Origin of the sequence: Phenylobacterium sp., assembly GCF_036821595.1 — a bacterium.
In the GTDB taxonomy this organism is placed as follows: domain Bacteria; phylum Pseudomonadota; class Alphaproteobacteria; order Caulobacterales; family Caulobacteraceae; genus Phenylobacterium.
Genome location: NZ_DAISJG010000012.1, coordinates 1 through 54871, shown reverse-complemented (window position 1 = coordinate 54871; position 54871 = coordinate 1). Strand labels below are relative to the sequence as shown.

At 71.0% G+C, this 54871-nt stretch carries 51 protein-coding genes and 1 tRNA gene (1 of these 52 cut by a window edge); 20 read left to right on the top strand and 32 right to left on the bottom strand.

Annotated elements, in window-relative coordinates:
* The 4 genes in view from pseI to V7Z97_RS08560 are tightly spaced (at most 1 nt apart) and all read right to left on the bottom strand, a layout consistent with a single transcriptional unit that may run on beyond the window.
* On the bottom strand, window positions 1-40 hold the 5' portion of the coding sequence (pseI, locus tag V7Z97_RS08575; protein ID WP_334162784.1) for a pseudaminic acid synthase. Its footprint begins 1013 nt before the window's first position; 40 of the gene's 1053 nt are visible here — the first part of the coding sequence; the start codon lies at window positions 38-40; its stop codon lies beyond the left edge, outside the window.
* A complete protein-coding gene (locus V7Z97_RS08570) occupies window positions 37-723 on the bottom strand; it encodes an HAD family hydrolase (protein ID WP_334162783.1) in 687 nt (228 codons plus the stop codon). The genes pseI and V7Z97_RS08570 overlap by 4 nt, the downstream gene beginning before the upstream one ends.
* A gap of 1 nt (window position 724) precedes the next feature.
* Window positions 725-1684: an ATP-grasp domain-containing protein gene (locus V7Z97_RS08565; protein ID WP_334162782.1), complete on the bottom strand. Its 960-nt coding sequence runs from the start codon at window positions 1682-1684 to the stop codon at window positions 725-727.
* The gene (locus tag V7Z97_RS08560) at window positions 1681-2565 is read right to left on the bottom strand and encodes a class I SAM-dependent methyltransferase (protein ID WP_334162779.1); all 885 of its coding nucleotides are present in this window, start codon (window positions 2563-2565) and stop codon (window positions 1681-1683) included. Before V7Z97_RS08560 ends, V7Z97_RS08565 begins: the two co-directional genes overlap by 4 nt.
* A gap of 165 nt (window positions 2566-2730) precedes the next feature.
* Between V7Z97_RS08560 and V7Z97_RS08555 the strand changes: the two genes are divergently transcribed.
* Window positions 2731-3603 (top strand): AAA family ATPase, encoded by an 873-nt coding sequence (locus V7Z97_RS08555; RefSeq protein WP_334162778.1) that lies wholly within the window; start codon window positions 2731-2733, stop codon window positions 3601-3603.
* A gap of 100 nt (window positions 3604-3703) precedes the next feature.
* On the top strand, window positions 3704-4534 hold the full coding sequence (locus V7Z97_RS08550; RefSeq protein WP_334162777.1) for a hypothetical protein: 831 nt from the start codon (window positions 3704-3706) through the stop codon (window positions 4532-4534).
* Here V7Z97_RS08550 and V7Z97_RS08545 read toward each other — a convergent pair.
* Both V7Z97_RS08545 and V7Z97_RS08540 read right to left on the bottom strand, forming a co-directional pair.
* Window positions 4531-4905: a hypothetical protein gene (locus V7Z97_RS08545; protein ID WP_334162775.1), complete on the bottom strand. Its 375-nt coding sequence runs from the start codon at window positions 4903-4905 to the stop codon at window positions 4531-4533. The genes V7Z97_RS08550 and V7Z97_RS08545 overlap by 4 nt on opposite strands.
* Before the next feature lie 20 nt (window positions 4906-4925).
* Complete coding sequence (locus tag V7Z97_RS08540) at window positions 4926-5738, bottom strand: universal stress protein (protein WP_334162773.1); 813 nt, start codon at window positions 5736-5738, stop codon at window positions 4926-4928.
* Window positions 5739-5849: 111 nt separating this feature from the next.
* Between V7Z97_RS08540 and V7Z97_RS08535 the strand changes: the two genes are divergently transcribed.
* Both V7Z97_RS08535 and V7Z97_RS08530 read left to right on the top strand, forming a co-directional pair.
* Window positions 5850-6491 carry a YfbR-like 5'-deoxynucleotidase gene (locus V7Z97_RS08535; protein WP_442958021.1) on the top strand — a complete coding sequence of 214 codons (642 nt, stop codon included), beginning with the start codon at window positions 5850-5852 and terminating at the stop codon, window positions 6489-6491.
* Between the two features lie 6 nt (window positions 6492-6497).
* On the top strand, window positions 6498-7433 hold the full coding sequence (locus V7Z97_RS08530) for an NUDIX hydrolase (protein ID WP_334162772.1): 936 nt from the start codon (window positions 6498-6500) through the stop codon (window positions 7431-7433).
* Here the strand turns inward: V7Z97_RS08530 and V7Z97_RS08525 are convergent.
* The 3 genes from V7Z97_RS08525 to V7Z97_RS08515 all read right to left on the bottom strand — a co-directional run bounded on the left by V7Z97_RS08525 (window position 7430) and on the right by V7Z97_RS08515 (window position 9424).
* The gene (locus V7Z97_RS08525) at window positions 7430-8356 is read right to left on the bottom strand and encodes a sterol desaturase family protein (protein WP_334162771.1); all 927 of its coding nucleotides are present in this window, start codon (window positions 8354-8356) and stop codon (window positions 7430-7432) included. The genes V7Z97_RS08530 and V7Z97_RS08525 overlap by 4 nt on opposite strands.
* A complete protein-coding gene (locus tag V7Z97_RS08520; RefSeq protein WP_334162770.1) occupies window positions 8353-8754 on the bottom strand; it encodes a hypothetical protein in 402 nt (133 codons plus the stop codon). The genes V7Z97_RS08525 and V7Z97_RS08520 overlap by 4 nt, the downstream gene beginning before the upstream one ends.
* Window positions 8755-8890: 136 nt before the next feature.
* A complete protein-coding gene (locus V7Z97_RS08515) occupies window positions 8891-9424 on the bottom strand; it encodes a porin family protein (RefSeq protein WP_334162768.1) in 534 nt (177 codons plus the stop codon).
* A 192-nt stretch (window positions 9425-9616) separates the two neighbouring features.
* Between V7Z97_RS08515 and V7Z97_RS08510 the strand changes: the two genes are divergently transcribed.
* Together V7Z97_RS08510 and V7Z97_RS08505 are read left to right on the top strand one after the other, a co-directional pair.
* Window positions 9617-10732 (top strand): beta-ketoacyl-ACP synthase III, encoded by a 1116-nt coding sequence (locus V7Z97_RS08510; protein WP_334162766.1) that lies wholly within the window; start codon window positions 9617-9619, stop codon window positions 10730-10732.
* A 127-nt stretch (window positions 10733-10859) separates the two neighbouring features.
* A complete protein-coding gene (locus tag V7Z97_RS08505) occupies window positions 10860-11453 on the top strand; it encodes an exopolysaccharide biosynthesis protein (RefSeq protein WP_334162765.1) in 594 nt (197 codons plus the stop codon).
* On the opposite strand, the gene V7Z97_RS08500 is transcribed toward V7Z97_RS08505, so the two are convergent.
* The 7 genes from V7Z97_RS08500 to V7Z97_RS08470 all read right to left on the bottom strand — a co-directional run bounded on the left by V7Z97_RS08500 (window position 11450) and on the right by V7Z97_RS08470 (window position 20347).
* Entirely contained in the window at window positions 11450-12697 is a 1248-nt protein-coding gene (locus tag V7Z97_RS08500) for a hypothetical protein (protein ID WP_334162764.1), read from the bottom strand. The genes V7Z97_RS08505 and V7Z97_RS08500 overlap by 4 nt on opposite strands.
* Window positions 12698-12738: 41 nt before the next feature.
* The gene (ppdK, locus tag V7Z97_RS08495) at window positions 12739-15435 is read right to left on the bottom strand and encodes a pyruvate, phosphate dikinase (protein WP_334162762.1); all 2697 of its coding nucleotides are present in this window, start codon (window positions 15433-15435) and stop codon (window positions 12739-12741) included.
* A gap of 15 nt (window positions 15436-15450) precedes the next feature.
* Window positions 15451-17460 carry a glycine--tRNA ligase subunit beta gene (gene glyS / locus V7Z97_RS08490; RefSeq protein WP_334162761.1) on the bottom strand — a complete coding sequence of 670 codons (2010 nt, stop codon included), beginning with the start codon at window positions 17458-17460 and terminating at the stop codon, window positions 15451-15453.
* 3 nt (window positions 17461-17463) lie between these two features.
* Complete coding sequence (locus V7Z97_RS08485; protein WP_334162759.1) at window positions 17464-18390, bottom strand: glycine--tRNA ligase subunit alpha; 927 nt, start codon at window positions 18388-18390, stop codon at window positions 17464-17466.
* Between the two features lie 101 nt (window positions 18391-18491).
* Window positions 18492-18977, bottom strand: coding sequence for a hypothetical protein (locus tag V7Z97_RS08480; RefSeq protein ID WP_334162757.1), 486 nt, complete (start codon window positions 18975-18977; stop codon window positions 18492-18494).
* 139 nt (window positions 18978-19116) lie between these two features.
* Window positions 19117-19527, bottom strand: coding sequence for a hypothetical protein (locus V7Z97_RS08475; RefSeq protein ID WP_334162756.1), 411 nt, complete (start codon window positions 19525-19527; stop codon window positions 19117-19119).
* A 58-nt stretch (window positions 19528-19585) separates the two neighbouring features.
* A complete protein-coding gene (locus V7Z97_RS08470) occupies window positions 19586-20347 on the bottom strand; it encodes a fasciclin domain-containing protein (RefSeq protein WP_334162754.1) in 762 nt (253 codons plus the stop codon).
* Between the two features lie 372 nt (window positions 20348-20719).
* Here V7Z97_RS08470 and V7Z97_RS08465 point away from each other — a divergent pair, with 372 nt between their 5' ends.
* Together V7Z97_RS08465 and V7Z97_RS08460 are read left to right on the top strand one after the other, a co-directional pair.
* On the top strand, window positions 20720-21058 hold the full coding sequence (locus tag V7Z97_RS08465) for a P-II family nitrogen regulator (RefSeq protein ID WP_325460623.1): 339 nt from the start codon (window positions 20720-20722) through the stop codon (window positions 21056-21058).
* Between the two features lie 27 nt (window positions 21059-21085).
* Window positions 21086-22636: an ammonium transporter gene (locus V7Z97_RS08460; protein WP_334162752.1), complete on the top strand. Its 1551-nt coding sequence runs from the start codon at window positions 21086-21088 to the stop codon at window positions 22634-22636.
* A 75-nt stretch (window positions 22637-22711) separates the two neighbouring features.
* Here V7Z97_RS08460 and V7Z97_RS08455 read toward each other — a convergent pair whose 3' ends face one another.
* Genes V7Z97_RS08455 through V7Z97_RS08445 form a run of 3 tightly spaced genes read right to left on the bottom strand, consistent with a single transcriptional unit; the run spans window position 22712 to window position 27017 of the window.
* Window positions 22712-23593, bottom strand: coding sequence for a 4-(cytidine 5'-diphospho)-2-C-methyl-D-erythritol kinase (locus V7Z97_RS08455; RefSeq protein WP_334162750.1), 882 nt, complete (start codon window positions 23591-23593; stop codon window positions 22712-22714).
* A 4-nt stretch (window positions 23594-23597) separates the two neighbouring features.
* Window positions 23598-25283, bottom strand: coding sequence for a tetratricopeptide repeat protein (locus V7Z97_RS08450; protein ID WP_334162748.1), 1686 nt, complete (start codon window positions 25281-25283; stop codon window positions 23598-23600).
* Window positions 25284-25331: 48 nt separating this feature from the next.
* Window positions 25332-27017, bottom strand: a complete 1686-nt coding sequence (locus V7Z97_RS08445; protein WP_334162747.1) for an electron transfer flavoprotein-ubiquinone oxidoreductase — start codon at window positions 27015-27017, stop codon at window positions 25332-25334.
* Between the two features lie 321 nt (window positions 27018-27338).
* Here V7Z97_RS08445 and V7Z97_RS08440 point away from each other — a divergent pair, with 321 nt between their 5' ends.
* Both V7Z97_RS08440 and V7Z97_RS08435 read left to right on the top strand, forming a co-directional pair.
* Entirely contained in the window at window positions 27339-27971 is a 633-nt protein-coding gene (locus V7Z97_RS08440) for a hypothetical protein (protein ID WP_334162746.1), read from the top strand.
* Window positions 27968-28723: a metallophosphoesterase family protein gene (locus V7Z97_RS08435; protein WP_334162745.1), complete on the top strand. Its 756-nt coding sequence runs from the start codon at window positions 27968-27970 to the stop codon at window positions 28721-28723. The genes V7Z97_RS08440 and V7Z97_RS08435 overlap by 4 nt, the downstream gene beginning before the upstream one ends.
* Here V7Z97_RS08435 and V7Z97_RS08430 read toward each other — a convergent pair.
* Window positions 28720-28932 (bottom strand): hypothetical protein, encoded by a 213-nt coding sequence (locus V7Z97_RS08430; RefSeq protein ID WP_334162744.1) that lies wholly within the window; start codon window positions 28930-28932, stop codon window positions 28720-28722. The genes V7Z97_RS08435 and V7Z97_RS08430 overlap by 4 nt on opposite strands.
* 178 nt (window positions 28933-29110) lie before the next feature.
* On the opposite strand from V7Z97_RS08430, the gene V7Z97_RS08425 reads away from it, so the two are divergent.
* The 3 genes from V7Z97_RS08425 (at window position 29111) to V7Z97_RS08415 (ending at window position 32999) form a co-directional block, all read left to right on the top strand.
* Window positions 29111-30304, top strand: coding sequence for a cation:proton antiporter domain-containing protein (locus V7Z97_RS08425; RefSeq protein WP_334162742.1), 1194 nt, complete (start codon window positions 29111-29113; stop codon window positions 30302-30304).
* 33 nt (window positions 30305-30337) lie between these two features.
* Window positions 30338-31162, top strand: a complete 825-nt coding sequence (locus V7Z97_RS08420) for a uracil-DNA glycosylase (protein ID WP_334162740.1) — start codon at window positions 30338-30340, stop codon at window positions 31160-31162.
* A 259-nt stretch (window positions 31163-31421) separates the two neighbouring features.
* Window positions 31422-32999, top strand: a complete 1578-nt coding sequence (locus V7Z97_RS08415) for a lytic transglycosylase domain-containing protein (RefSeq protein WP_334162739.1) — start codon at window positions 31422-31424, stop codon at window positions 32997-32999.
* Here the strand turns inward: V7Z97_RS08415 and V7Z97_RS08410 are convergent.
* Window positions 32934-33392 (bottom strand): cell wall biosynthesis glycosyltransferase, encoded by a 459-nt coding sequence (locus tag V7Z97_RS08410; RefSeq protein WP_334162738.1) that lies wholly within the window; start codon window positions 33390-33392, stop codon window positions 32934-32936. The two genes, V7Z97_RS08415 and V7Z97_RS08410, sit on opposite strands and share 66 nt — an antisense overlap.
* A gap of 76 nt (window positions 33393-33468) precedes the next feature.
* Between V7Z97_RS08410 and V7Z97_RS08405 the strand changes: the two genes are divergently transcribed.
* The gene (locus V7Z97_RS08405; RefSeq protein WP_334162737.1) at window positions 33469-34548 is read left to right on the top strand and encodes a PA0069 family radical SAM protein; all 1080 of its coding nucleotides are present in this window, start codon (window positions 33469-33471) and stop codon (window positions 34546-34548) included.
* Here the strand turns inward: V7Z97_RS08405 and V7Z97_RS08400 are convergent.
* Complete coding sequence (locus V7Z97_RS08400) at window positions 34545-35549, bottom strand: LLM class flavin-dependent oxidoreductase (protein WP_334162736.1); 1005 nt, start codon at window positions 35547-35549, stop codon at window positions 34545-34547. The two genes, V7Z97_RS08405 and V7Z97_RS08400, sit on opposite strands and share 4 nt — an antisense overlap.
* Before the next feature lie 19 nt (window positions 35550-35568).
* The gene (locus tag V7Z97_RS08395; protein ID WP_334162735.1) at window positions 35569-36843 is read right to left on the bottom strand and encodes a class I SAM-dependent RNA methyltransferase; all 1275 of its coding nucleotides are present in this window, start codon (window positions 36841-36843) and stop codon (window positions 35569-35571) included.
* A 141-nt stretch (window positions 36844-36984) separates the two neighbouring features.
* Here V7Z97_RS08395 and V7Z97_RS08390 point away from each other — a divergent pair, with 141 nt between their 5' ends.
* Window positions 36985-37638 carry a glycine zipper domain-containing protein gene (locus V7Z97_RS08390; protein ID WP_334162734.1) on the top strand — a complete coding sequence of 218 codons (654 nt, stop codon included), beginning with the start codon at window positions 36985-36987 and terminating at the stop codon, window positions 37636-37638.
* Window positions 37639-37675: 37 nt separating this feature from the next.
* Here V7Z97_RS08390 and V7Z97_RS08385 read toward each other — a convergent pair whose 3' ends face one another.
* On the bottom strand, window positions 37676-38419 hold the full coding sequence (locus V7Z97_RS08385) for a TlyA family RNA methyltransferase (RefSeq protein WP_334162833.1): 744 nt from the start codon (window positions 38417-38419) through the stop codon (window positions 37676-37678).
* Window positions 38416-40176, bottom strand: coding sequence for a class I adenylate-forming enzyme family protein (locus V7Z97_RS08380; RefSeq protein ID WP_334162733.1), 1761 nt, complete (start codon window positions 40174-40176; stop codon window positions 38416-38418). Before V7Z97_RS08380 ends, V7Z97_RS08385 begins: the two co-directional genes overlap by 4 nt.
* A 169-nt stretch (window positions 40177-40345) precedes the next feature.
* Between V7Z97_RS08380 and V7Z97_RS08375 the strand changes: the two genes are divergently transcribed.
* The 3 genes from V7Z97_RS08375 to V7Z97_RS08365 all read left to right on the top strand — a co-directional run bounded on the left by V7Z97_RS08375 (window position 40346) and on the right by V7Z97_RS08365 (window position 44667).
* Complete coding sequence (locus V7Z97_RS08375) at window positions 40346-42445, top strand: TonB-dependent siderophore receptor (protein ID WP_334162731.1); 2100 nt, start codon at window positions 40346-40348, stop codon at window positions 42443-42445.
* Window positions 42445-43467 carry a PepSY-associated TM helix domain-containing protein gene (locus V7Z97_RS08370; protein ID WP_334162730.1) on the top strand — a complete coding sequence of 341 codons (1023 nt, stop codon included), beginning with the start codon at window positions 42445-42447 and terminating at the stop codon, window positions 43465-43467. The genes V7Z97_RS08375 and V7Z97_RS08370 overlap by 1 nt, the downstream gene beginning before the upstream one ends.
* A 75-nt stretch (window positions 43468-43542) precedes the next feature.
* Window positions 43543-44667: a hypothetical protein gene (locus V7Z97_RS08365; RefSeq protein ID WP_334162728.1), complete on the top strand. Its 1125-nt coding sequence runs from the start codon at window positions 43543-43545 to the stop codon at window positions 44665-44667.
* Here V7Z97_RS08365 and V7Z97_RS08360 read toward each other — a convergent pair.
* The 4 genes from V7Z97_RS08360 to V7Z97_RS08345 all read right to left on the bottom strand — a co-directional run bounded on the left by V7Z97_RS08360 (window position 44664) and on the right by V7Z97_RS08345 (window position 50462).
* Window positions 44664-47330: a valine--tRNA ligase gene (locus V7Z97_RS08360; protein ID WP_334162727.1), complete on the bottom strand. Its 2667-nt coding sequence runs from the start codon at window positions 47328-47330 to the stop codon at window positions 44664-44666. The two genes, V7Z97_RS08365 and V7Z97_RS08360, sit on opposite strands and share 4 nt — an antisense overlap.
* A gap of 173 nt (window positions 47331-47503) precedes the next feature.
* Entirely contained in the window at window positions 47504-48091 is a 588-nt protein-coding gene (locus V7Z97_RS08355) for a DUF2497 domain-containing protein (RefSeq protein WP_334162725.1), read from the bottom strand.
* A gap of 110 nt (window positions 48092-48201) precedes the next feature.
* A complete protein-coding gene (locus V7Z97_RS08350) occupies window positions 48202-49764 on the bottom strand; it encodes a TolC family outer membrane protein (protein ID WP_334162724.1) in 1563 nt (520 codons plus the stop codon).
* Window positions 49765-49889: 125 nt separating this feature from the next.
* On the bottom strand, window positions 49890-50462 hold the full coding sequence (locus V7Z97_RS08345) for a protein-L-isoaspartate O-methyltransferase family protein (protein WP_334162831.1): 573 nt from the start codon (window positions 50460-50462) through the stop codon (window positions 49890-49892).
* 121 nt (window positions 50463-50583) lie between these two features.
* Here V7Z97_RS08345 and V7Z97_RS08340 point away from each other — a divergent pair.
* Together V7Z97_RS08340 and V7Z97_RS08335 are read left to right on the top strand one after the other, a co-directional pair.
* Window positions 50584-50657 (top strand) — tRNA-Cys (locus tag V7Z97_RS08340).
* A gap of 50 nt (window positions 50658-50707) precedes the next feature.
* Window positions 50708-51664 carry a flavodoxin domain-containing protein gene (locus V7Z97_RS08335; protein WP_334162722.1) on the top strand — a complete coding sequence of 319 codons (957 nt, stop codon included), beginning with the start codon at window positions 50708-50710 and terminating at the stop codon, window positions 51662-51664.
* A 19-nt stretch (window positions 51665-51683) separates the two neighbouring features.
* Here the strand turns inward: V7Z97_RS08335 and V7Z97_RS08330 are convergent, their stop codons facing one another.
* From V7Z97_RS08330 to V7Z97_RS08320, 3 genes are all read right to left on the bottom strand, one after another.
* Window positions 51684-53729, bottom strand: a complete 2046-nt coding sequence (locus V7Z97_RS08330) for a prolyl oligopeptidase family serine peptidase (protein ID WP_334162720.1) — start codon at window positions 53727-53729, stop codon at window positions 51684-51686.
* Window positions 53730-53868: 139 nt separating this feature from the next.
* Entirely contained in the window at window positions 53869-54021 is a 153-nt protein-coding gene (locus V7Z97_RS08325; RefSeq protein ID WP_334162718.1) for a hypothetical protein, read from the bottom strand.
* Window positions 54022-54051: 30 nt separating this feature from the next.
* Window positions 54052-54871, bottom strand: an 820-nt coding sequence (locus V7Z97_RS08320) for a WYL domain-containing protein (protein WP_334162716.1), incomplete at its 5' end; no start/stop codon positions are given.

The following is a 54871-nucleotide window of genomic DNA, read 5'->3' as shown; positions in this document are numbered from 1 at the left end:
CGATCTTCCGACCGGCGATGGCGACGGACGACGCGGTCATGCCGCGGCCCCGAACCGGCCACCGCGCAGCACGGGCAACGCCTCCGGGAAGCTCGCCACGACGGCGTCGGCCGGGAAGCCTGCGTCCGGCTGCGCGCCGAACCGGCCGGTGAGCACGCGGATGGAACGGGCCCCTATGGCGCGGGCGGCGGCCATGTCGTGTCCGGGATTGTCGCCGATCACCACCGTCTCCTCAGCACGTGTCCCGAGCCGCCGCAGCGCCTCGGCGTAGCAGGCCGGATCGGGCTTCGGCGACTCGTGCTCCCAAGAGTACAGCACCTCGTCCACCAGCGCCTCGACGCCCAGCGCCGCGACCTTGCGCCGCTGCATGAGCGGCAGGCCGTCGGTCAGGATCGCCAGCCGGTGGTCGCGCCGCAGGTCGGCCAGGGCTTCGACGACCCCGGGCCAGAGGGCGATCGCCGGCTCGTGGGCCCGATAGGCCGCGACCAGGCCCGCGACGGTCTCCGGATCGGGGGTGATACCAGCCTGCGCCAGGGCGCGGTCGAAGACCTTGCCGCGGCCGTGGGCGTCGAGCTCGGCCTGCATGACGTCGAACAGGGCGCGGGCGTCGACGCCGGGATGGCGTCCCGCCACCTCGGCGGCCACGGCGCGGAAGCCGGAGAGCACGTAGCTGTGCTCGTCGTAGAGGGTGTCGTCGAGGTCGATGATCAGGGCGCGGGCCATCTTAGCCCTCCGCGAGCGCGGCGAGCTCGGCCTCGGTAACGAAGCGGTCCTCGGGATAGCGCAGCAGGGTGAGGCCATAGGCGATCGGGCGCGGCGCGGCGGCCTCCGCCCCGCGGCCCTCGACCATCTGCAGGATCCGGTCGGGCGAGGCCAAGCCCGCGCGGATCGATAGGCTGGAGGCCCCGCCGAACCGCGGATTGACCTCGATGAACCGCGGCGCGCGGCCCGGCGCGTGGAAGGCCTGGACGACGTTGTGGCCCACGAGTCCGAGGGCCGCGCAGAGCGCCAGCGCCTGCTCCTCCAGCTCCGGCGCGTCCTCGACGCGCGACTTCACCGCCTCCCCGGCCCGGACCTGAAGCCTGCGCCGCGCCACCGCCTGCAGCGGCCGGCCAGTGAGGTCGAGGAGCACGTCGACGGTATATTCGGGGTCGGTCTCCAGGACCTGGACGAGCAGGTCCGCGCCGGCCGGCAGGTCCTCCGCCCGGTCGATCCGCCGGGCGCCCCTGCCGCCCGCGCCGGTCACCGGCCGCACGAAGACGGGGAAGCGCGCCGGCGTCTCGTCGGGGGCATAGGTGCGCGGGGTGGCCAGCCCCTGGGCCGCGCAGACGGCCGTGAACCGCCGCTTGTCCTGGCAGGCCGCGAGCGCCTCGGCGCCGGCGACGAGCGCCGTCACGCCCTGTTCCGCCAGGCGGTCCCTGGCGGCGGCCAGCACGGGCAGTTCGGCGTCACGGGTCGGCACGACCAACCGCACGGCATGGGCCGCGCAGACCTTCGCCAGGGCCTTCGCGAAACCCGGGGCGTCGCTGCGCGGCAGGATCACCGCCTCGTCGGCCTCGAACAGGGCGGCGTTGTCGGGCCCAAGGTCGGCGGCCAGAACCTTGCCCCCACGCGCATGCGCCGCCTCGGCGAAGGCGCGGACCAGGGGAACCTTGGCCGCGGCGCTGAGGATCAGGACATTCATCGCGTCCCGGCGGCGCGCCGCGCATAGACCGTCTGGTTGCGGCCGATGCCGGCCCGCGCGCAGCCGCGGCGGAACTCCACCACCGCCTCGAGGGAGCGGTCCTTCCACAGGCCCATCTCGAAGGCGATGCGGGCGAAGTGGCAGGGCCGGCCCCTGGCGCGGTCCCGCATGTAGCCGGTGTCCGGATTGAGCAGGAAGATGTCGATCGGGAACTCGCCCAGGTGCTCGACCACCTCCCAGCCGTGCGCGGCCATGGCCCGCGGCAGGCTGTCGGTGTTGAAGTAGTTCAGGTGGTCCGGCGGGGCGAGCCAGAACTGGGGATCGGCCAGGCCGCGGCGCACGATCTGGTCCTGCAGCCAGGACCCGTCGTTGGGCACGGAGATCCGCACCATCCCCTGCGGCGCGACGATCGCCCTCAGGCGGTCCAGCAGGCCCATGGGGTCGATCACGTGCTCCAGCACGTTGTTGCAGACCACGAGGTCCCAGGTCTCGCCGCGGGCGATGACCTCGTCCAGCAGGGCGAAGGCGTCGCCGAGCACCAGTCGGTCCGACAGTTCCGGGAAGAAGGCCTGCAGGCCGTCGTCGGTGAAATCGAGGCCGCTCGCCTCCCAGCCGCGCCTCAGGAAGTAGTCGAGGGTGAAGCCCTCGCCCACGCCGACCTCGAGCAGGCGACCCGGCGGCCGCCCCCAGACCCATTCGGTCTCCGCGGGCTGCAGGCGCTTATGCTTCAGCTCTTCGTCGGTGTAGCCGTGGGCGTACGGGTTCTTGCCGTGGTCGGCGACGAAGTACTTGTCGCGATAGTAGGCGGCGAGATCGTCCGGCGTCGGCCGGGGCTCGATCTCGAAATATCCTTCCGGCTTCTCGACCAGACGCTGCGTCACCCTGCCCTCCGCCGCAGGCTGCTGAGTCGCCCGCATCGCCAGCATAGCGGACCCGCGACGGGTGCGCGGCGCCAAGCCACTTGCATGCGGCGCTCGGCTCTCTAGTCTGGCGCCGTTGAAACAACTGTTCGAACGTGGGTGAGACCGCCCGCGCAGGGAGCCTCGATGAGCCAGCGTTTCGAAGGAACCGAGAACTACGTCGCCACCGAGGACCTGAAGGTCGCGGTGAACGCGGCGATCGCCCTGGAGCGCCCGCTGCTGATCAAGGGCGAGCCCGGCACCGGCAAGACGGTCCTGGCCTACGAGATCGCCGAGGCGCTCGGCGCGCCGCTGATCACCTGGCACATCAAGTCGACGACCAAGGCCCACCAGGGTCTCTACGAGTACGACGCGGTGACCCGCCTGCGCGACAGCCAGCTCGGCGACGAGCGGGTGAAGGACGTCAAGAACTACATCAAGAAGGGCAAGCTCTGGGAGGCTTTCGAGGCGCCGGAGCGCCCCGTCCTGCTGATCGACGAGATCGACAAGGCCGACATCGAATTCCCGAACGACCTCCTGCAGGAGCTCGATCGGATGGAGTTCTACGTCTACGAGACCAACGAGACCATCAAGGCCGCCGTCCGGCCGGTGGTGATCATCACGTCCAACAACGAGAAGGAGCTGCCGGACGCCTTCCTGCGCCGCTGCTTCTTCCACTACATCCGCTTCCCCGAGGCGGAGACGATGAACCAGATCGTCGAGGTCCACTATCCGGGCATCAAGCAGAAGCTCGTCGCCGAGGCGCTGCGCATCTTCTACGACATGCGCAAGGTGCCGGGCCTGAAGAAGAAGCCGTCGACCTCCGAGCTGCTGGACTGGCTGAAGCTGCTGATGGTCGAGGACATCGACGAGGTGGCGCTGAAGGAGAAGGATCCGACCAAGCTGATCCCGCCGCTGCACGGCGCGCTGCTGAAGAACGAGCAGGACGTGCATCTCTTCGAACGCCTCGCCTTCCTGGCGCGGCGCGAGGGCGCCGGCTCGGGCCGGCCGGGCCAGTAGAGCCCGGCGGCTGCGCCGCAACCGCCGTTACGGCGAATTCACTCGATTTTTCCAGGGGCTCCAGCCACCCTTTGAGGGAACGGACTGGAGCCCTTTCGCCATGAAGCCGCTGCTTCTCATCGCGTCCTCGACCCTGGCGCTCGCCGGCCTGACCGCCTGCGGCCCCGGCGGCCAGCCGGCCGCCCGCGCGGCCCTCGACTGCCCGGAAGTCCAGGGCGAGCTGACCCGCACCGCGATCGCCGCCGACGGCAAGAGCTGCACCTACCGCACCGCCACAGGGGCGGAGATCGGCCTGCAGCTGGTCGCCACCAACGGCGACCCCGGAACCGCGCTGCAGGCCATCGAGACCCGCCTGATGACGGTCGCCCAGCCAGCGCCGGGCGAGGCGAAGCCCGACCAGCCGGCCGACGCGGCCGCGAAGGCCGCCGAGGGCGCCGCCCGCGACGCCGCCGCCGTGGCCCGGGAAGCGGAGCAGGACGCCGCCCGCGCCGCCGGCGAGGCCGGGCGCTCGGTCAGCGCCAAGGTGGACATCCACGTCGACGGCGACGGCAAGACCGTGACCACCGGAAAGACCGGCGAGGTCACCCGCGTCCAGCTGCCCGGGATCAACATCACCGCCGGCGAGGACGACGCCAAGGTCAAGATCGGCGGCCTGACCGTGAACGCCGACGGCGACCAGGCCACCGTCCACATCCTCCGCGACGTGCGGCTGAAGGGCGAGGCCTTCTCGCGCGAGAAGCGCGGCGTGCGGGCGACCTTCATCCACGAGGGCGAACTGGCCGACGGCTACCGCTTCGTGGGCTATGAGGCCGCCGGGCCGAAGGCCGGCCCGATCACGGTCGCCACCGTCCGGGCGAAGACCGAGATCGACGACGGCAGCGCCGTCTACAAGGACGTCAAGCGCCTGGTCCGCCGCAACGGCGGGGTCTAGCCCGCCGGCTGGACCTCGACGACCTTGTAGGTCAGCGGCCGGCCGTCCTCGTCGGTGACGGTGACGTACTCGCCCACGGCGAAGCGGTGGTCGCCCAGCCGGTGCACCGGCTCGTCGTCGGCAGAGTCGTCCTCGTCGTAGTCGAAGAACCAGCGCGCGCCGCGGCGGTTCAGGCGGCCGTCCACCGGATCCTCGTCCGGGGCGAAGCGGCGCACCGTGCAGTTCTCCCGCGCCTTGGCGAAGGCGCCCTCGTCCAGCATGCCGTCCTCGGTCAGCGGCGCGATCAGGGAGTAGCCGCGGTGGTCGTCGCCTCCGGCGAATTCGGTGCCAGGGTTGCGGGCAAGCCGCATGACGATGCGCGACAGGGCCATTTCAATCCACCTTCTGAAAGCTAGTGAGACAAGAACAACGAGGGCTGGTCGGAGTTCAACAGCGTCCGGGTCGTTCCCCCGAAGATGAACTCCTGCAGCCTTGGATGGCCGAACGCGCCGGCCACCAGGATCTGGGCGCCCGCCTCCTTCGCCGCGGCCATCAGGGCGGGCGCCGCGTCGCCGGTGTCGGGCAGCACCTGCAGGGCGGCGTCGACGCCCCGGGCGGCGTAATAGGCCTTCAGCCGCGCGGCGTCGAAGCTGCGGGCGCTGGCCTTGGGCGCGGCGAGGATGACCACCTTCTCCGCCTTCTCCAGCAGCGGCATGGCGAGGCGGGCGGCCCGGGAGGCCTCCTTGCCGCCATCCCAGGCGACCGCCACCGCGCCGCCGACCTTCAGCCCCTCGCGGGCGACGAGCACCGGGCGCTGTTCGTCGGCGACCATCTGCTGGAAGGCCTCGGCGAGCGGCCCGCGGCCCCGGGCCGGGTCGGAGTTGAACACCACGACGTCCGAAAGGCGGCTCTCGGCGGAGAGGCCGGCCCAGACAGGCGTCTGCAGGGCGATGAACTGCTTCTTGCCGTAGCTGACGGCCTCCATGGCGGCGCGGGCGTTCTTCTCGCCGGCCGCGGCGGCCTCCTTCAGCGACTCGAGCGCCGTTGTCTGGACGCCGCCCAGGAAGCCCTCACCCATCCAGGGCATGACGTCGGCGACGTCGGCGGGCGTGTAGACGCCGGCCACCTCCGCGCCGAAGGGTTCGGCCAGCATGACCGCCGCGGCCACCGCCGCGCGATCGCCCTGCCCGCCCGAAAGAGGCGCCATGATGCGCGCCCAACTCATGCTTTTCGCCCCTTCATCCTGTGGACCTTGGACCCCGCGGCCTCAGGCTCGCATTGATCTTTCTCAGGCTCTGGGCCAGTTCACCAGCCTGACCATGGAGGGAATGCGCCTGTGAGGAAAGGGCTGCGTCGCGTGAAGGAGGTCCGCGCCTGGCAGCGCATGCTGTCCGGCCGCCGGCTGGACCTGCTCGACCCCTCCCCCATGGACATCGAGATCGAGGACATCGCCCACGGCCTCGCCCGGGTGGCCCGCTGGAACGGCCAGACGGTGGGCGAGCACGCCTTCTCGGTGGCCCAGCATTCCATCGTCGTCGAGGAGATCGTCGCCCACATCCAGCCGGACGTGGAGCCGCGCTGGCGGCTGGCCGCCCTGCTGCACGACGCCTCGGAATATGTGATCGGCGACATGATCTCGCCATTCAAGGCCGCGCTGGGCGTGGACTACAAGACCTTCGAGGAGCGGCTGGAGAACGCCATCCACATCCGCTTCGGCCTGCCGGCCAAGACGCCGCTGGCGATCAAGAAGCTGATCAAGCAGGCCGACCGGGCCTGCGCCTTCTTCGAGGCGACGCAGCTGGCCGGCTTCAGCCATGCCGAGTCCCTCGACTTCTTCGGCGCCCCGCCCGCCGGCTATTCACTGCACATCGAGCCCTGGCCGGCGGGCGTCGCCCAGCAGCGCTACGTCCAGCGCTTCCACATCCTCTCCGAGGCCGCCGGCTACACGCCGTCTCCGGCCGCCTTCGACACGGAGTAGGCGCCCGTGCCCACCTCCGTCGTCATCGGGCTCTCGGCGGTGGTGGTGGCCATCCGCGACGGCGAGGCCGTGGTCCTGACCGTCCGCCCGCCGGGGCAGGAGCTGCAGGGCCTGCCCTTCGGCCCCTTCGACCCCGAGGGGCACCGCACCTTCGAGCTGGCGCTGCGCGCCTTCGTGCGCGAGCAGACCCGGTTCGACCCGGGCTATGTGGAGCAGCTCTACACCTTTGGCGACAAGGGCCGCGACGCGCCGCTGGCGGACATGGGCGCCGGCGCCGCGCGGGTGATCTCAGTAGGCTACCTCGGACTCGCGCCGGCAGCGCTCGACACCCACTCGGCGGCGTCGGGCTGGCAGCCGTGGAACCGGTTCTTTCCCTACGAGGACTGGCGCGACGGCCGGCCAGCGGCGCTGGGCGTGATCGAGATGGCGCTGCGGGCCTGGGCCACGACGCCGGACCGCCTGGCCCGGGCGCGGCTGCTGTTCGCGCTCGACGGCGCGCCCTGGAACGAGGAGCGGGTCCTGGAGCGCTACGAACTGCTCTACGAGGCGGGCCTGGTGCACGAGGCGGCCCGCGACCGCGGCGAGATCCAGCCGGCCACCCTGCCCCCGGCCGGCGAGCCGATGATCTCCGACCACCGGCGGATCCTCGCGACGGCGCTGTCGCGGCTGCGCGGCAAGCTGAAGTACCGGCCGGTGGTGTTCGAGCTGATGCCGGAGGCCTTCACGCTCTCGGCCCTGCAGCGGGCCGTCGAGGCGATCGCCGGCGTGCCGCTGCACAAGCAGAACTTCCGCCGCGCCCTGGAACGGGCCGAACTGGTCGAGGGCCTGGGCCGCATGGACGCCGAAACCGGCGGCCGGCCGGCCGAGCTGTTCCGCTTCCGCCGCGAGATCCTGGCCGCGCGGCCGGTGAGCGGCCTCTCGCTGCCGCTCCTGAGGGACTAGGCCGCCTCGCGCGCGCCTTGCGGCTCCGCGGCAGGCGTCCCCTGCCCCTTCGTCCACTCCGCCTTCAGCATCGCGCTGGTCTCGCGGCTGCCGTCGGGGCTCCAGCCGGGCGGGCCGAACAGCCAGCCGAGCGCATGGCGGGGCTGGCGGGCGACGTCCTTCGCGATTCCGACCCACTCGTGGAAGGCGACGCGCAGGATGTTGAAGGAGCCGAGGTTCCTCACGATGCCGTAGCGGCACGGCTCCTCGTCCAGCTCGGGCTGGAAGGTGCCGAACATTCGGTCCCAGACGATCAGGATGCCGGCGTAGTTGCGGTCGAGGTAGCGCGGGTTGCGGGCGTGGTGCACCCGGTGGTGGGAGGGCGTGTTGAACACCGCCTCGAACCAGCGCGGCATCCGGCGGATGGTCTCGGTGTGGATCCAGTACTGGTAGACGAGGCTGATCCCCTTCTGGATCGCGATCATCGCCGGACTGAAGCCCAGGAAGGCCAGCGGCAGCCAGAGCAGCCAGGTGCCCGCCACCCCTCCGGTCCAGGTCTGCCGCAGGGCGGTCGAGAGGTTGTAGTGCTGGCTGGAGTGATGGTTGACGTGCGCCGCCCACCAGAACCGCCGCTCGTGGCTGAGGCGGTGGAACCAGTAGTAGGTCACGTCCTCCAGCAGGAAGAGGACGACCCAGGCCCAGACGGCGGTGAACGGCACGGTGAACAGCCGATGCTCGTAGGCCCACAGGCTGGCGGCGAAGACCAGGCCGCCGGTGATCACGCCCGCGATCGTCGAGCCGAGGCCCATCCCTAGGGAGACGGCCGTGTCCTTCCACTCATAGTTCGCCCGGGCCTTCCCCAGGCGCGCCAGCACGATCTCGAGGATGATGGTGAGGATGAAGATCGGCGTCGCGAGCGTGACCGGGTCGAAATCGGCCTTCATGCGGCGAGATCCTTGCCGAGGTCCTTCGGCGGCCACGACTGCAGGGCGAGCACCGCCCGCGGCGCGGCGATGTCGGCAAGGTCTATGCAGAGCTCGCCCTTGCGGAAGGCCGCCGAGAGGGCCTGCCCCCACGGTATCTGGCGGGCGACGAAGCCGTCGCCGAAACGGCAGAGCACCAGGGCCGCGGCGCCCGACTTGGCGAGCGCGCCCTTGCCGTCCACGGCCACCCACAGCCCGTCGAGCGTGCGGCCGGGGAACTCCTCGGCGAACAGGGCGCGCGCCCTGGCGTCGCTGAGCGGCTGGTTGGGACGCGCGATGCTGGCCCAGGCCGCGAGCGCCACGAGAAGCGTGACCGCCAGCCCCGAGGCCGCGAGTTGAATGAAGAACGCCTGGCTCAAACTGTCTCCTCCCCCGGCGGGAGGCTGCGCGCGAACCGGCGCCCGGGTCAAGAAAAAGGCCCCCCGTGCGACACGGGGGGCCCCTTCCGACCGGCGGCGACGGGGGACGTTAAGCCGCCGCCGGCGCCGTTCCGCCCTAGAAGCGGCGGGTGTAGCCGATCGACCAGACGTCGGCCTTGCCGCCGTCGCCGGTGAAGTCGTGGCGCGTCCAGTCGACACGGACGCCGTTGACGCCGTCGAAGTGATGCTGGGCGCCGACGCCGTAGTTCCAGGACTTGCCGGCGTCGCTGACGCTCGTGCCGAGTGCGGAACCCTCGATCTCGGTCTTGCCGTAGCCGATGCGGGCGAACAGGTCGGTGTTGGCCGACAGCGGCGCGAAGCCCACGGCATAGGCCGCGCCCTGCCACTCGACGTCGAAGTCGACCTCCGTGCCGCCGACGTTCACCTCGTCACCCTTCACGCCCTTCGAGAGCTCGCCTTCCACGCCCATCCAGTCGTTGAAGCGGTAGCCCAGCCGGCCCTGGATCGCGCCGAAGTTCAGGTCCTCGGCCTCCGTGGCGGCGTAGCCCACCGAGCCGTAGACGCCCGGGGTGACGACCTGGGCCTGGGAAATGGCGGGAACGGCCATGGCGATGGCGGCGGCGGACGCCGCGGCGAAAAGCATCTTCATTGGGGAGGTACTCCACTCTCTGACTGAACAGCTGCCCCCAGCCGTCTCGATTGGCCCCTCAAACGCGGCGGGTTCAGGCGGGTTCTGCGGCTTGACTATGGCAGGCGCCGAGGTGTTGCCCTGCGGCCACAATGGCGGCTGACGCCCGGAGCGGGCGTGCTACAAGCGCACCCTGTCATGGAGAGACGCCGCTTGCCTGACGCCGTGATCGCCGCCACCGGCCTCTACACCCCGTCCAACAGCCTCTCGAACGCCGAGCTGGTGGAGACCTTCAACGCCTGGGTCGAGCGGGAGAACGCCCGCAACGCCAAGGCCATCAAGGCCGGCGAAATGGAGCCCCTGGCCGCCTCCTCCGTGGAGTTCATCGAGAAGGCCTCGGGCATCAAGTCCCGCTTCGTGGTCGACAAGCAGGGCCTGGTCGACCCCGACCTGATGCGCCCGGTGATCCCGGAGCGGCCGAACGAACAGATCTCCGTCCTCGCCGAGATGGCGGTGGAGGCGGCGATGGACGCCCTGGTGAGCTGGGACAAGCCGGCCAGCGAGATCGGCGCGGTGATCTGCGCGGCGTCCAACATGCAGCGCGCCTATCCGGCCATGGCCATCGAGGTGCAGAACGCGCTGGGGATCGACGGCTTCGCCTTCGACATGAACGTGGCCTGCTCCTCGGCCACCTTCGGAATCAAGACGGCGGCCGACTTCATCGCCTCGGGCTCGGCCAGGGCGGTGCTGGTGGTCAATCCGGAGATCTGCTCGGGCCACCTGAACTTCCGCGACCGCGACAGCCACTTCATCTTCGGCGACGTGGCGACCGCCGTGATCGTCGAGGCCTCGGACCAGGCGGTCGGCGGCTGGGAGATCCTCGGCACGCGGCTGAAGACCCAGTTCTCCAACAACATCCGCAACAACTTCGGCTTCCTGAACCGCGCCGCCCCCGAGGGGATCGGCAAGCCAGACAAGCTGTTCGTGCAGGAGGGCCGCAAGGTGTTCCGCGAGGTGGTGCCGATGGTCTCGGAGATGATCGTGGAGCACGCGGGCGACCTCGGCCTCGATCCTACGAAGCTGAAGCGGCTGTGGCTGCACCAGGCCAACATCAACATGAACGAGCTGATCGGCCGCCGGGTGCTGGGGCGCGAACCCACCCGCGAGGAGAACGTGATCATCCTCGACGAATACGCCAACACGTCGTCGGCCGGCTCGGTGATCGCCTTCCACAAGCACAACGCCGACTTCCAGCGGGGCGATCTCGGCCTGATCTGCTCGTTCGGAGCGGGCTATTCGGCGGGGACGGTGTTCGTCCGCAAGCGCTGAGGCTGCGCTCCCGCCCCCGGCGGGCCGGACGGCTCCACCGCGGCTGCCCGCGAGGCGTCGGACTGCCGCTGGCAGGCGCCTAATCCGCCGCTTGCGCGTTCAGGCCCCCGGAACGGAGGCCGGCCCGATGGCGCAAGCTGCTCAGGACCTGGAAGACCTGCTCGCCGATCTGGACAGGGCGGCGAGCACGAACGGCGCGAAGGTGTCCGTGGGCGAGATCATGGACACCATCGGCAAGCGCTCGTTCGGTCCCCTGCTCCTGCTGGGCGGCCTGCTCGGCATGACGCCGGTGTCCGCCGTGCCCACCGCCCCGACCATCATCGCGCTCATCACCCTCCTGGTGTCGGTCCAGCTGCTGTTCGGCCGCGAGTCCGTCTGGATTCCGCGCTTCCTGGAGAAGCTCTCCGTCAAGGCCGACAGGGTGAAGAAGACGGTGAAGGTGAGCCGCAAGCCGGCCCGCATCGTCGACCGCCTGGTGAAGCCGCGGCTGGAGGCCCTCACCCGTCCCTGGGCCGACCGGGTGGTGGCGCTGGTCTGCATGCTCGTGGCGATGGTCGTGCCGCCGCTGGAGCTGCTGCCGTTCGTGGCCTTCGTGCCGTCGATGGCCATCGCCACCTTCGGCCTGGGCCTGATCGCCCGCGACGGCCTGCTGGTGCTGACCGCCTTCGTGATCAGCACGACGGCGCTCGGCCTGGCGGCATGGAAGTTCCTGCTGAGCTAGTGCCAGTTGGCGTCGGAGGTCAGTTTCAGCTCGCGGGCGGCCGCGACGATGTCGTCGAGGTCCACCGGATCGCTGAGCGGGTCCTCGTCCAGCCGGGTGACGCGGTTCAGCCGCTTCTGCCAGTGGCGGAGCTCGTCGCAGTAGGCCTTCACCGGCACGCGCCGCAGGTCGCCGCGGTCCTCCACCAGGTCGGCCAGGCCGTTGTGGACCCAGATGCCCTTGCCCCAGTCCTTCATGTCCACGGCCGGGAACAGGCAGACGCCGTGCAGGTCGATGCCCTGGTCCACCGCCGCCAGGGCCTCTTGGACGGTGTCGCGCAGCCAGTGGTGGCGGCCCTCCTCCAGGCCGCTGGTCTCGCCGATGATCATCGGCCGGCGGTAGCGCTCGTAGGCGTACTTCAGGAGGTGGCAGAGCGGCACGATGCGGTCGTCGTCGCGCGGCAGCGGGGCGTGCGGCCCCTGCTCGCGGTACTCCATCTGGCCGAAGGAGTAGCAGTTGACCCCCAGCACATCGAGCACGTCGGGCGACCCGCCCAGTTCCGGATTGCGCTTGCCGGCGATGATGTCCCAGGCGACGAAGGTGTCCTCGTAGGTCTCGCGCCAGGCGGCCGCGATCTGGTCCGGCCTGTCCCTGGGGGCCACCACGTTCACCAGCGGGTCGATGTGAACCATGCGGGCGTCGGGGCAGACCTCGCGGATCGCCTTCACGCCGGCGATGTCGGCGGCGCAGAGCCGCTGGCGCAGGTCGAAGCGGTCGGCGCGGGTGGTGCGGAACGGCGCCGCCCAGCCCCACTCCCCACCTATGAAGGCGAAGAAGGTGATCTCGTTGATCGGGGTGAAGAAGTGCGGCCCCGGCAGCTTCGGGACGACATAGGCCGCCACCGCGCGGCAGTAGTCGGCGAACCGGGGGACGAACTCCGCGCCGAACGGGTCGAGGTCGTCGGGGTAGCCGTAGTGGCAGAGGTCCCAGATCGGCAGCACGTGCTGGGCGTGCATCGCCTCGATCAGCGGGTCGAGGCACGAGAAGTCGTAGCGGCCGCCGCCGAGGTCGACGAACGGCCACGGGCAGCCCTCCCGCGCCACCCCGATACCCAGATGGCGCAGGAAGGCGTAGTCCTCCTGCGCGTGCCGGAGGTGCATCGTCTCCGCGGAGCAGTCGCGCCGGCCCTGGTCCTTCCAGAGGAAGGTGGAGCATTCGAAGCCGGACAGGAAGAAGGTCGGGAAAATGCTCTCGTGCAGCGGCATGGCCGGACTAACCGGCCAGCGCCTGAGCCGTTCCCGATCCTCTAGCGGTCCTTCTCGCGCTCCCCGATCGCGGCCTGCGCCGCGGCCAGCCGGGCGATCGGCACGCGGTAGGCCGAGCAGCTGACGTAATCCAGGCCCACCGCCTCGCAGAACTGGATCGAGGCCGGGTCGCCGCCGTGTTCGCCGCAGATGCCGAGCTTGACGTCGGGCCGGGTCGCCCGGCCGCGCTCGGTGGCGATGCGGATCAGGTCGCCGACGCCCTCCTGGTCCAGGCTGACGAACGGGTCGCGCTCGAAGATGCCCTTCTCGATGTAGGCGTTGAGGAACCGGCCCGAGTCGTCGCGGCTGATGCCGAAGGTCGTCTGGGTCAGGTCGTTGGTGCCGAAGGAGAAGAACTCGGCGTGCTCGGCCAGGTCGCCGGCGCGGATCGCGGCGCGGGGCAGCTCGACCATGGCGCCGACCTTGTACTCGATCTCCCGGCCGCGCTCGGCGAAGACCGCTTTCACAGTCTTGTCCGTGAGCTCGCGCAGGAACTTCATCTCCTCGCCCTTGGCCACCAGCGGGTGCATGATCTCGACGATCGGCGCGGGCTTGCCCGAGGCAGCCACGTCCAGGGCCGCCTCGACGATGGCGCGGACCTGGATCTCATAGATCTCCGGATAGGCCACGCCCAGGCGGCAGCCGCGGTGGCCCAGCATCGGGTTCACCTCGTGCAGCTCCTTGGCGCGTCGCAGCAGCTTGGCCGGGTCGAGGCCGGTGGCCGCGGCGACCGAGGCGACGTCCTCCTCGGTGTGCGGCAGAAACTCGTGCAGCGGCGGGTCGAGCAGCCGGATGGTCACCGGCAGGCCCTCCATGATGCCGAACAGCTCCACGAAGTCCTGGCGCTGCATCGGCAGGATCTTCTCCAGCGCGGCGCGGCGGCCCTTCTCATCGTCGGCCAGGATCATCTCGCGGACGGCGGCGATCCGGTCGGGGTCGAAGAACATGTGCTCGGTGCGGCACAGGCCGATGCCTTCCGCGCCGAACTGGCGGGCGGTGCGGGCGTCGAGCGCCGTCTCGGCGTTGGCGCGGACCTTCAGGCGGCGCACGCTGTCGGCCCAGGTCATCAGGGTGGCGAAGTCGCCGGAAAGCTCCGGCTCGATCATCTTCACCGCGCCGGTCAGAACCTCGCCGGTCGAGCCGTCGATGGTGATCACGTCGTGGGCCTTGAAGGTGCGGCCGCGGACGTGGAACTCGCCCGACTTCTGGTCGATGCGCAGCTCGCCGGCGCCGGAGACGCAGGGGCGGCCCATGCCGCGGGCGACCACCGCGGCGTGGCTGGTCATGCCGCCCCGGGCAGTGACGATGCCGCGCGCGGCGTCCATTCCGCGGATGTCCTCCGGGCTGGTTTCCTCGCGCATCAGGATCACCGCCTCGCCGGCGGCGCCCAGCCTCTCGGCCTCCTCGGCGGTGAACACCACCTTGCCGGTGGCCGCGCCCGGCGAGGCCGGCAGGCCGTTGGCGATCACGTCGCGGGGGCTGGCGGGGTCGATGGTCGGGTGCAGGAGTTGGTCGAGGCTGGCGGGCTCGACCCGCATCACGGCCTCCTCCTTGGTGATCAGGCCTTCCGAGGCGAGGTCCACGGCGACCTTCAGCGCAGCCTTGGCGGTGCGCTTCCCGTTGCGCGTCTGCAGCATGTACAGACGGCCCTTCTCCACCGTGAACTCGATGTCCTGCATGTCGCGGTAGTGCTTCTCGAGCTTCTCCACGACGGACTTGAACTGGGTGAAGACCTCCGGCAGCGCCTCCTCCATGGAGGGGTTCTTCTCGCCCATCTCCTCGCGGGCGGCCTTGGTCAGGGCCTGCGGCGTGCGGATACCAGCGACCACGTCCTCGCCCTGGGCGTTGATCAGGAATTCGCCGTAGAGGCGGTTCTCGCCGGTGGACGGATTGCGGGTGAAGGCGACACCCGTGGCCGAGGTCTCGCCCATGTTGCCGAAGACCATGGACTGGACGTTGACCGCCGTGCCCCAGCTCTCCGGGATGTCGTGCATGCGGCGGTAGAACTTGGCCCGGTCGTTCATCCAGCTGGCGAAGACGGCGCTGATCGCGCCCCAGAGCTGGGCTTCCGGATCCTGAGGGAACGGCTCGCCGCGCTCGTTCTCCACGGCCTGCTTGTAGTCGGCGACGACGGCTTCCCAGTCCTCGGCGGTGAGCCCGGTGTCGACGTGGACGTCCAGCCGCTCCTTATGCTCGTCCAGGATTTCCTCGAACATGTGGTGGTCGAGGTTGAGAACCACGTTCGAGTACATCTGGATGAAGCGGCGGTAGCTGTCGAAGGCGAACCGGCGGTCGCCCGCAAGCTTGGCCAAGCCCTCCACCGTGGCGTCGTTCAGGCCGAGGTTGAGGACCGTGTCCATCATGCCCGGCATGGACGCCCGCGCGCCCGAGCGGACCGAAACCAGCAGCGGGTTGGCCGGATCGCCGAAGGTCTTGCCGACCTGGCTCTCCACCTTGGCGAGCGCGTCGCGGACCTGGTCCCTCAGGTCGGACGGATATTCCTGGCCGTGCGCGTAATAGTAGGTGCAGACCTCGGTGGTGATGGTGAAGCCCGGCGGCACCGGCAGGCCGAGCGACGACATCTCGGCGAGGTTCGCCCCCTTGCCGCCCAGCAGGTTCTTCATCGAGGCGTCGCCTTCCGCGCCGCCGCCGCCGAAGGCATAGACCCAGCGCGTCTTCACCATCGTGTCGGCCACCATTCGATGTCCCCTTACTCAGCCTGTGACTTGTGAGAAGTCCGCGACCCGCCCCATGGCGTCACGGACCTTCACCAGAAGGCGCAAACGGTTCTCGCGTTCCGCCGCGACCTCGGAGTTGACTAGCACCTTGTCGAAAAAGGCGTCCACGGGCTCGCGGAGCGCCGCCAGTTCGCGCATGGCCGCCTCGAAGTCCTCGCGCTCCAGCGCCTTGCCGACCTCGATCTCCACGTGGCCGATGCGGGCCACCAACGCGGATTCCTCCGGCGGCGCCCCGGCCATGTTGACGGGCTCTCCGACCGGCAGCGGACCCTTCTTCTCCTCGGCCCGCAGGATGTTCACGGCCCGCTTGTAGCCGGCCAGCAGGTTCCTGCCGTCCTCGGTCCCGAGGAAGCCGTCCAGCGCGTTCACCCGGGAGACGATGCGCACCAGGTCGTCGTCGCCGAGCGCGAAGACGGCGTCGACGAGGTCGTGGCGCTGCCCCTGCTCGCGCAGCAGCACCTTCAGCCGGTCGGCGAAGAAGGCGATGAGCTCGTCCGAGCAGAACCGCCTTAGCGGCAGGCGCGTGCGCGACTGCAGGAGGATGCGGATCACACCCAGCGCCGCGCGGCGCAGGGCGTAGGGATCGCGGCTGCCGGTGGGCTTCTCGTCGATGGCGAAGAAGCTGACGAGGGTGTCGAGCTTGTCGGCCAGGGCCACGGTGGCGGCGACGGCCTGCACCGGCACGTCGTCGTTGGGCCCCTGCGGCCGGTAGTGGTGGCGGATGGCGTCGGCGATCTCGGGGTCTAGACGCTCCTTGTCGGCGTAATACCCCCCCATCACGCCCTGCAGTTCCGGGAACTCGCCGACCATGCCGGTGACCAGGTCGGCCTTGGCGAGCCGCGCGGCCTCGATCGCCTTCGCCTTCGTGCCGGCGTCGTCGCGGACGTAAGGGGCGAGCTCGCCGGCCAGGGCGGCGATCCGCTCCACCCGCTCGTGCATGGTCCCGAGCTTGGCGTGGAAGGTGACGCCCTTCAGCTTCTCCAGCCGGTCGGCCAGCGGCGTCTTGCGGTCCTCGTCCCAGAAGAAGCGCGCGTCGTTGAGGCGGGCGGACAGGACCTTGGCGTTGCCGGCGGCGATGGCGCGGCCGCCGTCCTCGGCCTGGATGTTGGCGACCGTGACGAAGTGCGGGACCAGGAAGCCGGTCGCGGGGTCGCGCACCGCGAAATACTTCTGGTGGGTGCGCATGGAGGTGCGGATCACCTCGGGCGGCAGGTCCAGGAAGTCCGGATCCATGTCGCCCAAGATGGGCGTCGGCCATTCGGCGAGGCCGGCGACCTCGTCGAGCAGACCCTCGTCCTCCACCAGCTCGAAATTGCGGGCAAAGCAGAGTGTGCGGGCGGCGTCCATGATCCGCTCCTTCCGCTCCTCCGGGTCGAGGACCACGAAGTGGCGGGCGAGGCCGTCCTGGTATTCGTCGAAGTCGCGCGCCCGGAACGGCTGGGCCGAGCCCATGAACCGGTGGCCTTCGGAGACGTCGCCGCTCTCGATGCCGTCGATGCTGAACGGCACAAGCTCGCGGTCGAAGACGCACAGGACCCGCTTCAGCGGCCGCACCCAGCGCAGGGTCCCCCGCCCCCAGGTCATCGACTTGGGCCAGGGGAAGCCGCGGACGATGGCGTCCACCATCTCGGCGACGATCTGCGGCGTGGGCCGGCCGGCCTTGTGCGTGTGAGCGAAGTAGACGCCGTCCTTCTCGACGAGCTGGTCGCGGGTCAGGCCGGTGGAGCGCAGGAAGCCCTCGATGGCCTGCTCCGGCGCGCCGACGCGGGGGCCCTTCCGCTCCTCGTGGCGGTCGGCCTGGCTGGCGGGCAGGCCCTCGGCCACCAGGGTCAGGCGGCGGGGACCGGCGAAGGTCTTCAGCGCCTCGGGCAGCAGGCCCTCCGCGGCCAGCTTCTCGCGCGCCATGCGCTCGAGGTCGCGGGCCGCCTGCGCCTGCATGCGCGCGGGGATTTCCTCGGAGAACAGTTCAAGCAGCAGCTGGGGCATGGGTCAGGCTCGCGCCTTCTCGAGCGCGGGCGCGCCATTCCCGCCCTCGTTCTCCACCCAGGCCTCGGCGCACATCCGGGTCAGGTCCCGGATGCGGCCGATGTAGCTCTGGCGCTCGGCCACGGCGATCGCGCCGCGGGCGTCCATCAGGTTGAACAGGTGACTGGCCTTCAGCACGTGGTCGTAGGCCGGAAGGACGGTGCGCTGGCCCTGGGGAGCGCGGCCCTCCAGCAGCTTCGGGACCTGGGCCTCCATGTCCTCGAAGTGGCGCTTGAGCGTCGCCACGTCGTAGCCGTGGAAGTTGGCCTCCGAATGCTGGCGCTCGTTCTCCAGGAACACCTCGCCATAGGTCTTCGGCTCGGGGCCGTCCGGATCATTGAAGGCCAGGTCGGTGAAGTGGTCGACGCCCTGCAGGTACATGGCCAGGCGCTCCAGGCCGTAAGTCAGTTCGCCCGCCACGGGGAAGACGTCGAGCCCGCCCACCTGCTGGAAGTAGGTGTACTGGGTGACCTCCATGCCGTCGCACCAGACCTCCCAGCCGAGACCCCAGGCGCCGACGGTCGGGTTCTCCCAGTCGTCCTCGACGAAGCGGATGTCGTGCAGGCGGGTGTCGAGGCCGATGGCCTCCAGGCTGCCGAGGTAGAGATCCTGCAGGTTGTCCGGGTTCGGCTTCAGGATGACCTGGTACTGGTAATAGTGCTGCAGGCGGTTGGGGTTCTCGCCGTAGCGGCCGTCCGCCGGGCGGCGCGACGGCTGCACATAGGCCGCACGCCACGGCTTGGGCCCGAGCGCGCGCAGCACCGTGGCCGGGTGCAGGGTGCCGGCCCCCACCTCCACGTCGTGCGGCTGCAGGATGACGCAGCCCTGACGGCTCCAATAATCGTGCAGTTTCAGGATCAGGCCCTGAAACGAAAGCGGCTTGTCAGGCATCGAAAAGGGGGCCGTTCGCAGGCGCAAAAAAAGTCGGCGGACCATAGGGCCCGCCGACCTTCGCTTCAAGCCGCCCGCTCGGGTTTCCGGCAGTCCGGCTGTCAGTTCCCCCGCGCGGCGGTCCGCTTGCCGGCGCGCGACAGCGGCTGGCCGTACTTCGCGCGGTTCTCGGCGGTGTCCGGCACCGGGCCGTTCGTGGTCATGGACGTCGTCACGCTCGCGCTCGTCGAGGCGTCGGCGGCGGTCGTCGTGGCGCTGGCCGCGGCGTCGGCCGTGGTGGTGGTGGCGTCCGCCGTCACGCCCGCCGACGTCGTCCCGCTGGCCGTGCCGAGGCTGGCGCCGGTGGAATCCGTCGTCGCCGACACCCCGACCTCGCCGTTCGGCACGCGGGTCGCGCCCGCGCCCGAGCGGATCGGTCGGCTCGAATCCACGGACGGCAGGCCCGTCGAGGACTCGGTCGCCGGCGCAGGCGTCGCCCGGTTGGGCGTCTCGTCGGTCCCCGGCTGGGCGGAGCCTGCCTGGGCGTGGGCCGCGCCGGCGGCGAGGACGGACGCCGCCGCGGCGGCGAGAAGAGGCCTGAGGTTCATCGTTTCGCTCCTGGTCGGACTGTCCGCTGGAAAGCCCCGCCCCGTCCGAAATGTTCCCGTGCGACGCGCACGCCGAGGCCGGCGTCGCCGAAGCGACGCCGGCCGCCGCCCGGAGGCGGCTGGAACGACAGCCTGGTGTCTAGTTGCCGCGCGCGGCGGTCATCTTGCCGGCCCGGGACATGGGCTGGCCGTACTTGGCGCGGTTCTCGGGGGTGTCCGGCACCGGCCCGTTGGTCACCAGCGTGGTGGTCACGCTGGCGCCCGTGGCGTAGCTGCCGGCGGCCGGGGCCACGGTCGTGCTGGAGGTCACCGACGTGTCGGACGGGGGCATCGGCGTGGTCGCCGAGGACTCCGTCGTGACCGTGGTCGTGGTGGTCGACGGCTGGATGCGTTCGGCCGCCGCGGAATCATCGGCCGGGGCGTGGGCCCCGTTCCAGTCGCCGGTGCGGGAGCCGGGTTGCGGCGCCTCGGTGGCCGACGGTTGGGCGAAGGCCGCACCGCCGACCAGCGCGGTCGCCGAGGCGGCGATAAGCAGATGGGTCAGCTTCATTGGGTTCACTCCTCGTGTGACGATCTGCGAAAGCCCCGCCCCGCGGTGAAGGTTCCCTCTATTGCTTGTCCGGCGGCGTCGCCGCGGTGGCGCTGGCCCCGGTGCTGGCGCCCGTCGAGGCCTCTGCCGTCGAGGTGTCGCCCTGGCCGGCGATCAGCACCCGGTCGACCACCTGCAGCAGGCCGCTGCCCGTCTGGAGGTCGGCCTGGACGATGGTCGCCCCGTCGGCCTTGAGCGCCGCCTCGTCGCTGCCGTCGAGCAGCACCTGGTCGCCGGCGCCCGTGGCCACCGGGCCCTTGGCGCCCTTGATCTTAGACGACGGGATCGGGGCGTTGACGATGTGGTGCAGGACGAACTTCTGCATCGCCGCCTTGTCCGCCTTCAGGCGGGCCAGTTCCGACGCCGGCAGGGCCGCGAAGGCCGCGTCGGTCGGCGCGAAGACCGTCAGGTTCTTGTTGGTCTTCAGGAGGCTGGTCAGGTTGGTGGAGTCCACCGCCTGGATGAAGACGCCGAACTGGCCGGACGCCTTGAGCGTGTCGACGAGGTCGCCGGCCACGGCGACCGGCTTTGCGGCGCCGGCCGCGGGCGCGGCGCCCTGGGCGGCGGCCACCGGGGCGGCGCCTTCCTTCACGGCGGCGGCGGTCCCCTGAGGCTGGGTGGCGGCCGCGGCGTCGGACGACGCCTTGCCCGTGGCGGCCTGGGCGGCGGCCTCGGTCTTGGCGGTCGCCGCGGCGGGAGTCTGGGCGGCGGCGCCAGACGCGGCGATCCCGGCGATCAGGGCGGCGGCGGCGGTGGCGGTCAGCAGGCGATAGGTCGTCATCCAGGTCCTCGAGGTTACTTAGGTCGGCCCCACGCGAACGCGCTCGCGCAAGCGAGTGGTTCAGCACCACTACGCATGGCGAAGCGGGGGGGTTCCGCATTCACCCCGTCGTGAAGCGATCGCGCAAGGGGTGACGGCAAATCTCCAGCGCTGGATTCCGCACAGTTTTGAGGCGCCGCGCAGCATCGGCGCCCAGAAGTTGGGCCGCGACTGCCTTCTTGCGCAGCGACGGCGCTGCGGCGGCGCTGCGGCGGCCTGCCCGTGTCTAGCGTCCAGCGACCGCCGCGCTTGGGGATGGGGACGTCCGCGGCGGTCTTTTGAGCAACTGAAGGCAGGGCGGGCCCAGCCCAAGGGTCGCGCGGGAGCGAGCGGATGAAACTCATCATGGCGATCGTCAAACCCTTCAAGCTGGACGACGTGCGCGAAGCGCTGGTCGCGGCCGGCGTGGAGGGGCTGACGGTCTCGGAAGTCAAAGGCTACGGCCGGCAGAAGGGGCAGACCGAGATCTACCGGGGCGCGGAGTACCAGGTGAACTTCCTGCCCAAGGTGAAGCTCGAGGCGGTCGTCGACGACGCCGCAGCGCCCAAGGCCGTGGAGGCCATCAAGGCCGCCGCCGCCACCGGCAAGATCGGCGACGGCAAGATCTTCGTCCTCGACGTCACGGACGCGGTCCGGATCCGGACCGGCGAGACCGGCGCCGCGGCGCTCTAGGGGACAGGGACAAAGGGGACAATGACAATGAAGCTCGTTCCATTCAAAGCGCTGGCGGGGCTCGCCCTCGCCGCCGCCATGGTCGGGGGGCCGCTCGCGACGCCGGCCTTCGCCCAGGAGGCCGCGCCCGCCGCGGTCCCGGCCGCCGAAGCGGCGGCCCCTGCGGCCGACGCCGCGGCGCCTGCGCCGGAAGCGGCGGCTCCGGCCGCCGCCGAAGCCGCGCCGGCCGAGGCTCCGGCGCCCACGCCCGACAAGGGCGACGTGAGCTGGATGCTGGTCTCCACCATCCTGGTGCTGCTGATGATCGTGCCGGGGCTGGCGCTGTTCTACGGCGGCCTGGTGCGCCAGAAGAACATGCTCTCCATGCTCATGCAGGTGTCCACGGTCACCGTGGTCGGCATGATGGCCTGGGTGCTCTACGGCTACAGCCTCGCCTTCACCGACGGCGGCGGCCTCGACACCTTCGTCGGCGGCTTCGGGCGGCTGTTCCTGAAGGACGTGACGCCGGCCTCCAACGTCGGGACCTTCTCCACCGGGGTGGTGATCCCGGAGCTGGCCTTCGTGGCCTTCCAGATGACCTTCGCCTGCATCACCGCCGCCCTCGTTCTGGGCGGCGTGGCCGAGCGGATGAAGTTCGCCGCGGTGCTGGTCTTCGCGGTGCTGTGGCCGCTGCTCTCCTACTATCCGATGGCCCACATGGTCTGGTGGTGGGCGGGTCCGGACGCCGTGGCGGCCGCCCCGACCGATCCCATCCAGTCCGGCCTGCTCTGGGGCTTCGGCGCCCTGGACTTCGCCGGCGGCACCGTGGTGCACATCAACGCGGGCGTCGCGGCCCTGGTCGGCGCGCTGATCCTGGGCGCCCGGAAGGGCTACCGGTCTGAGCCCATGCCGCCCCACTCGCTGACCCTGACCCTGGTCGGCGCGGGCCTGCTGTGGGTGGGCTGGTTCGGCTTCAACGCCGGCTCCAACCTGGAAGCCAACGGGTACGCGGCGCTGGCGGTGGTCAACACCCTGATCGCCACGGCGGCAGCCGGCTTCTCCTGGACCATGACGGAGTGGGTCACCCGCAAGAAGGCCTCGATGCTGGGTCTCGCCTCGGGCCTGATCGCCGGCCTCGTGGCGGTCACCCCGGCGGCCGGGTTCGCCGGCCCGATCGGCGCCCTGGTCCTGGGCCTGATCGTGTCCCCGATCTGCGTGATCTTCTGCTCGGTGATCAAGAACGCGCTGAAGTACGACGACAGCCTGGACGCCTTCGGCATCCACGCCATCGGCGGCATCGTCGGCGCCCTGGCCACGGGCATCCTGGTGGATCCGGGCCTCGGCGGGGCGGGGATCGTGGACTACACGACCTGCGCCGCGGACGGCGACATCTCCACCTGCGACGCGGCGGCCTACGTCATGGGCACGCAGTTCCTGGCCCAGCTCAAGGCCGTGCTCGTCGCCATCGCCTGGTCGGGCGTCGCCAGCGCCATCGTCTTCTTCATCATCAAGTTCACCGTCGGCCTGCGGGTCAGCGAGGACACCGAGGAAGAAGGTCTCGACATCGTCGAGCACGGCGAACGCGCCTACCACAGCTAGGTGGGCCACAGCTGATTGGGGGAGCTTTCAGCTGACGGGAGCGGGGGTCCTTCGGGGCCCCCGTTTTCGTCTGGACTAGGTCCAGGGTCCGCCGAGCCGAACGCGCCGGACCCACCACTGCGGCGCGAGCGACTCGATCCGCTCGGCGAGCCCCTCGGCCTCGATGTCGCCGGCGCACAGCGCGAAGCAGGTGCCGCCGGAGCCGGACACCCGGGCCAGGAGGGCCTCGGGCTCGCCGGCCAGGGTGTCGAGAACCGCGCCGACCTCGGGGGCGACGTCGATAGCCGCCGGCTCCAGGTCATTGCGCAGGGTGGCGAGCCAGGCCGCCAGTTCGACGGCGCCCTCGAAGGCCTCCGGCGCGGGCGGCGGGGTCACATCGCCGAAGCGTCCTCGCGCATCAAAGCTGCGGTAGACCTCGGGCGTGGAGACGGGGACGCGCGGGTTCACCAGCACCGCGTCCACGGGCGCGAAGCCCGGCGCCGGCGACAGCCGCTCTCCCCGCCCCTCGGCCAGCACCGGCCGCCCCCACAGGCAGGCGGCGCCGTCGGCGCCAAGGCCCGCGGCGATGGCTTCGAGGCGCGCATCGTCGACCTCCAGGCCGGCCGCCTCCCGCAGCAGGCGCAGAGCCGCGCCCGCGTCGCTGGAGCCGCCGCCGAGGCCGGCCGCCACCGGCAGATGCTTGTCCAGGGACAGGCCGAACGGCGCCACCGGCCGGCGCGCCTCGCCGAGCAGGGCGTGCGCCGCGCGCAGGACCAGGTTGTCCCCCTCCCCTCCGAGCGCGGTCCCGAACGGCCCGGTGACCTTGAGGTCCATGGCGTCGGCAGGCTGCAGGGCCAGCCGGTCGCCGAAGTCGGCGAAGGCCATCAGGCTGCAGAGCGGGTGGTAGCCGTCGCCGGCGGGCGCGCCCACGTGCAGGAACAGGTTGACCTTGGCCGGCGCCAGCGCGGTCAGCGCCATGGCGTCAGGGCCCGGCGATCTGCTGCCTGGGCCCGAGCCCGGAGGCGAGCTTGGCGTCGACGTCGGCGCGGATCCGGTCGTCCGGATCGAGCGTCAGCACGCGCCGCCACTGGAACACCGCCTCGTCCTTGCGCCCGACCATCCAGTAGGCGTCGCCCAGGTGGTTGTTGATCTCCGGGTCGCCGGCCTCGAGTTCGACGGCCTGCTCCAGCTTCTCGACGGCCTTCTCATAGTCGCCCATGCGGTAGAAGGCCCAGCCGAGCGAATCGACCATGGCGCCCGAGCGCGGATTGGCGGCGACCGCCTTCTCGACCATGGCCATGGCCTCGGGCAGGCGTTCGCCCCGGTCTATCCAGGTGTAGCCCAGGTAGTTCAGGAGCTCCGGCTCGTCGGGACGCGCCTTCAGCGCGATCTGCAGGTCCGCCTCGGCCTCGGGCCAGCGGCCCAGCCGTTCCAGCGCCACGCCACGGCTGTAGTGCAGCCGCCAGTCGGGCGTCTTGGCGTCCTTGATCAGGCCGGAGAGCACCTCGACCGATTCCGCGTACTGCTCGTTTGCGCGCAGCAGGTCGGCCAGGGTGACACGCGCCTCGACGTCGCCCGATGCGGCGGCGGTGCGCGCGAGCCTCAGGGCCATCTGGCTGTCCTTGTTCGCCTGGTAGGTCCAGGCGAGCTTGGCCTGGGCGCCGGCGTACTCCGGAGAGCTGGGCTTCGGCCGACCGTAGGCCTGGCGCGCGGCCTCGCTGTCGCCGGAGGCCTGCATGATGTCGCCCACCATGACCCAGGCCTCGTCACGGCTCGCGTCCAGGCGGAGCACCATGCGCAGATAGGCGAGCGAGAGCTGGGTCTGCTTCGCCTGCAGCATGGTCGCCGCGGGCGCGAGCAGCGCCTGGGCCGCGCCTTCGCGCAGGCTGGGGAGGGACGGCGGCGACTTGCCCGCCTGGGCGCGCGCCCGCGCGGCCCTCACGGCCACGCTCGCACCGTCCTCGGCCAGCAGGGTGTCGTAGAGCGCGACGGCGTCGGCGCGGCGGTTGCGCCGCTCCAGGAAGGCGCCGTAGGCCAGCACCGACATCTCGCTGCCGGCGACGGAGGTGACGGCCTTGAAGTCGGTCTCGGCCTCGTCGTAGCGGCGCGCGCGTTCGAAGAGGTGGGCCCGGCCGAGCTGCCCGAAGTAGTCCACCACCCGGTCGCCGCGCACCTGCGGGCGCACAAGGGAGGCCTCGACGTCGCCCGCCTGTGCCGCCGCCCAGGGCGCCAGCAGCGCCGCCGCGCTCCGGTGCGGGAAGCCGATGTCCTCGCCGGCCAGGAGATCGCGGGCGACCTTGCCCCGGCCGTCGGCGATGGCCTCGACGGCGTTCACCAGGGCGGCCAGGCGCTTGGTCGCCTCGGAGACCTCGGGGCCATCGGGCGCCAGCGTCGAGGCCTTTTCGATCTCGCCGGCCAGCACGGCCGCGGTGAAGGCCCGCTCGGCCACCAGGACGTCGGTCTCGGCGTGCGCGTTGGCCCGTTCGAAGAAGCGCGCGGCATCCCCGCTGCGGCCGTCGTTCAGCGCCGCCTGGCCGGCCAGGAACATGCCGTAGGGCGAGAGGCCGAGAACCTCCTGCATCTGGCCCGCCGGCCGGTCCGGCTGGGCGGTGGCGCAGGCGGACAACAGGACGAGCGGGGCGGCGGCGGCGAGCAGGAAACGGCGCATGGACGGACCTTCGACGTTAAAGGCGGCGTCCGCAAGGCGCCGCTCCCGTCACATGTTGGGGTAGTTCGGCCCGTCGCCACCCTGCGGAGTCGTCCAGTCGATGTTCTGCGACGGATCCTTGATGTCGCAGGTCTTGCAGTGGACGCAGTTCTGGAAATTGATCTGGAACTTCGGGTTCTGCCCGTTGTCGTCGTAGAGCACCTCGTAGACGCCGGCCGGGCAGTAGAGCCGCGCGGGCTCCCCGAACTTCGGCAGGTTCACGGAGATCGGCACGCTCGGGTCGCGCAGCCGCAGGTGGGCGGGCTGGTTCTCGTCGTGGTTGGTGTTCGACAGGAAGACGCTGGAGAGCTTGTCGAACGACAGCACGCCGTCCGGCTTCGGATAGACGATCGGCTTGTGGTCCTTGGCGAGGCCGGTGGATTCGGCGTCGCCCTTGGTGTGCTTCATGGTGCCGAAGAAGGAGAAGCCGCCCAGCGTGCTCGTGGTCCACATGTCGAACATCGAGAGCGCGCCGCCCAGGGCCGTGCCGAACTTCGACAGCATCGGCTTGGCGTTGCGGACGACATGCAGCTCCTTCTTCACCCAGGAGCGGTCGTAGGCCTCGGCGTATTCGGTCAGTTCGTCGCCCGAGCGGCCGGCCTGAATGGCGGCGAAAGCGGCCTCGGCGGCCATCATGCCGCTCTTCATGGCGTTGTGGCTGCCCTTGATCCGCGGGACGTTCACGAAGCCGGCCGAATCGCCCAGCAGCACGCCGCCGGGGAAGTGGAGCTTCGGCACCGACTGCAGGCCGCCCTCGCTGATGGCGCGGGCGCCATAGGCGATGCGCTTGCCGCCCTCCAGGAATTTCGCCACCTCGGGGTGGTGCTTGAAGCGCTGGAACTCGTCGAAGGGCGAGAGCCAGGGGTTCTTGTAGTTCAGGTGCACGACGAAGCCGACGGCCACGTAGTTGTCCCCGAAGTGGTAGAGGAAGCTGCCGCCGCCGGTCTTGTCGTCGAGCGGCCAGCCGGTGGTGTGCTGCACCAGGCCCGGGACGAAGCAGTCGTCCGGCACCTGCCAGAGTTCCTTGATGCCGATGCCGTACTTCTCGGGGCTGGCGTCCTTGCACAGGCCGTACTTGGCCTTCAGCACCTTGGCGATCGAGCCGCGCACGCCCTCGCCGATGAAGACGTACTTGCCGAGCAGCTCCACGCCGGGCTGGTAATCGGGGCCCGGGCCGTCCTTGGTCATGCCGAACACGCCGGCGACCACACCCCTCACCCGGCCTTCGGCGTCGAACACCGCCTCGGAGGCGGCCATGCCGGGATAGATCTCGACGCCCAGGCCCTCGGCCTGCTGACCCAGCCAGCGGCAGACGTTGCCGAGGCTGGCGATGTAGTTGCCGTCGTTGTGCATGAAGCCGGGCATGGCGAACATCGGAAGCTCGAGGCTGCCCTGGGGCCCGAGCATCAGGAACTTGTCCTCGGTGACCGGCGTCTCCAGCGGCGCGCCCAGCTCCTTCCAGTTGGGCAGCAGCTCGTTGATGGCGATCGGATCGATCACGGCGCCGGAGAGGATGTGGGCGCCCACTTCGGAGCCCTTCTCCAGCACCGCGACGGAGATCTCGGTCCCGGCCTGCTGGGCGAGCTGCTTCAGCCGGATCGCCGCCGCCAGGCCCGAGGGACCCGCGCCCACGATGACGACGTCGTACTCCATGGACTCGCGCCCATAGTCCTGATTGGCGACGCCTTCGCTCATCTGATCCCGCTCCCTTGCGCGCAGGAAATTCCCGCACGGCATTGATCCGTCGCGGGTCTTATCAGGACGTCACGCCGGGGCGGTCAAGCACGAACGCGGCCGTGAATGCGCCTCTTCGTCCGAGTGTGGCGCCGGTGGGATCGAAGCGGGGCCGCATTCGTTTGGGCTCCGTCGCCGCCCGGCGGAGCGCAGACCGATGGAGACGGACCGCGCATGACTTCCGATAGACCGAACCTGACACCACCGCCCCCTGCCCCGCTTCCGGACCGCCGGGAGCTGTCGCGCGCCGTGCGCGCGGACCTCGAGGAGATATTCCGGCCCGTGGCGCCGTCCGCAGCCACCCGGCCGCCGAGGGTGCGCACCTTCGTCGGCCGCTCCGCCGAGGCCCGGGAGCGGCCGCCGGCCCGCTGGGGAACGCTGGCCGCGGCCGCCTTCGTGGGGCTCGCGGCCGGCGCGCTGATCGTCAAGCCGCCCGACTTCCGCCGGTCCGCCCCGGCGGCGCAGACACCCCCCGCCGCCGTGATGGTGGCGAGCGTGGCCCCGACCCCGGCGGCCGCGCCAAGGCCGGCGATCGCCTGGCCCGAGCCCCCGGCCGCGACGTCCGTTCCCGCGGAGACCGAGGCCGTCCGGGTAAAGGCCGCCGCCCCGCGCGCGGCCAGCCCCAGACCCGCCAAGGCCGTCGCCCGGAATGGCGCATCCCGCTGCGAAGGCCTCCGCGGTGACAACCGCGCCCGCTGCGCCTATCCGGCCGTCATCGCCGCCGACCGCCGCCTCCGCCAGGCCTACGCCAGCGCGACCCGGGCCGGCGTGCCGCGCGCCACGCTCGTCTCCTACCGCAACCGCTGGGCCAGCCTGCGCCACAGGGCGGACAGCGATCCAGGACGCGTTATCGCGGGCTACCAGGACATGGCGGGCGACCTTCGCCGTCTCGCCGACCGGGAGCGCCGGTCGTGAGCGTCGACGGCGGCCTGGTCTATGCGATCGGCGACATCCATGGCTGCTACGACGCCATGAAGGCCCTGCTGGCCGACATCGCCCGCGATTGCGCCGAGCGCGCGGCGGGCCGGCGGCCCGTGCTGATCTTCCTGGGCGATTACGTCGACCGGGGGCCACACCCGCACAAGGTGCTGGAGGCCCTCGTCTGGCTGCAGCGCCGCGCCGACGTCGAGGTCCACCTGCTGAAGGGCAACCACGAGCAGGCCCTGCTGGCCTTTCTCGAAGAGCCGGAGGCGGGCGGCGGCTGGCTGCGCTTCGGCGGGGCCGAGACCCTCGCGGCCTATGGCGTCGTTCCGCCCGGCCCGTACGACGGCGAGGACGCCTATGTCCGCGCCCGCGACGAGCTGATGGAGCGGATGCCCGCCTCGCACCTGCGGCTGCTGGAGCGGCTGGAGCTGATGGTGGTGGTGGGCGACTACGCCTTCGTCCACGCGGGCGTGCGGCCGGGAACGCCCCTGGCCGACCAGACCGAGGCCGACCTGCTGTGGATCCGCCAAGGGTTCCTGGACGCGGCGGGACCGTTCGAGAAGGTCGTGGTCCACGGCCACACCTGGCTTGACGCGCGGCCCCAGCTGCTGGGCCACCGGATCGGCCTCGACACCGGCGCCTACGCCACGGGCGTGCTCACCGCGCTCCGCCTCGGAGACGGCGAGCAGGCCGTGCTGCAGGCGGGCGTCCCGGCGGATCGGCCTTCGCCGGTCCCCGCCTAGTCGTTCTTGAAGTAGCCGCTCCAGTCGGCGTCGCCCCGCAGGCGGCTGAACACCCGCTGCATCCGCGGGCGCGTCAGGATCCAGGCGTCGTAGGCCGCCACGAGCGCCAGGGTGACGATGAAGTTGCGGAAGAGCAGGAAGGAGACCACGAACAGCAGGATGGTGGTCGCCACGCAGAAGAGGATGGCGCGGACGTCTCGTCCCCTCATGACCCCTGACCTCGCTTAGATTTCGGACACCCCTCTCAGCCTCACAACGGGCTTGGCCGATTCTGGCTCCCTGTCGGACCGCCGACATATGCGCCGAGGAGGTGATTTGTGGCGGTGGCGGCCTTGACGGGACCTTCGCCGGCCGCCACGTCGGGACCCTGCCCCGCCTGGAGATCCGATGCCGCACGACGACAGCCTCATCCTCACGCTCGTCGCCGGCTTCGTGCTGGCCTTCGTCCTCGGGATGCTGGCCCTGCGGTTCAAGCTCTCGCCCCTGGTGGGCTATCTCCTGGCCGGCGTCGTGGTGGGGCCGTTCACGCCCGGATGGGTGGCGGACGCCAGCCTCGCCAGCCAGCTCGCCGAGGTCGGCGTCATCCTGCTGATGTTCGGTGTCGGGCTGCACTTCTCCCTCGCCGACCTCATGAGGGTCCGGAAGATCGCGATTCCCGGCGCCCTCGTGCAGATCGCCGCCGCCACCCTGCTCGGCTGGGGTGTCGGCCGGCTGATGGGCCTGGGCGACGCCGAGGCGGCGCTCATGGGCTTCTCCCTCTCCGTCGCCTCGACCGTCGTCTTGCTGCGTGCGCTGGAGGAGCGCAAGGCGGTGAAGACCGACACCGGCCGGGTGGCGGTGGGGTGGCTGATCGTCGAGGACCTCGTGATGGTCGTCGCCCTCGTGCTGGTGCCGCTGCTGGCGGTGAGCGGCGCGAACCCCGACCCGGGCGCGATCGCGCTGAAGATCGGCGGGACCCTGCTGAGTGTCGGGATCTTCGTGGCCTTCATGCTGCTGGTGGGCGCCCGCGCCCTGCCGTGGCTGCTGATCCGTATCGCCCACACCCGCTCGCGCGAGCTCTTCACACTGGGCGTGCTGGCCATCGCGCTCGGCATCGCCTACCTGGCCTATGCGGTGTTCGGCGCGTCCTTCGCGCTCGGGGCCTTCATCGCCGGCGTCGTGCTGAACGGCACGCCGCTGGGCCACAACGCCGCCGAACGGTCCCTGCCCCTGCGCGACGCCTTCGCGGTGCTGTTCTTCGTCTCGGTGGGCATGCTGTTCGACCCGCGGGTGATCGTCGAGCAGCCCGGTCCGGTCGCGGCCGTCCTCGCCATCATCATCATCGGCAAGTCGGCGGCTGCGCTCGCTATCACCACCGCCTTCCGGATGGAGCGGCAGGGCGCCCTCATGGTCGCCGCCAGCCTCGCCCAGATCGGCGAGTTCTCCTTCATCCTGGCGGGCGTCGGCCTGAAGCTCGACATCATGAGCCGCGAGACCCACGACCTGGTGCTGGCGGGCGCGCTCCTGTCGATCGTGCTCAACCCGTTCGTGTTCAAGCTGGCCGACCGCTTCGCCCGCAAGGGCGACCCCGCCCAGGCCTAGCCAAAGCCGGCCGGCCGCGCCATGAGTGGGGCCATGCCCGCCGCGGCCGAACCTTCCAGCCGACTGCTCGCCGAGAGCCTGCTCGCCTTCTGGGCCGACGCGGGGGTCGACGCCATGCTGCTCGAGGAGGCGATCGATCGCATCGAGGCGGGCAGGTTCGTACCCCCGCCGCCGCCCGCGCGCGCCGCCGCCACCGTCTCGCCGATCCGCCCGGCCGCGCAGGGCCAGCCCGACATCTCCGCCGCTGTGGCCCAGGCCCAGGCGCTTGCTGCCGGGGCCGAGACACTCGACCAACTCGCCGAGGCCATCGCCGGCTTCGAGGGGTGCCCGCTCCGGTTCGAGGGCGCGACCCGCGCAGTCTTCTACCGCGGCCGGGCCGACGCTCCGCTGATGGTGATCGGCGAGGGCCCCGGCGCCGACGAGGACCGGCAGGGCGCGCCCTTCGTCGGCCGCGCCGGGCAACTGCTGGACAGGATGCTGGCGGCGGCGGGCCTGACCGATCGCGTGTTCATCACCAACACGGTGTTCTGGCGCCCGCCGGGCAACCGCACGCCCACCCCCGCCGAGCAGATGATCTGCGCGCCCTTCGTGGAGCGGGCGATCGCGCTGGTGAAGCCGAAGATGCTGCTGCTGGTGGGCGGTGCTTCGGCCAAGTCGATGCTGAAGCGGGAGGAAGGCATCCTCTCGCTACGCGGCCGCTGGTTCGAGTGGCGCTCGGCGGACTCCGCCCTGGAGCTGCCGGCCATGCCGACGCTGCACCCCGCCTTCCTCCTGCGCCAGCCGGGGGCCAAGAAGCGGGCGTGGACGGACCTGCTCACCCTCACCGAGCGCCTGGACCGGCCGCATCGGCCCGACTGAGCCGCCTGCCCGCCAAATAGCCAAGCTTTCCGCGGACTTGCCTGCGGCGATCGAGCGCGGCCCGATCACGGATCCGTGCATGCCGCGCTGGCTTGATCGCGGTCAAAGCGCTGCCTAACACTGCGACTCCGTTCGAGAAAAAGGGGGCGCCGCGTAACCTCCCGTTAGAGGGGCCCGCGGCAGTAGGGTGGGCATGACGCTCGTAAAGCGCCTATGCGTCGGGGTTTCCGCCCTCGCGTGCGCCGCCTCTGTCGCTTCGATGGCCGCCGCGGCGAGCCTGCAGCCGCTCACGTCCGAAGACGCGCGGGCCTATGCGCTGGCCTTCGAGGCCGTCGACCGCGGGGACTTCATCGACGCGCAGATGAAGTCGCTGGAGATCAAGGACCAGTCCCTGCTTGGCTATGTGTCCTTCCGCCAGTTGATGCATCCCTCGGCCCACAAGGCGAACTACGAAGAACTGACCGGCTGGCTGGCCCGGTTCCGCGACCTGCCGCTGGCCGAGCGCATCTTCTCGCTGGCCTCCAAGCGCAAACCAGCCGACGCCCTGGACCCGCCGGAGCCCGAGCTCTCGGCCGAGGACATGGCCCGCCTGCCGCCGGCCGACCGGGGCTGGCAGGCGCGCTACGCCTTCTACACCGGCGACGTGCAGAAGGCCGCGCAGCTCGCCCCCGCGGTGGGCGAGCGCTGGGTCGCCGGCCTCTCGGCCTGGCGGCTGAACGACTACGCCCAAGCCAAGGGCTGGTTCACCGAACTGGCGGACGACCCGGCCGAGGATCCGTGGCTCCGCGCCGCCGGCGCCTTCTGGGCCGCCCGCGCCGCCGGCATGCTGGGCGAGGCCGCCGAGGCGACCCGCTACCTGCGCCTCGCCGCCCAGAGCGCCGACACCTTCTACGGCAAGATCGCCGCCCGGCAGCTCGAGCTGCAGCCGGCGGTCGCCGACACGGGCCTGCTTGTCCGCGCGTCCTGGCGTTCCCCGGCCCCGGCTCCGAGCCGCCACGCGCCGCCCGTCATGGCTCCGGCCCCCGCCGCGGGGCCTGACGCCGAGCTGGTCCGCTTCACCTCCGAATGGCCGCGCGCCCACCGCGCCGCCGCCCTCGTGCAGATCGGCCGCTGGGACGAGGCCCGCCAGGAACTCCGCGCCGGCCTGGGCTTCGCCGGCAACGACCGCGAGCGCGAGAACTGGGGCCGGCTGATCGCCGCCCTGGACGCCGCCGCCCCGCCCAAGCCGAAGACCGTGCGGCGGCCGCCGAGCGTGTGGGAATATCCGACACCGGAACTGGCCCCGAAGGCCGGCTTCACCGTCGACAAGGCGCTGGTCTACGCCATCGCCTACCAGGAGAGCCGCTTCAATCCGCAGGCGGTGAGCCACGCCGGCGCCATCGGCCTGATGCAGCTCCTGCCCGAGAGCGCGGCCCGCGCCACCGGCGACGACAAGCTGAAGCGCGAGCCGCGGCGGCTCTTCGACCCGGCCACGAACCTCCGCGCCGGCCAGGACTACCTGACCTTCCTGATGGAGCGCAGCACCGACTACGACATCCTGCGCACGGTCGCGGCCTACAACGGCGGCCCGGGCGCGGTGTCGAGGGCCGTGGAGCGCTGCTCGGCCTCCGATCCGCTGCTGCTCATCGAGTGCCTCCCGGCCGAGGAGACCCGCGACTACGTGGAGAAGGTCATGACCGCCTACTGGAGCTACAAGAAGCTCTGGGGCCAGGAGACCCGGACCCTCGACGCCCTGGCCGGCGGCGCCCGGCTGATCGACGCGCGGCTCGACCTAATCCAGTCGACGGGCCCCGGGACCGAGCTTTCCGCGCAGACCCTTCAGATCGGGCTCGACTAGGGTCGCCGCCTCCGCCCTGGCGACGATCACGCCGTAGGGCCTCCGGGCGAACAGCCCGGGCGGCTTCTCTCCCGAAAGCACCGCCTCGCGCCCGCCGTCGCGCAGGTGGTCCCCAAGCCGCTCCACCCAGCCGTTCCGGAAGCGGATCGCCACCGGCAGCACCAGCAGCAGATCGGACCTGGCCCGGGCGACGGCCTGCCCCAGGTCGCCCACCAGCTCGGCGCCGGTGTCCTCGCAGAGCGCGTCCATCTGGTCGGCGACCAGCTCGGTCCACGCCGGACCTGCCACCAGCACCTCGCGCACCAGCCCCTCCACGGCGGCGGGCGTCAGCACCGCCAGCAGCCCCGCCAACCGGTCCTCGGCCGTCCCCGCATCGATGATCACCGACAGCATGGCCGCAGGAGCACGGGTCCGGGCGCGGAGGTCAATGAGTTCTTGTTTTGTTCCTCTCGCCTGCTAGATTCAGCGGGTGACCACCTTCACCCAGCAGATCCGCGGCCGCGGCGCGCGCTCCAACGCTTCCGGCCGCTACGAGAGCCAGGCGCGGGAGGCGTTCGACGACGGCTGGACGCCGGACGAGCCGGACCCGAAGGCCTTCACCACCACGGTGGAGGCCGAACGCGCGCGGGTGATCGTCACCCGCAACGACAGCCCGGACGTCGGCTTCTCGGCCTCGATCAATCCGTACCGGGGGTGCGAACACGGCTGCATCTACTGCTACGCACGGCCGGCGCACGCCTACATGGGCCTCTCCCCCGGGCTCGATTTCGAGCAGAAGCTGTTCTTCAAGCCGGAGGCCGCGCGGCTGCTCGAGGCGGAGCTGTCGAAGCCCCGCTACGCGCCCGAGGTGATCCACATCGGCGGCAACACCGATCCCTACCAGCCGCAGGAGCGGCGGCTGCGCATCACCCGCGGCGCGATCGAGGTGCTGGCCCGCTTCAGCCACCCGTTCTCCGTGATCTCCAAATCGGCCCTGGTCCTGCGCGACCTGGACCTGATCGCGCCGATGGCGCAGCGGAATCTGGCGCGGGTGGCGATCTCCATCACCACCCTGGACCGCCGACTGGCCCGGTCCATGGAGCCGCGCGCCGCCACGCCCGAAAAGCGGCTCGAGGCCGTGCGGCGGCTGGCCGACGCCGGGGTGCCGGTGATCGTGATGGCGGCGCCGATGATTCCCGGCCTCAACGACCACGAGCTGGAGGCGATCCTCGAGCGCTCCGCCGCCGCCGGCGCCCGCGGCGCGGGCTATGTGGCGCTGCGCCTGCCGATGGAGATCAAGGACCTGTTCCGCGAGTGGCTGGAGACCGACCACCCCGACCGCGCCGGCAGGGTCATGTCGCTAGTGCGCCAGATGCGCGGCGGCAAGGACTATGACAGCCAGTGGGGGAAGCGGATGCGCGGCGAGGGCCCGATCGCCGACCTGCTGTCGAAGCGCTTCGCCGCGGCGAAGAAGCGCTACGGTCTCGATTTCCGCTTCGACGGCATGGACCTCGGCCAGTTCCGGGTTCCCGCGAGGCCGGGAGACCAGATCGACCTGTTCGGGGCCTAGGCCGCCCTCGCCAGGGCGTCGCGGGCCTCGGCGGTGATCTCGAAGGAGCGGACGCGGGCGGCGTGGTCGTAGATCTGGGCGGTGACGATGATCTCGTCGGGGCGGTGGCGGCGCACGAAATCGTCGAGTCCGGCCCGTACGGTCTCGGGGCTGCCGACCACGGCCTTGGCGAGTGCGCCCATCTGGGTGGAATCGACGCCCACCTTCGCGAACCGCGCCTCTATGTCGTCGACCGGCGGCGGCAGCGGCGCGGGCTGGCCGTAACGCAGGTTGAGGAACGCCTGCTGCAGCGACGTGAAGAGCCGCCGGGCGGCCTCGTCCGTCTCGGCGGCGACCACGTTCAGGCCCAGCATGACGTGCGGCTTGTCGAGGTATTCCGACGGTTCGAACCGCTGGCGATAGATGGCGATCGCCTCCTCCATCTGCTGGGGCGCGAAGTGCGAGGCGAAGGCGTAGGGCAGGCCCAGCGCCGCGGCGAGCTGGGCGCCGAACAGGCTGGAGCCCAGGACCCAGACCGGCACGTTCAGGCCCGCGCCGGGCACCGCGCGGACGAGCTGGTTCGGCTGGGCCTCGCGGAAGTAGGCCATCAGCTCGACCACGTCCTGCGGGAAGCGGTCCACGTCGCCGGCGAGCGTGCGGCGCAGCGCCCGGGCGGTGACCTGGTCAGTGCCCGGCGCGCGGCCGACGCCCAGGTCGATGCGGCCGGGAAACAGGCTCTCCAGCGTCCCGAACTGCTCGGCGATCACCAGCGGCGCATGGTTGGGCAGCATGATCCCGCCGGCCCCCACGCGGATGGTCGAGGTGCCGGCCGCCACGTGGCCGATGACCACGGCGGTGGCGGCGCTGGCCACGCCGGGCATGTTGTGATGCTCGGCCAGCCAGAAGCGCCGGTAGCCCAGCCGCTCGGCGTGGCGCGCGAGGTCCAGGCTGTTGCGGAACGACTGGGCGGCGTCGGAGCCTTCCAGGATGGGCGAGAGGTCGAGGACGGAGAGCGGAACCATCCCCGCAATATGGGGCCGCTCAGCGCGAGAACACCCCCACCAATTCTATGTGCGGGGACCAGAGGAACTGGTCGACCGGCAGGACGCGCTCCAGCCGGAAGCCGGCGTCCACCAGGGTGCGGGCGTCGCGGGCGAAGGTGGCGGGGTTGCACGAGACGCCGATCACCCTGGCGACGCCGGAGCGGGCCAGCTCGGCGGCCTGTTCGGCGGCGCCGGCGCGGGGCGGGTCGAACACGGCCACGTCGGTCTTCTTCAGCTCCTCGGCGAGCATCGGGCGGCGGACCAGGTCGCGGGCCTCGGCGGTGATCCCGTGCAGCCCGGGCGCGGATGCGAGCGCCCCGGTGAGCGCCTGGATGGCCTCGGGCGCGAAGTCCGCGGCGTGGACCTGGGCGATCCCGGCCAGCCGGAAGGTGAAGGTGCCCACCCCGCAGTAGAGGTCGGCGATCCGCGAGGCGCCTGCCGCGGCTGCCGCCACGAAGTCGCCCATGGCGGTCTCCGCTCCGAGGGTCGCCTGCAGAAACGCCCCCGCCGGAAGGGCGACGGTCACGTCGCCCAGGCGCACCTGCGGCATGCGGGCGAGATAGGCGACCTCCCCGGCCAGGGTGACTCGGGCGAAGTCGGCCTCGGCGGCGCGTTCGGCGACCTGCATCCGCGCGTCGGCCGACAGCCCGCCGCTCTTCGCCTCCACGCCGGTGATGTCGACGTCGATGCCGGTGGCGGTGAGCGTGCAGTGCAGGGTCGGCGCGGACTTCGGGTGCTCGAACAGCGGTGCGGCGAGCCGCTTCAGCGCAGGTATCGCCTCCTGCAGGCGAGGCTCGGAGATCGGGCAGACCGCGACGTCGACCAGATCCCACGACTTCCGCGCCTTGTAGCCGGCGCGGGCCGCGTCGCGGGCGCCCCGCCGGGCGTGCAGGGCGAAGCGGCGGCGCGTCCCGGGCCCGGCGGCGTAGGCCGGCAGGAACTCGGCCTCGAGGCGCTGGCGGGCCAGCGTGCCCCGCAGCCGTTCCACCTTCCAGGCGAGGTACGGCGCGTGCGCCCAGTGCTGCAGGGCGCAGCCACCGCAGACACCGAAGTGCGGACACGGCGGCTCGACCCGGTCGGCGCCCGCGGCCAGCACCTCGACGAGGTCGCGCCGTTCGCCGCGGCCCCTGGCCAGCACCCGCTCGCCGGGCAGGGTGAAGGGCACATAGACGCCGCCCGCGGCGACGCCGTCCCCCTCCCCGCCCATGGCCTCGATCAGGAGCTCGACGGGCGGGCCGGAGGGCGCCGGGGGCTTGGGTCTGGGACGTCGCATGGGGCCTCTTAGCAGGCCTGCGCCTGACAGAGATGAACGAAGATGAACGGCTCGCTCAACGTCCGTTCAGCTTGCGGGCCCGATAACCTGGGCTGAAGCGGCCGAGGGGCCTGCTGCGAAGGATTCGAGAGAGGGGATTTCATGTCGAAGCGTTCCACCATCGGCAGGAGCGCGCTGGTCGCGGTGGCCGGCGTCATGGCGCTGAGCGCCGGCGCGGCCAACGCCCAGCCCTACGGCCAGTACGGCGACTACGGTTCGGGCGGCGGCTACGACCCGTGCAAGCGCGAGCAGACCGGCCGCGGGGTGGTCGGCGCCCTGCTGGGCGGCGCGATCGGCGCGGCCGTGGGCGCCAATGCGGCGGCCCGCAACAACCGCCAGGACGGCGCCCTGCTGGGCGGCGGCGTGGGCGCCATCGCCGGCGCCATGGTGGGCAACAAGAGCGCGGCCTGCACCGGCGGCGCCGTGCCCTACGCTCCGCAGACCAGCTACTACGGCGGCTCCAGCCAGTACGGCTATGCGCCGAGCTACGGCTATGCCCCGAGCTACGGGAGCCGCCGCGGCTACGTCGAACGCGACTACTACGGCGACAACCGCGGCTATAGCGGCGCCTACGACGACCGCTCGTGGGCCTACGGCCGACGGGGCGAACGCTACCGCATCGCCCAGGGCTACGGCGCCGACGGCTCGGGCTGCACCCTGGCCGAGAGCCCGGTCTACATGCCGGACGGCCGCACCCAGACCCGCATGGTCCGGGTCTGCATGGACAGCCGCGGCCGCTACCAGGTCGTCGACTAAGCGTTTCTTCCGAAGAGCATCTGACCTTGGCCGTCCGCTACCCGCGGGCGGCCATTTTCTTTTGCGCCCAGAGCAGGAACTCGCGGTTGCCGTCGCCGCCGGAGATCGGGCTGTCGGCAGTGGCTCGAACGGTCCAGCCCGCGACGTCCAGGAACCTCGTCACGCCGGCCAGGGCGTCGGCCTGCGCCGCCTCGTCCTTTACGAGGCCGCCCTTCCCCACCCGCTCGGGACCGACCTCGAACTGCGGCTTCACGAGCGCCACGAGATCGGCGCCCGGGCGGGCCAGGGCGAGCGCCGCCGGAAGGGCCTTGGCGAGGCCGATGAAGCTGACGTCGGTGACGATCAGGTCGACGGCGTCCGGGATCAGGGCGGGCGTAACGGCGCGGGCGTCGGTGGCTTCCAAACTCACAACCCGCGAATCCGCCGCCAGCTTGGGATGCAGCTGGCCGCGCCCGACATCGACGGCGTAGACACGCGCGGCGCCCCGGCTGAGGCAGACCTCGGTAAAGCCGCCGGTTGAGGCCCCCACGTCCACCACGACCCGCCCTGCCACCTCGACCGGCCAGAGCGCCAGGGCGCCGGCCAGCTTGAGCGCTCCCCGGCCGACCCATGGGTGGGCCGGTGTCGCGGAGATGGCGGCGGCCTCGTCCAGCAGGTCGGCGGCCTTCTCCACAGGACGCCCGTCGGCGGTGACGCCGCCCGCCTCGATGGCGGCGCGGGCCTTGGCGCGGCTCTCGAAGAGGCCGCGCTCCACCAGGAGGACGTCGGCGCGCTTCCTCAGGCGTCGGCCTTCTCGTCCTCGAACAGCTTCTTCAGCTCATTCTTGAGGATCTTGCCGTTCGGGTTGCGCGGCAGGGTCTCGTGCCAGAACTTCACAGCCACCGGCACCTTGAAGGCGGCCAGCCGCTCAGCGACGTGGGCGCGCAGCTCGTCTTCGCTCGCCTCCGCGCCGGGCTTCAGGGTGACCACCGCTGCGGGTTCCTCGCCCAGGGTCCGGTGCGGCACGCCGACGATGGCGGCGTCCATCACGGCGGGGTGGTCGTAGAGGACGTTCTCCACCTCGACGCAGTAGATGTTCTCGCCTCCGCGGATCAGCATGTCCTTGGCGCGGTCGATGATGAAGCAGAAGCCCTCCTCGTCCATGCGGGCGAGGTCACCGGTGCGCACCCAGCCGTCGACGAAGGTCTGGGCGGTGGCTTCGGGCTTGTTCCAGTAGCCGCGGGCGTTCATCGGGCCCTTCGACCACAGCTCGCCCACCTGGCCGGGCGGCAGGACGGTCTTGCCGTCCTCCACGTCGCGGATCTGGATCTCGGCGACGGCGGCGGCGACGCCGCAGCTGTCCGGACGGTTGGCGTAGTCCTCGGCGCCGTTGGAGGTGACCGTGGCGCAGGTCTCGGTCATGCCCCAGCCTTGGCCGGACTGCGACTTCGGGAAGGCCTCCTTGATGCGCCGGACCAGTTCGGGCGCCGAGGGCGCACCGCCGTAGGAGACGGCTTCAAGGGAGGATAGGTCGTAGTTCGCCCGGGCGGGGTGCTCGATGAGCTGCCAGGCGATGGTCGGCACGCCGCCGGCCGACATGATCTTCTCGCGCTCGATCAGCTCGAAGGCGCGGATCACGTCCCACTTGTACATCATCACGAGCTTGGCCCCGCCGAACAGCGAGGGGTTCAGCACGGCGAAACAGCCGGTCACGTGGAAGAAGGGCACGCTGATCAGCGAGGAGCGCTGCGGCGCTTCCGGATCGGGCATCGGCGGCATCTCGCCCCGGCGCAGGAAGCTGCGGGCGCCCGCCGCTGCGGCAGTCAGGATGTTGGTGTTCACCGCCCGCTGGGTGGCCAGCGCGCCCTTCGGCCTGCCGGTGGTGCCGGAGGTGTAGAAGATGGTGGCGTCGTCGTCGGGACCGATCTCCGCCGGCGGCAGCGGCTGGTCGGGCAGCTTCGCCCAGTCGTTGGCGCCGCCCAGCACCGACTCCAGCTTGGTGACATAGGGGTGGGCGATCTCCTCGATCTCGCGGCTGACGTAGACGCGGACGAGGTCGGGACAGTTGGCGAAATGCTCGGTGAGCCGCTGGTAGCGCTCGGCGTCCATGACCGCGACCTTGGTCCCGGAATCGGTGAGCCCGTATTCCAGCTCAGGGCCCGTCCACCAGGCGTTCAGCGGGGTGATGATCGCCCCCAGGGAAGCCGCCGCGTAGAAGGCCACCACCCATTCCGGCAGGTTGCGCATGATGACGGCGACCCGGTCGCCCTTGCCGACGCCCTGCGCCTGCAGCTCGCGGGCGAAGGCCGAGACGGCGCGGTAGAAGGCCTCGAAGGTGACGCGTTCGTCCTCATAGACCAGGAACACCTTCTCACCGTGCGCGCGGGACGCCTCCACGACGGCGCGGAGCGACGGCGGCAGGTGCTTCCAGACCTTGTAGGACACCCCGTGGATGACCTTCTCCTCGGTCTCCAGCGGCGTGCCGGGCTGGGTCATCAGCGCATGGGCCTGCTGGATCGACATGGCGGGCCAGCCGGGCGGCAACGCGGCCTCGGACATCGTTTCACTCCTGCGCTCGCGCGGGATCTCGACGGCCCGCGTCCTCATGGGTGAACAAGCATAACCCAGGGCCGGAGGCAAACGGGTGTTTGAAGGCCCCCGTCGCATTGACGCCCCAGGCTGCGCCATGTACCTGCGAGTTATTCGCAGAAGCATTTGCAGAGTTTCGATGCCTCCCCTGTCCCGCCGTCTTCCCGCCCTTCTCCTGGCCGGCGTCAGCCTGCTCGCCACCGGCGCGATCGCCGCCGAGTCTGACGCCGAAGCTCCGCGCGACCTGGAAGAGCTGGTGGTGACCGCCGACGCCGGCTTCGGCGCCCAGGCGGTGCAGGCCGGATCGTTCCGCAACGCGCGGGTGATCGACACCCCGCTGACCGTCACCGTCATTTCGCGCGAGGTGATCGAGGCGCAGGCCGCCCGTGGGCTCTACGACGCACTCCGCAACACCGGCGGCGTCACTCGCTCGCAGCTTTCCGGCGGCACCTATGACAACATCGCCATCCGCGGGATCCTGGTGGAAAACCGCGGCAACTACCGCCTGAACGGCGCCCTCCCCGTCATCAACCTCGTCGAGCAGCCGCTTGAGAACAAGGCGCGCGTCGAGGTCCTGAAGGGGGCGTCGGCCCTCTACTACGGCTTCGTCCCGCCCTCCGGCGTCATCAACATGACCACCGAGCGGCCGCTGGACGAGGCCTTCAACGAGGTCACGATCAGGGGCGACAGCCATGGCGGCCTCATCGGCGCTCTGGACGTCAGCCGCCGGTTCGCCGAAGGCCGGATCGGGGTGCGCACCAACCTGGCCTACGGCGAGGTGGAGCCCGGCATCGACCGCGTCCAGGGCGAACGCGCCCTGGCCACCCTGGCCGTCGACGTCGCTCCCACCGACCGCCTCAGCGTCCAGGTGGACTACGAGTACATCGAGAAGGACATCTCGGAATCGCCGGCCATCGCCCTGCTGCCCGCTGTCGGCGGCGTGGTCCGCCTGCCGGATGTGCCAGACCCCAGCCTGAACCTCGGCGACACGTGGCAGCGCTACGACGCCTTCGCCCAGAACGTCATGGTCCGCGCCAACTACCGGATCTCATCCCGCTGGGCCGCGAAGCTCGAGGTGGGCGAGGCCGTCACCGAACGCGACCGGTTCTACGCGCAGTTCCAGAACTACAGTCTCACCACCGGCGACGGCCAGTTGCAGGTGTCCCTGACCCAGGACCAGCGCTTCACCAACCGCAACGCCCGCGCCGAGATCACCGGCCTCGTCGACACCGGCCCGATCACGCACGAGCTCACCCTGGGCTGGACCGCCAACGAGCGCCGCTCGCGCGGTTTCGGCGCGCCGAACCAGCTGACGCCGCAGAACCTGTTCAATCCGCGCCGGCTGCCGCAGCTGAACTTCCCCACCCGGACGGTTCTGGCCCGCACCAGCATCACCGACGAGGGCCTCTATGTCTTCGACCGGATGGCGTGGGGCCCGCTGCAGGTGCTGGGCGGCCTCCGCCGCTCCGACTACGAGAGCGTGACCACGCCTCCGACCGGGCGGATCACGACCTACAGGGTGGAGGAGACGACGCCCCTGGCCGCGGTGATCTACAAGCCCGTCGACTGGATCAGCCTCTACGCGACCTATCTGGAGGGCCTGGAGGAAGGCGGCACCGCACCCCAGACCGCCGTCAACGCCTTCGAGGTCCTGCCGCCGGCCAAGTCCGACCAGTGGGAGGTGGGCGCCAAGGCGGAGATCGGCCGCAGCGTCGTGGCCTCGGTCGCCTACTTCGAGATCACTCGGCCCAACGCCTTCACCAACCCCGAGCGCCGCTTCGTGCTGGACGGCGAGGTGGAGTACCGCGGGGTGGAAGCGATGGCCTCGGGCGAGCTCACCGAGAACCTGTCGCTGATCGCCTCGGCCCTGTGGCTCGACGCCGAGCAGACCCGCGGGACCGCCGCGATCGTCGGCAAGCGCCCGGAGAACACCGCCGAGTGGACCGCCAGCCTGTTCGCCGAATGGCGGACGCCCTGGATCGAGGGGCTGCGCCTCAGCGGCGGGCTCTTCTACACAGGCGACCGGGCGGTGAACCCTCAGAACCAGGCCTTCATCGACGGCTATGTACTGGCGGAGGTCGGCGCCCGTCTCAGCCGCGAGATCGCCGGCGGCGAGACCACCTTCCAGGTCAACGTCGAGAATGTGGCGGACAAGAAGTACTGGAACACAGCCGGCAACGGGCTGCTGGGCGTGGGCGCCCCGCGCACCGTCAAGTTCCGGGTGACGCGGGCCTTCTGATGCTCGGCGTGCTGCGCAAGCTCCACGCCTGGACGGGCCTTGCGCTCTGCCTGCTGCTGATCCCGCTGGCGCTGTCCGGCGCGAGCCTGGTGTTCAAGCCGCAATGGCTGCGGGCGACGGTTCCCCATGCGGGCGAGGCTACGCATGTCACGCCGGCCGAGGCCGCCCTGACGATGGCGGCGGCGCAGGCGGCCTTCCCGGACATGACCTCGGTGATCTTCGCCGGCCCGGCCATCGGCGTGCACGAGGTGCTACGCAAGGACGGCGGGGGCTATCTGGCGGCCGGGTCCGGAGACGTCGTCCAGAGGTGGACGAAGAACGGCCGGGTCGTGGACTGGCTGTTCGACCTGCACCACCACCTGCTGTCCGGCGAGACCGGGACCAAGGTCGGGGGGGCCGTGGGGCTGCTCACCGCGGCCATGATCCTCACCGGCCTGGCAGTCTGGGTCCCGGCCTGGCGCAGCTTCGCCTGGCGGGTGAAGCCGGGAAAAAAGGGGCGCGCCGGCTGGCTGGCCGCCCACCGCGACCTTGGCCTCATCAGCGCCCCGGTGGCGCTCGTCATCGTCATCACCGGTTCGGCCGTGGCCCTGGACGACGTGGCCGCAGCCGTCATGGGTTTCGAGCGCGCCAAGCCGCCGGCCACCGCGGGCGTGGGCGAGGTGGACTGGCTCAGGGCTTTCGCGGCGGCCCAGGCGCGCTTCCCAGGGTCCGAGATCCGCATCGCCGCCCTGCCCCGGCGGGGCAAGCCCGCCGTGATCCGGGTGCGCCAGCCGGACGAGTGGCACGCCAACGGCCGGACAACCCTCTGGGTCGACCCGGCGACGAGCCAGATCATGGCGGTCGACGACGCCCTGGCCCAGGCTCCGGCCGCGCAGTTCTACAACGCGTTCTGGCCCGTCCACGCGTCCAAGGTCGGCGGCCTGGCCTGGAAGGTCGTGACCTTGTTCGCCGGCCTGGCGCTGGCGGCCCTCTCCCTCTACGGCGCGGAGTCCTACCGCCGGAAACTGTTCCCCGGCCGGTAGAGGTTGCCCCAAGGGAAACCGCGCTCGTGTTAGGCTGCCCGAAGGTCAAGTTGGACAGCTTACGGGAGCCGCCTCATGCGACGCGTCCTCGTTCTCGCCCTTGCTACCGCCCTAGGCACAGCGGCCGCCGCGCTGGCCGCACCGGAGCCCGGCCCGCCCTCAGCCACCGCCGCGGCCAGCATCCCGCCGCCAGGCTGGAAACCGCCCCGCAACGCCTTCGGCCAGCCGGACCTCGCCGGCTACTGGAGCAACGCCACCCTCACCCCGCTGACCCGTAACCGCCGACTCTCGGACAAGGCGACGCTCACCGCCCAGGAGGCGCAGGCGTTCGAGAAGATGTGGGCCGCCGCGCTCGCAGAGTCCGACGCGCCCAGCGATCCGAACGAGACCACCGAGGCCGTGCAGGCCAGGTTCAGCGATTCCAAGCTGCTGGAGATCCGGCCCGACTTCGCGGCCGCGGGCGGCGACGTGGGCGGGTACAACACCTTCTGGATCGATCCCGGCGCCCACCTCGTGGAGGTGAACGGCGAGTACCGCACCTCCATCCTGACCACCGCCAACGGCCAGCCGCCGCCGCGGAGGAAGGGCGCATCCGCGGCGGCCGGATCCGGCCAGTACCGGGACGTCTACGACAGCTACGAGAACCGCTCGCTCGGCGAGCGCTGCATCATCGGGTTCGGGCGAAACGCCGGCCCGCCGATGCTGCCGAACGGCTACTACAACAACAACTACCAGATCCTACAGACGGCCGACGCCGTGGTGATCGAGGTGGAGATGATCCACGACGCCCGGGTCATCCGGCTGAACGGGACCCACCGCACCGACGACGTCCGGCCGTGGATGGGCGATTCGATCGGCCGCTACGAGGGGAACACCCTTGTGGTCGAAACTACCCACATCCCCGAGGCGCAGAGCTTCATGGGGTCGTGGAAGAACCTGAAGGTGACCGAGTGGTTCACCCGGGTCTCGCCCAGCCGGATTCTCTACCGCTTCCAGGTGGAAGACCCGGAGACCTGGGACGCCCCCTGGGGCGGCGAGTACACCTTCGCGCCCCTGAGCGGCCGCGTCTACGAATACGCCTGCCACGAGGGCAACTACGCCCTGCCCGGCATCCTGGCCGGCGCCCGCCACCAGGAAAAGGAAGCGGCGGCCGCCAAGGCCGACACCGCCCCCCCGAAGGCCAGGCGCGGCGCCGACTAGGCGACCGCGGTCAGCCTCGACAGCGCGCCTTCCAGCTTGGCCTTGGCCGTCTCGGCCTCGGCCAGGCGCTCGCGGTTCTCCTCGACCACCTCCTCCGGCGCGCGGGCGACGAAGTCGGGGTTGCCGAGCTTCTTCGCCGTCTTCTCGATGTCGGCGGCGAGGCTCGCCACCTCCTTGGAGAGTCGCGCGCGCTCGGCGGCCAGGTCGATGAACTCGGCCACCGGCAGGGCCAGCGTCGCCCCGTCCACAACGTAGGGGATCGCCCCCGCGGGCGCGGCGTCCACGAAGCGGACCTCCTCGACGCGCAGCAGGCGCGCGATCAGCGGCGCGCTCTCGGACAGCACCTTCTTCTGGGCCTCGCTCGCCTCGACCACCAGCAGCGGCGGACGGGCGGACGGCGGCACGTTCAGCTCCGAGCGCACCGACCGGCCCTCGGAGATGCTCTCGATGATGAGCTCGATCTCGGCGTCGGCGCGGGCGTCGACCAGGGTGTCCGGCAGCTCCGGCCAGGGCGCGGTCATCAGGAAGCCTTTGTGGGCGCGCGGGGCGCCGAGGTCGGCCGTCTGGCCCCACAGTTCCTCGGTGAGGAAGGGCATCACCGGGTGGAGCAGGAGCATGATCTGGTCCAGCGCCCAGGCGGCGGTCGCCTGGGTCTCGGCCTTGGCCGCCTCGTCCTCGCCGGTGAGGATCGGCTTGGCGAGCTCGACGTACCAGTCGCAGAACTGCCGCCAGATGAACTTGTAGAGGGCGTCCGCCGCCTGGTCGAAGCCGCAGTCGGCCAGGGCGTCGGTGACCACCTTCGCGGTCCGCTGGGTCTCGCCGACGATCCAGCGGTTCAGGACGCCCTTCACCTGACCGGGGTCGAAGCCCTCGGCGCGGGCGCAGCCGTTCATCTGGGCGAAGCGCGTGGCGTTCCACAGCTTGGTGCCGAAGTTGCGGTAGCCCTCGATGCGCTGGCGCGAGAGCTTGATGTCGCGCGCGGCCCCCGACATGGCGGTCAGGGTGAAGCGCAGGGCGTCGGCGCCGAAGTCGTCCACCAGCTCCAGGGGGTCCAGGACATTGCCCTTGGACTTGGACATCTTCGCGCCGGAGGCGTCGCGGACGAGCGCGTTGATGAACACCCGCCTGAACGGGACCTCGCCCATGAAGTGCAGGCCCTGCATCATCATCCGGGCGACCCAGAAGAAGATGATGTCGAAACCGGTGATCAGGGTGTGGGTCGGGTAGAAGCGCCGCAGGTCGTCGGTCTTCTCCGGCCAGCCGAGCGTCGAGAACGGCCAGAGCGCGGACGAGAACCAGGTGTCGAGGACGTCCTCGTCCTGCTTCAGCGGCTCATCGCGCCCGTAGAGCTCACGGGCCTGGCGCTTCGCCTCGTCCTCGGTCTCGGCGACGAAGACCTTCCCGTCCGGACCGAACCAGGCGGGGATGCGGTGGCCCCACCACAGCTGGCGCGAGATGCACCACGGCTGGATGTTCCGCATCCACTCGAAGTAGGTCTTCTCCCAGTGCTTCGGCACGAAGACGGTGCGGTCGGTCTCCACCGCCTTGATCGCGTCGCGGGCCAGGACCTCGGCGTTCACGTACCACTGGTCCGTCAGGTAGGGCTCGACGACAACGCCGGAGCGGTCGCCGTGCGGGACCATGTGGCGGGTCTTCTCGATGCCGCGGAGAAGGTCCAGCGCCTCGAACTGCTCGACCACCTTCTTGCGGGCGGCGAAGCGGTCCAGGCCGCGGTACTCGACGGGCGCGTTGTCGTTGATCTTCGCGAAGTCGTCGAAGACGTTGATCATCGGCAGGTTGTTGCGCTTGCCGACCATGAAGTCGTTGAAGTCGTGGGCCGGGGTGATCTTCACCGCGCCGGAGCCCTTCTCCGGGTCGGCGTATTCGTCGGCGATGATCGGCACGGGCCGGCCCACGATCGGCAGGCGCACGCACTTGCCGATCAGGTGCCTATAGCGCTCGTCACTCGGGTGCACGGCGACGGCGGTGTCGCCCAGCATGGTCTCCGGCCGGGTCGTGGCCACGACGATCTCGCCCGAGCCGTCCTCCAGCGGATAGGCGAAGTGCCAGTAGTGGCCGTCGACCTCGCGCTGTTCGACCTCGAGGTCGGAGATCGCCGTCTGGAAGTGCGGGTCCCAGTTCACCAGCCGCTTGTCGCGGTAGATGAGCTTCTCCTTGTACAGGGTGACGAACACCTTGCGCACGGCGGCGCTCAGGCCCTCGTCGAGGGTGAAGCGCTCGCGCGACCAGTCGCAGGAGGCGCCGAGGCGCCTGAGCTGGTTGACGATGGTCCCGCCGGATTCGGCCTTCCATTCCCAGACCTTGGCGACGAAGGCGTCGCGGCCCAGGTCGCGGCGGCCCTGGTTGCCCTGCTGCGCCAGCTGGCGCTCGACCACCATCTGGGTGGCGATGCCGGCGTGGTCGGTGCCGGGCAGCCACAGCGCCGCCTTGCCCCGCATCCGCTCGAAGCGGATCAGCACGTCCTGCAGGGTGTTGTTCAGCGCGTGCCCGATGTGCAGCGAGCCGGTGACGTTCGGCGGCGGGATGACGATGGAGAACGGCTCGGCGGCCGGGTCGTCCGTGGGCGCAAAGCCGCCCGAGGCCTCCCAGGCGGCGTAGAGGCGCGGTTCGACGGTCTTGGGATCGAAGGTTTTTTCGAGCATGGAGCGGTTTCTAGCTGGCGCGGTCCAATACAATTCCGCTCATCCCCGCGAAAGCGGGGACCCAGGCTTTTTCCGTTTTCAGCAGAGGGCTGACCGCGGCCTGCGAGCTTCCCGGGCTCACTAGCACAAAAACAGCTGGGTCCCCGCTCTCGCGGGGATGAGCGGTGGAAAGCCTACCGTACCCGGCCGCGGGCGATGCGCTCGACCTCGGCCTCGACCGCCTGCTGGACGATGGCCGGCAGGTGGTCGTCCAGCCACTGCTGCAGCAGCGGGCGCAGCAGCTCGCGGACCACGTCCTCGAGGGTCCGGCCGTCGGCCGGCATGGCAATGGTCTGGGTGAGGCGGTCGAAGGCGGACGCGGCGGCCGTGGCGGCGCGCTCGCTGACCAGAGGCGCGACCTCTGCGGCGGCGACGGGCTCGGGCGCCGGTTCCGGCGGCGGGGCCGCGGACGGGGTGTAGACGTCGAGGTCGCCGTGGGTCTCGACCTTGTCGGTGAGCTCCAGGGGCTCGTCGTCCGCCTCGACCGGCTCGGGCTCGGGGGCGGCGGCGACGGGTTCCGGCTCGGGCATGGGCTCGGGCTCGGGAGGCGGCGCGGCTTCCGCCACGGGTTCCGGCTCGGCTTCGACGGGCGTCGGCGGCTCGTCGCCGTGCGGCGGCGTGTCCTTGGCCTCGGCGGCCGGAGCCTCGTCCTCGGAGATGATCCGGCGGATGGAGGCCAGGATCTCCTCCATGGTCGGTTCTTGCGAAGTCTGCTCGGACATGGGCTTGAGACCGCCGGTGAGAGTGAGAATCCCTAGGCGCTAGCCTAAGCGCCCCCGACCGTTCGCGCAATTTGCGGGGCGCGACGAATTCGCCCGACGCGCGAAACAGCCTAGCGGGGCGGCGGGGCCGCGTCCTGGACCGGCGGCGGCTGCAGGCCCGGCGGGATCGGCGCCTCCACGGGCTTGTCCTTCGGCTGCGGGATCGGCGGCACGGCGACCGTCCGGTCGATGATCGAGATCGGCTCCTCCCAGGGCACCCAGCCCCAGGTGATGCGCAGCTTCCGGTAGTTCGCCTTGGCGTCGTACTGCGGTTCCGTCGGGATCAGGTTGCGGGCCTCGAGCCGGCCCATGGCCGAGAGCACGGAGGCTGCGGCCACGTACTCGTCGCGGCGGGCGCTGACCTGCGAGAGCTCGGCGTTGCGCAGTTCCTGCTCGGCGTTCAGCACGTCGAGGGTGGTGCGCAGGCCGACCTGCTGCTCCTGGCGGGTGCCCTCGGCAGCGATCCGGGCGGCGCGCACCTGCTCGGCGGTGGAGCCAATGTTGGCCCGCGCGGCGATCAGCTGGTTCCAGGACTGGGTGACCTGCTGCAGCACCGTGCGACGCTGGGTCTCGATGTTGATCCGGTCGGCGTTGTTGCGCTCGATGGACTGGCGGATGCGCGAGGTGGTGAGGCCGCCGTTGAACAGCGGCACCGTCACGGTCGCGCGCGCCGTGAACTCACGCGAGTAGAGGTCCCGGTCGAACGGCTCGGCGGGGCCGCCGAAGGTCAGGCCGCTGTTCACCGACACCGTCGGCATGCGCTCGGCGCGAGCGCCGGCGACACGGGCCCGGCTCGCCTGTTCGGCGAACTGCTGGGCGCGGAGCTGCGGGTTGTAGGACTCGGCGACGGTGAAGGCTTCGTCCACCGTCGGGGGAAGCAGGAAGGCGAGCGACGGCTCCGGCTCCAGGGTCCCCGGATTGCGGCCCACGGCGGCGGCGTAGTTGGAGCGGCTGTTGCCGAGCTGGGCCTCGGCCACCTGCAGCTGCGACTGGGCCGCGGCGAGGCGCGCCTGCGACTGGGCGACGTCGGTGCGGGTGATCTCGCCGACCTCGAAGCGCGCGTCGGACTCCTCCAGCTGCCGCTGCAGGACGGAGACGTTCTCCTGCCGGATCCGCAGGGCCTCCTGGTCGCGGCGGACGTCGGCGTAGGCCTGGACCACCTGGCCGATCACCTGCGATTCTATCCGGCGCAGGTTCTCGCGGCCGGCCAGGATGTCGGACTGCACGGCGGAGACCGCGGAGGCCACGCGGCCGCCGGTCCAGATCGGCTGTGAGAAGGACAGGCCTGCGGCGGCGGAGTTGGACTCGGAGAAGGTCGTCGTGCCGGGGCGCTGGGTATCGGGAACGCCGTCGCCGTTGGTGTCGACCATCAGCGCCATCCGCGGCGTGCGGGTCTCGCTGTAGTTGGCGGAGCCGGTCAGGCTGAGCGTCGGCCGCCAGCCGGAACGCGCCTGCACATAGGTCTCGTCGAGCGCGCGCTGGGTGGCGCGCTGCGCCTGCAGCGTGGGGTTCGACTCGTAGGCCATGGCGATGGCGTCGGCGAGGGTCTCGGCCGCGGCGGGCGCGGCGATCGCGCCGGCGGCCCCCACGCTGAAGATCGCGGCGAGGAGGCGGCCGCGAAGGCTCTTCGACATTCGATATCCCCGATATTTAGGCGAGAGAGACTGTAGCCCCTATACGCAACCCCTAGGGCCAAGACCAACCAGGCGTCACCTTAAGCTTTTTTCACTCCGAGGTTTCGTCGGTGTTGCTGCGGCGCCTAGAAGGCGAAACCGTGTTGCGCCTCGAAGCCTGCCAGGACCGGCGGCGTAGCGTCGAAAAGCTCGCGCCGGCCCACGCCGTCCTCGGCCATCAGATACAGGCAGGCCTTGCCCACAGGCCCGTCCCGTTCGACGACCGCCAGCCGGCCGCCCTGCTCCAAGGCCGAGAGCCAGGCCTGGGGGGCGCGCGCCACCGCGCCCTCGCAGACGATCAGGTCGTACCGCTCGCCGCCGAGCGCCGTCAGGTCCTCGCCGTCCAGCCGGGTGACGGAGACGCCCATCGCCTCGATCACGGCGCCCGCGTAGAGCGCGGCGATCGCCAGGGCGCGTTCGCCGGGCATCGGGCGCAGGGCCTGCAGGAGCTTGGCGACGTCCCGGGGTTTCAGGAGGAAGCGGCCCGGAGCGTACTCCACCTCGGTGTCGGCATAGGCGAGGTATGCGCGCCCCTCGGGCACGAACCGTTCCCGCGGCAGGGCCCGCATGGCGTCGTGGATGCGCACGTCGGTGACGTCTTGGGTGCGCACCTGGCTTTCCACCATGTTCAGGCGGGCGGCGGCGAGGTCGGCCATCAGGTCCTCTGGAAGCAAGGGAACGACGCGGGCTTATAGGTCCGCGTCGCGCGCCAACGCAATGCGGCCCGCTGACAGACGTTGCCGGGCGCCGGCCGTTCTGTTAGCGAGGCGCCCTCCGGTTGGCCTGATGGCGGAGTGGTGACGCAGCGGACTGCAAATCCGTGCACCCGGGTTCGATTCCCGGTCAGGCCTCCAACCTCCCACTGATCCAAGGTGCGTTTGCGCCCTCGCCGCGTTGAGGCGGTATGCGGGTTCCCTATCTCCAGGCGCGGCTGAGCGAGGCCGTCGAGGCTCTGGCCGCCCATGACGGAGACCTGCGTGATGCGCTCTATGCCGCGCACCTCCGTCTGCACACCCTGCTGCCGGAGCACTTTCCCCCCGGCCCCCTGCGGGAGGACTTCGCCCGCCTGCACGGGGCCCTGACCAAGCGCCGCCCGAGCGATCCGCAGGAGGCGAGCGTTCTCGACGTGATCGGAGCCCTGTCCGCAGCGGACGCCGAGGATATCCGACGCCAGATCATCGACCTGCAGGCAAGGGCGGCCCGCCTGTCGCCGGAGACGCCGCCACCCGAGGGGCCGGAGCCCGCGCCCATGCGCCTCGCCGGACCGGTCGCCCGAGCCTTCCCGGCGGAGGAGGCGCCGGTGCTCGTGGTGTTCGGCAGCACCGAAGGCCACACCGAGCGCCTGGCGGGCGCGGCCGCCGACCGGCTGCGAACGCACGGCCACGCGGTGACCCTGGTGCATGCCGCCCAGGCGGGGCGCACGCTGGATCCGGCCGGCCTGGCGGGCGTGCTGGTGGCCGCCTCCGTCCACTGGGGACGATACCAGGCGTCGGTCACCGCCTTCGCCCGCGCCAACCATGCGGTGCTGAACGCCCTGCCCTCCGCCTTCCTGTCGACGTCCCTTTCCGCCGCCGGGGTCGAGCAGCCGGACCACGTGGGGCTCGATGATTTCGTCCAGACCTTCCAGACCGAGACGCTCTGGACGCCGCGGCTCGTCCACCACGCCGGCGGCGCGATCCGCCCGAGCAGCTACGACTATTTCAAGCGGCTGGCCGTGACGCTGATCGCCCGCTCGCGCGGCGACGCAGTGGCCGACCGCGGCCACTACGACCTTACCGACTACGCCGCCCTGGACGGCTTCCTCGACACCTTCCGGGCCACGGTCCAGGCTGGGACCGAGGGGCGGCCCTTCGCCTGGTAAAGGCGCCCCTCGCCGGACCTCAGTCGATCAGCTGCTGGTGAAGGTAGGTGTATTCCAGCGCCTGCCGCATCGCCCGCTCGTTCAGGTTGGCGGCCGCGGCGTGCCCGCCGTCGATGTTCTCGTAATAGAGGTAGTCATAGCCGTACTCCTTGAGCCGAGCGCCCGCCTTGCGGGCGTGGGCCGGATGCACCCGGTCGTCCTTGGTGGAGGTCTCCAGGAACACCCGCGGGTACTTCTGCCCCGGCTTCAGGTTCTGGTACGGCGAATAGCTCTCGATCACCGTCCGCTCGGCCGGCACGGCCGGATCGCCGTACTCGCCCACCCAGGAGGCGCCGGCGCCGATGTGGGTGTAGCCGATCATGTCGAACAGCGGCACCTGGATGACCACGGCGTTGTAGAGCTCCGGCCGCTTGGTCAGGGCCACGCCCATCAGCAGGCCGCCGTTCGAGCCGCCCATGATGCCCAGGCGGCGCGGACTGGTGATCCTGCGCCGGATCAGGTCCTCGGAGACCGCGAAGAAATCCTCGTAGACCCGCATACGGTTGAGCTTCAGCCCGGCGTTGTGCCAGCGGGGCCCGAACTCGCCGCCGCCGCGGATGTTGGCCACCACATAGACGCCGCCCTTCTCCAGCCAGAGCTTGCCGACGGTCGACGCGTAGCCGGGGGTCTGGCTGACCAGGAACCCGCCGTAGGCGTAGAGCAGCGTCGGGGCGGAGCCGTCGAACTTCAGGTCCTTCGGCCGCACCACGAAGTACGGAACCTTCGTGCCGTCCTTCGATGTGGCCCAGTGCTGCTCGACCATGTGCTTCGAGGCGTCGAACCGCGCGGGTGCGGTCTTCAGCACGGCGGTCTCGGCGGTCGAGGCGTCCGCGAGGAACTGCTGCGACGGGGTCAGGTAGCTGGTCGCATAGACGATCATCCGGTCGTCGTTCTCGGTCGCGGAGCCGATGGAGATCGAGGAGTCCTTCGGCAGGTCGAGCTTCGTCGACGCCCAGCCGTCGCCCTTCGGCGCGAAGCTGAGGATCTGGCCCTTCACGTTGTCGTAGAGCGCCACGACCAGCCGGTTGCGGGTGGTCGCCACCTGCTCGATCGCCTGGGTCTCAGTGGGGCGCAGCACCAGCCGGCCGGCGAGCCGGGCGGGATCGGCCTTCACCGCCGCTAGGTCGAAGTCGAGGAGGTCGCCTTCCCTGAAGCCCCTGGCCGCCCAGTCCTGTTCGAGCGTCACCAGCAGCCGGCCGGCCACATAACCCTGGACGCTGGCCTTGGTGGGCAGGTCGAGCTTCTTCGGCCCGGCGTCGGTGACCAGGTAGTGCTCGGCGTTGAAGGTGTCGAGCGGGCGGTGCGCCAGGATCGCCTGCACCTTGCCGTCCGGGTCGCGCAGCACGATCGGCGAGACGCCGTAGCCGCCGTCCCTGGCCTCCCCACGGAACACCTCGGTCGCCGCCGAAAGCGGCTGGCCGCGCTTCACCAGCTTCAGGACGTAGGGGTAGCCCGAGGTGGTGACCTGGCCCTTCTCCCATTCGGTGGCGACCACCAGGGTATCGCGGTCCACCCAGCTGTAGCGGTGCTTGCCCTCCGGCAGTCGTAACCCGCCGTCGACGAACTTGCCGGTGGAGGTGTCGAACTCACGGACGATGTCGGCGTCCTTGCCGCCGTCCGACAGGGCCACCAGGCAGAGGCGATCCTCCGGCGGCAGGCAGTTCGCGCCATGCCACACCCAGTTGGCGCTCTCGGCCTTCGCCAGGGCGTCGACGTCGAGCACAGTGCGCCACTGGGGCGCGCCCGCGCGGTAGGTCTCCAGGGTGGTCGTGCGCCAGATGCCGCGCACGTGCTCGCGGTCCTGCCAGTAGTCGTAGAGTTGGCCGTCCCCGGCGAAGTAGACGCCCGGGATGCGGTCCGTCGCCGTGGCGATCTTCAGCGCGTCCTCATAGAGGGCCGGGTAGCGCGGGTCGTTCTGCAGCTGGGGCAGACTGCGGGCGTTCTCCGCCCTGGCCCACTCCAGGGCTCTGGCGCCCTCGATCTCCTCCATCCACGCGTAGGGATCGTCGTTCGGGGCGGCGCCCATCAGAAATACTCCGGCCAACATGGTCGCTAGGAAGCGCGCTTTCATCTCAGGAACCCCGACGTGCACTGGGCGCCGATAGAGCGCGAAGCCGCGGTCGGGCTCAAGAGGCAAGGCGTCGCAAAGCGACCGTGGCGGGCCCTCAGCCGCGCCGGTCGCGCCAGATCTCCAGCGCCAGCCTCGGGCGGAGCAGGAAAAGCCCGGCCCAGACGGCGAGCGCCAGGACCCGGCGGACGCGGCGGCGGGGGCGGATCTCCAGCTCGTAGAGCGCGGCGTAATCGGCGACGACGGTCATGGGCTTGCTCCTCTTGACGAGGAGGAACAGCTAGGCCGCCGGTGCGTCAGTTCCGGACGTATGGGCGCGGCGGGCGAGTTCGATCTGCTCGACCAGGATGTCCCGCAGCCGCTGCGGCGCCAGCACCTGGACCTGGTCGCCCCAGGTGAAGAGGTGCCAGGCCAGTTCGCGCATGCCGCTGGCCCTGAAGCGGACGAGGACCGAGCCGTCCGGCTGGGGCTCCAGCACCTGGTCGGAGTGGAAGCGCCAGCGCATCGCCCCCTCCGCGGACGCCGGCAGGATGCGCAGCACCACGTCCTCCGTGTCGTCCTGATAGATGCCGAAGCTCTCGTCAGCGTAGTCCTGCAGGGAGAAGTCCGGGTCGCGGCGCGCCGGCCGGCCGGTCACCTCCACGTCGCGCAGCCGGTCGAGCCGCCAGTTGCGCGGGGTCCCCTCGCCTTCCGCCGCCACCAGGTAGTTGGCGCGGCCGAACAGCACCCCGTAGGGTGTCACTTCCCGCACCCGGCCGGGCGTGGAGCCGCCCTCGTAGCGGAAGCGCAGGGGCGAGAGGCCCTTCAGGGCGTCGCGGACGGTGGCCAGCACCGCCTCGTCCTCGAACGGCCGCGGTCCGGCCTGGACGGCGATGGTCTCGGCCTGCAACAGGGCTTCCAGGTCCGGCGCCAACCGGCGGCGGGCGGCGGCGCGGGTGGCCGACAGCACCTTCTGCTCCAGGGACTTCAGCGCCGCGGCGCGGCCGTGGGCGCCCTGCAGGGCCCAGGCTTCCGCGGCGGCGTTGAGCGCCGCCAGCTCCTCGGCGGTCGGCGCCTGGAAGAGGCCGTCCAGCCCGCTGGGGATCCGGAAGCGGCGGGTG

Bases quoted from the DNA above. Each gene is read 5' to 3' on its own strand.
- V7Z97_RS08570 (WP_334162783.1), bottom strand. From the start codon at position 723: ATGGCCCGCGCCCTGATCATCGACCTCGACGACACCCTCTACGACGAG.
- V7Z97_RS08565 (WP_334162782.1), bottom strand. From the start codon at position 1,684: ATGAATGTCCTGATCCTCAGCGCCGCGGCCAAGGTTCCCCTGGTCCGC.
- V7Z97_RS08555 (WP_334162778.1), top strand. From the start codon at position 2,731: ATGAGCCAGCGTTTCGAAGGAACCGAGAACTACGTCGCCACCGAGGAC.
- V7Z97_RS08550 (WP_334162777.1), top strand. From the start codon at position 3,704: ATGAAGCCGCTGCTTCTCATCGCGTCCTCGACCCTGGCGCTCGCCGGC.
- V7Z97_RS08545 (WP_334162775.1), bottom strand. From the start codon at position 4,905: ATGGCCCTGTCGCGCATCGTCATGCGGCTTGCCCGCAACCCTGGCACC.
- V7Z97_RS08540 (WP_334162773.1), bottom strand. From the start codon at position 5,738: ATGAGTTGGGCGCGCATCATGGCGCCTCTTTCGGGCGGGCAGGGCGAT.
- V7Z97_RS08525 (WP_334162771.1), bottom strand. From the start codon at position 8,356: ATGAAGGCCGATTTCGACCCGGTCACGCTCGCGACGCCGATCTTCATC.
- V7Z97_RS08515 (WP_334162768.1), bottom strand. From the start codon at position 9,424: ATGAAGATGCTTTTCGCCGCGGCGTCCGCCGCCGCCATCGCCATGGCC.
- V7Z97_RS08505 (WP_334162765.1), top strand. From the start codon at position 10,860: ATGGCGCAAGCTGCTCAGGACCTGGAAGACCTGCTCGCCGATCTGGAC.
- V7Z97_RS08500 (WP_334162764.1), bottom strand. From the start codon at position 12,697: ATGCCGCTGCACGAGAGCATTTTCCCGACCTTCTTCCTGTCCGGCTTC.
- ppdK (WP_334162762.1), bottom strand. From the start codon at position 15,435: ATGGTGGCCGACACGATGGTGAAGACGCGCTGGGTCTATGCCTTCGGC.
- glyS (WP_334162761.1), bottom strand. From the start codon at position 17,460: ATGCCCCAGCTGCTGCTTGAACTGTTCTCCGAGGAAATCCCCGCGCGC.
- V7Z97_RS08485 (WP_334162759.1), bottom strand. From the start codon at position 18,390: ATGCCTGACAAGCCGCTTTCGTTTCAGGGCCTGATCCTGAAACTGCAC.
- V7Z97_RS08480 (WP_334162757.1), bottom strand. From the start codon at position 18,977: ATGAACCTCAGGCCTCTTCTCGCCGCCGCGGCGGCGTCCGTCCTCGCC.
- V7Z97_RS08475 (WP_334162756.1), bottom strand. From the start codon at position 19,527: ATGAAGCTGACCCATCTGCTTATCGCCGCCTCGGCGACCGCGCTGGTC.
- V7Z97_RS08470 (WP_334162754.1), bottom strand. From the start codon at position 20,347: ATGACGACCTATCGCCTGCTGACCGCCACCGCCGCCGCCGCCCTGATC.
- V7Z97_RS08465 (WP_325460623.1), top strand. From the start codon at position 20,720: ATGAAACTCATCATGGCGATCGTCAAACCCTTCAAGCTGGACGACGTG.
- V7Z97_RS08460 (WP_334162752.1), top strand. From the start codon at position 21,086: ATGAAGCTCGTTCCATTCAAAGCGCTGGCGGGGCTCGCCCTCGCCGCC.
- V7Z97_RS08455 (WP_334162750.1), bottom strand. From the start codon at position 23,593: ATGGCGCTGACCGCGCTGGCGCCGGCCAAGGTCAACCTGTTCCTGCAC.
- V7Z97_RS08450 (WP_334162748.1), bottom strand. From the start codon at position 25,283: ATGCGCCGTTTCCTGCTCGCCGCCGCCGCCCCGCTCGTCCTGTTGTCC.
- V7Z97_RS08445 (WP_334162747.1), bottom strand. From the start codon at position 27,017: ATGAGCGAAGGCGTCGCCAATCAGGACTATGGGCGCGAGTCCATGGAG.
- V7Z97_RS08430 (WP_334162744.1), bottom strand. From the start codon at position 28,932: ATGAGGGGACGAGACGTCCGCGCCATCCTCTTCTGCGTGGCGACCACC.
- V7Z97_RS08425 (WP_334162742.1), top strand. From the start codon at position 29,111: ATGCCGCACGACGACAGCCTCATCCTCACGCTCGTCGCCGGCTTCGTG.
- V7Z97_RS08420 (WP_334162740.1), top strand. From the start codon at position 30,338: ATGCCCGCCGCGGCCGAACCTTCCAGCCGACTGCTCGCCGAGAGCCTG.
- V7Z97_RS08415 (WP_334162739.1), top strand. From the start codon at position 31,422: ATGGCCGCCGCGGCGAGCCTGCAGCCGCTCACGTCCGAAGACGCGCGG.
- V7Z97_RS08410 (WP_334162738.1), bottom strand. From the start codon at position 33,392: ATGCTGTCGGTGATCATCGATGCGGGGACGGCCGAGGACCGGTTGGCG.
- V7Z97_RS08400 (WP_334162736.1), bottom strand. From the start codon at position 35,549: ATGGTTCCGCTCTCCGTCCTCGACCTCTCGCCCATCCTGGAAGGCTCC.
- V7Z97_RS08395 (WP_334162735.1), bottom strand. From the start codon at position 36,843: ATGCGACGTCCCAGACCCAAGCCCCCGGCGCCCTCCGGCCCGCCCGTC.
- V7Z97_RS08390 (WP_334162734.1), top strand. From the start codon at position 36,985: ATGTCGAAGCGTTCCACCATCGGCAGGAGCGCGCTGGTCGCGGTGGCC.
- V7Z97_RS08380 (WP_334162733.1), bottom strand. From the start codon at position 40,176: ATGTCCGAGGCCGCGTTGCCGCCCGGCTGGCCCGCCATGTCGATCCAG.
- V7Z97_RS08375 (WP_334162731.1), top strand. From the start codon at position 40,346: ATGCCTCCCCTGTCCCGCCGTCTTCCCGCCCTTCTCCTGGCCGGCGTC.
- V7Z97_RS08370 (WP_334162730.1), top strand. From the start codon at position 42,445: ATGCTCGGCGTGCTGCGCAAGCTCCACGCCTGGACGGGCCTTGCGCTC.
- V7Z97_RS08365 (WP_334162728.1), top strand. From the start codon at position 43,543: ATGCGACGCGTCCTCGTTCTCGCCCTTGCTACCGCCCTAGGCACAGCG.
- V7Z97_RS08360 (WP_334162727.1), bottom strand. From the start codon at position 47,330: ATGCTCGAAAAAACCTTCGATCCCAAGACCGTCGAACCGCGCCTCTAC.
- V7Z97_RS08355 (WP_334162725.1), bottom strand. From the start codon at position 48,091: ATGTCCGAGCAGACTTCGCAAGAACCGACCATGGAGGAGATCCTGGCC.
- V7Z97_RS08350 (WP_334162724.1), bottom strand. From the start codon at position 49,764: ATGTCGAAGAGCCTTCGCGGCCGCCTCCTCGCCGCGATCTTCAGCGTG.
- V7Z97_RS08335 (WP_334162722.1), top strand. From the start codon at position 50,708: ATGCGGGTTCCCTATCTCCAGGCGCGGCTGAGCGAGGCCGTCGAGGCT.
- V7Z97_RS08330 (WP_334162720.1), bottom strand. From the start codon at position 53,729: ATGGGCGCCGCCCCGAACGACGATCCCTACGCGTGGATGGAGGAGATC.
- V7Z97_RS08325 (WP_334162718.1), bottom strand. From the start codon at position 54,021: ATGACCGTCGTCGCCGATTACGCCGCGCTCTACGAGCTGGAGATCCGC.